At 62.2% G+C, this 55593-nt stretch carries 52 protein-coding genes and 1 pseudogene (1 of these 53 only partly in view); 22 read left to right on the forward strand and 31 right to left on the reverse strand.

The features are described 5' to 3' along the window. Window positions 1-61: 61 nt before the first annotated feature. The 10 genes from lysS to ACF8FG_RS14220 all read right to left on the reverse strand — a co-directional run bounded on the left by lysS (window position 62) and on the right by ACF8FG_RS14220 (window position 12171). Complete coding sequence (gene lysS / locus ACF8FG_RS14175) at window positions 62-1564, reverse strand: lysine--tRNA ligase (RefSeq protein WP_010952588.1); 1503 nt, start codon at window positions 1562-1564, stop codon at window positions 62-64. Between the two features lie 93 nt (window positions 1565-1657). Then, window positions 1658-2753, reverse strand: a protein-coding gene (gene prfB / locus ACF8FG_RS14180; RefSeq protein WP_061405587.1) for a peptide chain release factor 2 whose coding sequence is annotated in 2 segments (ribosomal slippage) — window positions 1658-2680 and window positions 2682-2753 — 1095 coding nt in all. Because the reading frame shifts where the segments join, the coding sequence is not laid out codon by codon here. A gap of 137 nt (window positions 2754-2890) precedes the next feature. Continuing rightward, window positions 2891-3895, reverse strand: coding sequence for a Wsp signal transduction system regulator diguanylate cyclase WspR (gene wspR, locus ACF8FG_RS14185; RefSeq protein WP_004575465.1), 1005 nt, complete (start codon window positions 3893-3895; stop codon window positions 2891-2893). A 51-nt stretch (window positions 3896-3946) separates the two neighbouring features. Further along, the gene (wspF, locus tag ACF8FG_RS14190) at window positions 3947-4960 is read right to left on the reverse strand and encodes a Wsp signal transduction system protein-glutamate methylesterase WspF (RefSeq protein WP_010952586.1); all 1014 of its coding nucleotides are present in this window, start codon (window positions 4958-4960) and stop codon (window positions 3947-3949) included. After that, window positions 4957-7254 (reverse strand): hybrid sensor histidine kinase/response regulator, encoded by a 2298-nt coding sequence (locus tag ACF8FG_RS14195; protein ID WP_019436538.1) that lies wholly within the window; start codon window positions 7252-7254, stop codon window positions 4957-4959. Before ACF8FG_RS14195 ends, wspF begins: the two co-directional genes overlap by 4 nt. Beyond that, complete coding sequence (locus ACF8FG_RS14200; protein WP_003252198.1) at window positions 7251-7916, reverse strand: chemotaxis protein CheW; 666 nt, start codon at window positions 7914-7916, stop codon at window positions 7251-7253. Before ACF8FG_RS14200 ends, ACF8FG_RS14195 begins: the two co-directional genes overlap by 4 nt. Then, window positions 7913-9187, reverse strand: coding sequence for a protein-glutamate O-methyltransferase CheR (locus ACF8FG_RS14205; protein ID WP_014592174.1), 1275 nt, complete (start codon window positions 9185-9187; stop codon window positions 7913-7915). The genes ACF8FG_RS14200 and ACF8FG_RS14205 overlap by 4 nt, the downstream gene beginning before the upstream one ends. After that, window positions 9184-9690 carry a chemotaxis protein CheW gene (locus tag ACF8FG_RS14210; RefSeq protein ID WP_014592175.1) on the reverse strand — a complete coding sequence of 169 codons (507 nt, stop codon included), beginning with the start codon at window positions 9688-9690 and terminating at the stop codon, window positions 9184-9186. The genes ACF8FG_RS14205 and ACF8FG_RS14210 overlap by 4 nt, the downstream gene beginning before the upstream one ends. A gap of 5 nt (window positions 9691-9695) precedes the next feature. Beyond that, window positions 9696-11318: a methyl-accepting chemotaxis protein gene (locus tag ACF8FG_RS14215; protein ID WP_014592176.1), complete on the reverse strand. Its 1623-nt coding sequence runs from the start codon at window positions 11316-11318 to the stop codon at window positions 9696-9698. Between the two features lie 169 nt (window positions 11319-11487). Then, the gene (locus ACF8FG_RS14220; protein ID WP_014592177.1) at window positions 11488-12171 is read right to left on the reverse strand and encodes a tellurite resistance TerB family protein; all 684 of its coding nucleotides are present in this window, start codon (window positions 12169-12171) and stop codon (window positions 11488-11490) included. Window positions 12172-12387: 216 nt separating this feature from the next. Between ACF8FG_RS14220 and ydcS the strand changes: the two genes are divergently transcribed. The 7 genes from ydcS to ACF8FG_RS14255 all read left to right on the forward strand — a co-directional run bounded on the left by ydcS (window position 12388) and on the right by ACF8FG_RS14255 (window position 18582). Beyond that, on the forward strand, window positions 12388-13539 hold the full coding sequence (ydcS, locus tag ACF8FG_RS14225; RefSeq protein WP_014592178.1) for a putative ABC transporter substrate-binding protein YdcS: 1152 nt from the start codon (window positions 12388-12390) through the stop codon (window positions 13537-13539). A 148-nt stretch (window positions 13540-13687) separates the two neighbouring features. Further along, window positions 13688-14719, forward strand: a complete 1032-nt coding sequence (locus ACF8FG_RS14230) for an ABC transporter ATP-binding protein (protein ID WP_014592179.1) — start codon at window positions 13688-13690, stop codon at window positions 14717-14719. Window position 14720: 1 nt separating this feature from the next. Beyond that, window positions 14721-15632, forward strand: a complete 912-nt coding sequence (locus ACF8FG_RS14235; RefSeq protein WP_019436540.1) for an ABC transporter permease — start codon at window positions 14721-14723, stop codon at window positions 15630-15632. Further along, window positions 15622-16428, forward strand: coding sequence for an ABC transporter permease (locus ACF8FG_RS14240; RefSeq protein ID WP_119713341.1), 807 nt, complete (start codon window positions 15622-15624; stop codon window positions 16426-16428). Before ACF8FG_RS14235 ends, ACF8FG_RS14240 begins: the two co-directional genes overlap by 11 nt. A gap of 17 nt (window positions 16429-16445) precedes the next feature. Further along, window positions 16446-17870: a gamma-aminobutyraldehyde dehydrogenase gene (locus tag ACF8FG_RS14245; RefSeq protein WP_318079871.1), complete on the forward strand. Its 1425-nt coding sequence runs from the start codon at window positions 16446-16448 to the stop codon at window positions 17868-17870. A gap of 128 nt (window positions 17871-17998) precedes the next feature. Next, window positions 17999-18253 carry a type II toxin-antitoxin system HicA family toxin gene (locus ACF8FG_RS14250; RefSeq protein WP_076403670.1) on the forward strand — a complete coding sequence of 85 codons (255 nt, stop codon included), beginning with the start codon at window positions 17999-18001 and terminating at the stop codon, window positions 18251-18253. After that, the gene (locus tag ACF8FG_RS14255) at window positions 18250-18582 is read left to right on the forward strand and encodes a type II toxin-antitoxin system HicB family antitoxin (RefSeq protein ID WP_003252175.1); all 333 of its coding nucleotides are present in this window, start codon (window positions 18250-18252) and stop codon (window positions 18580-18582) included. The genes ACF8FG_RS14250 and ACF8FG_RS14255 overlap by 4 nt, the downstream gene beginning before the upstream one ends. A 68-nt stretch (window positions 18583-18650) precedes the next feature. Here ACF8FG_RS14255 and ACF8FG_RS14260 read toward each other — a convergent pair whose 3' ends face one another. Beyond that, complete coding sequence (locus ACF8FG_RS14260) at window positions 18651-19757, reverse strand: NADH:flavin oxidoreductase/NADH oxidase (protein WP_019436542.1); 1107 nt, start codon at window positions 19755-19757, stop codon at window positions 18651-18653. Between the two features lie 787 nt (window positions 19758-20544). Between ACF8FG_RS14260 and ACF8FG_RS14265 the strand changes: the two genes are divergently transcribed. The 5 genes and pseudogenes from ACF8FG_RS14265 (at window position 20545) to ACF8FG_RS14285 (ending at window position 23665) form a co-directional block, all read left to right on the forward strand. Beyond that, window positions 20545-20823: a hypothetical protein gene (locus ACF8FG_RS14265; RefSeq protein WP_209963856.1), complete on the forward strand. Its 279-nt coding sequence runs from the start codon at window positions 20545-20547 to the stop codon at window positions 20821-20823. A 173-nt stretch (window positions 20824-20996) separates the two neighbouring features. Further along, a pseudogene (locus ACF8FG_RS14270) lies at window positions 20997-21275 on the forward strand (DUF3077 domain-containing protein). Between the two features lie 296 nt (window positions 21276-21571). Next, window positions 21572-22165: a 2OG-Fe(II) oxygenase gene (locus tag ACF8FG_RS14275; RefSeq protein WP_172402836.1), complete on the forward strand. Its 594-nt coding sequence runs from the start codon at window positions 21572-21574 to the stop codon at window positions 22163-22165. Beyond that, complete coding sequence (locus tag ACF8FG_RS14280) at window positions 22162-23085, forward strand: hypothetical protein (protein ID WP_318080681.1); 924 nt, start codon at window positions 22162-22164, stop codon at window positions 23083-23085. Before ACF8FG_RS14275 ends, ACF8FG_RS14280 begins: the two co-directional genes overlap by 4 nt. A gap of 37 nt (window positions 23086-23122) precedes the next feature. After that, the gene (locus ACF8FG_RS14285) at window positions 23123-23665 is read left to right on the forward strand and encodes a hypothetical protein (RefSeq protein WP_134697867.1); all 543 of its coding nucleotides are present in this window, start codon (window positions 23123-23125) and stop codon (window positions 23663-23665) included. A 92-nt stretch (window positions 23666-23757) separates the two neighbouring features. Here the strand turns inward: ACF8FG_RS14285 and recJ are convergent, their stop codons facing one another. Both recJ and ACF8FG_RS14295 read right to left on the reverse strand, forming a co-directional pair. Further along, entirely contained in the window at window positions 23758-25467 is a 1710-nt protein-coding gene (gene recJ / locus ACF8FG_RS14290; RefSeq protein ID WP_318080680.1) for a single-stranded-DNA-specific exonuclease RecJ, read from the reverse strand. 8 nt (window positions 25468-25475) lie between these two features. After that, entirely contained in the window at window positions 25476-26018 is a 543-nt protein-coding gene (locus ACF8FG_RS14295; RefSeq protein ID WP_003252169.1) for a YaeQ family protein, read from the reverse strand. A gap of 130 nt (window positions 26019-26148) precedes the next feature. On the opposite strand from ACF8FG_RS14295, the gene ACF8FG_RS14300 reads away from it, so the two are divergent. After that, a complete protein-coding gene (locus ACF8FG_RS14300) occupies window positions 26149-27348 on the forward strand; it encodes a CaiB/BaiF CoA-transferase family protein (RefSeq protein WP_014592187.1) in 1200 nt (399 codons plus the stop codon). A gap of 20 nt (window positions 27349-27368) precedes the next feature. Next, window positions 27369-28244 carry a TIGR02285 family protein gene (locus ACF8FG_RS14305; protein WP_014592188.1) on the forward strand — a complete coding sequence of 292 codons (876 nt, stop codon included), beginning with the start codon at window positions 27369-27371 and terminating at the stop codon, window positions 28242-28244. Between the two features lie 186 nt (window positions 28245-28430). Here the strand turns inward: ACF8FG_RS14305 and ACF8FG_RS14310 are convergent, their stop codons facing one another. From ACF8FG_RS14310 to xerD, 6 genes are all read right to left on the reverse strand, one after another. Further along, the gene (locus ACF8FG_RS14310; RefSeq protein ID WP_014592189.1) at window positions 28431-28712 is read right to left on the reverse strand and encodes a DUF3509 domain-containing protein; all 282 of its coding nucleotides are present in this window, start codon (window positions 28710-28712) and stop codon (window positions 28431-28433) included. 79 nt (window positions 28713-28791) lie between these two features. Further along, the gene (locus ACF8FG_RS14315) at window positions 28792-29211 is read right to left on the reverse strand and encodes a response regulator (protein WP_104962461.1); all 420 of its coding nucleotides are present in this window, start codon (window positions 29209-29211) and stop codon (window positions 28792-28794) included. Between the two features lie 130 nt (window positions 29212-29341). Beyond that, window positions 29342-30751, reverse strand: coding sequence for a threonine synthase (gene thrC, locus ACF8FG_RS14320; protein ID WP_318080679.1), 1410 nt, complete (start codon window positions 30749-30751; stop codon window positions 29342-29344). Window positions 30752-30810: 59 nt separating this feature from the next. Continuing rightward, on the reverse strand, window positions 30811-32115 hold the full coding sequence (locus tag ACF8FG_RS14325) for a homoserine dehydrogenase (protein ID WP_003252157.1): 1305 nt from the start codon (window positions 32113-32115) through the stop codon (window positions 30811-30813). Between the two features lie 83 nt (window positions 32116-32198). Further along, window positions 32199-32942, reverse strand: coding sequence for a thioredoxin fold domain-containing protein (locus ACF8FG_RS14330; RefSeq protein WP_003252155.1), 744 nt, complete (start codon window positions 32940-32942; stop codon window positions 32199-32201). A gap of 153 nt (window positions 32943-33095) precedes the next feature. After that, entirely contained in the window at window positions 33096-33992 is an 897-nt protein-coding gene (gene xerD, locus ACF8FG_RS14335) for a site-specific tyrosine recombinase XerD (RefSeq protein WP_003252154.1), read from the reverse strand. 68 nt (window positions 33993-34060) lie between these two features. On the opposite strand from xerD, the gene ACF8FG_RS14340 reads away from it, so the two are divergent. After that, window positions 34061-35866, forward strand: coding sequence for a sodium:proton antiporter (locus tag ACF8FG_RS14340; RefSeq protein ID WP_014592193.1), 1806 nt, complete (start codon window positions 34061-34063; stop codon window positions 35864-35866). 3 nt (window positions 35867-35869) lie between these two features. Here the strand turns inward: ACF8FG_RS14340 and ACF8FG_RS14345 are convergent, their stop codons facing one another. The 6 genes from ACF8FG_RS14345 to ffh form a co-directional block, all read right to left on the reverse strand. After that, a complete protein-coding gene (locus ACF8FG_RS14345) occupies window positions 35870-36277 on the reverse strand; it encodes an acyl-CoA thioesterase (RefSeq protein ID WP_014592194.1) in 408 nt (135 codons plus the stop codon). Window positions 36278-36371: 94 nt separating this feature from the next. Continuing rightward, the gene (gene rplS / locus ACF8FG_RS14350; RefSeq protein ID WP_003252148.1) at window positions 36372-36722 is read right to left on the reverse strand and encodes a 50S ribosomal protein L19; all 351 of its coding nucleotides are present in this window, start codon (window positions 36720-36722) and stop codon (window positions 36372-36374) included. Between the two features lie 42 nt (window positions 36723-36764). Beyond that, the gene (gene trmD, locus ACF8FG_RS14355; RefSeq protein WP_003252146.1) at window positions 36765-37517 is read right to left on the reverse strand and encodes a tRNA (guanosine(37)-N1)-methyltransferase TrmD; all 753 of its coding nucleotides are present in this window, start codon (window positions 37515-37517) and stop codon (window positions 36765-36767) included. A 3-nt stretch (window positions 37518-37520) separates the two neighbouring features. After that, complete coding sequence (gene rimM / locus ACF8FG_RS14360) at window positions 37521-38057, reverse strand: ribosome maturation factor RimM (RefSeq protein WP_003252144.1); 537 nt, start codon at window positions 38055-38057, stop codon at window positions 37521-37523. 5 nt (window positions 38058-38062) lie between these two features. Then, window positions 38063-38314, reverse strand: coding sequence for a 30S ribosomal protein S16 (gene rpsP / locus ACF8FG_RS14365; protein ID WP_003252142.1), 252 nt, complete (start codon window positions 38312-38314; stop codon window positions 38063-38065). A gap of 259 nt (window positions 38315-38573) precedes the next feature. Next, window positions 38574-39950, reverse strand: a complete 1377-nt coding sequence (ffh, locus tag ACF8FG_RS14370; protein WP_003252139.1) for a signal recognition particle protein — start codon at window positions 39948-39950, stop codon at window positions 38574-38576. A 312-nt stretch (window positions 39951-40262) separates the two neighbouring features. On the opposite strand from ffh, the gene ACF8FG_RS14375 reads away from it, so the two are divergent. From ACF8FG_RS14375 to ACF8FG_RS14385, 3 genes are all read left to right on the forward strand, one after another. Further along, a complete protein-coding gene (locus ACF8FG_RS14375) occupies window positions 40263-41072 on the forward strand; it encodes an inner membrane protein YpjD (protein WP_014592195.1) in 810 nt (269 codons plus the stop codon). A gap of 9 nt (window positions 41073-41081) precedes the next feature. After that, window positions 41082-42287 carry a transporter associated domain-containing protein gene (locus ACF8FG_RS14380; RefSeq protein ID WP_019436549.1) on the forward strand — a complete coding sequence of 402 codons (1206 nt, stop codon included), beginning with the start codon at window positions 41082-41084 and terminating at the stop codon, window positions 42285-42287. A 272-nt stretch (window positions 42288-42559) separates the two neighbouring features. After that, entirely contained in the window at window positions 42560-43858 is a 1299-nt protein-coding gene (locus tag ACF8FG_RS14385; protein ID WP_014592197.1) for an MFS transporter, read from the forward strand. Window positions 43859-43987: 129 nt separating this feature from the next. Here the strand turns inward: ACF8FG_RS14385 and purT are convergent, their stop codons facing one another. From purT to ACF8FG_RS14410, 5 genes are all read right to left on the reverse strand, one after another. Next, on the reverse strand, window positions 43988-45169 hold the full coding sequence (gene purT, locus ACF8FG_RS14390; RefSeq protein WP_010952557.1) for a formate-dependent phosphoribosylglycinamide formyltransferase: 1182 nt from the start codon (window positions 45167-45169) through the stop codon (window positions 43988-43990). Window positions 45170-45245: 76 nt separating this feature from the next. Then, a complete protein-coding gene (locus tag ACF8FG_RS14395; RefSeq protein WP_014592198.1) occupies window positions 45246-45713 on the reverse strand; it encodes a VUT family protein in 468 nt (155 codons plus the stop codon). Window positions 45714-45910: 197 nt separating this feature from the next. Continuing rightward, window positions 45911-46114 carry a DUF1289 domain-containing protein gene (locus ACF8FG_RS14400; protein ID WP_012053591.1) on the reverse strand — a complete coding sequence of 68 codons (204 nt, stop codon included), beginning with the start codon at window positions 46112-46114 and terminating at the stop codon, window positions 45911-45913. Continuing rightward, window positions 46104-46628, reverse strand: coding sequence for a gamma carbonic anhydrase family protein (locus ACF8FG_RS14405; protein WP_014592200.1), 525 nt, complete (start codon window positions 46626-46628; stop codon window positions 46104-46106). The genes ACF8FG_RS14400 and ACF8FG_RS14405 overlap by 11 nt, the downstream gene beginning before the upstream one ends. Before the next feature lie 44 nt (window positions 46629-46672). Further along, window positions 46673-47272, reverse strand: coding sequence for a CoA pyrophosphatase (locus ACF8FG_RS14410; RefSeq protein WP_003252125.1), 600 nt, complete (start codon window positions 47270-47272; stop codon window positions 46673-46675). Between the two features lie 123 nt (window positions 47273-47395). Here ACF8FG_RS14410 and ACF8FG_RS14415 point away from each other — a divergent pair, with 123 nt between their 5' ends. The 4 genes from ACF8FG_RS14415 to ACF8FG_RS14430 all read left to right on the forward strand — a co-directional run bounded on the left by ACF8FG_RS14415 (window position 47396) and on the right by ACF8FG_RS14430 (window position 54921). Next, on the forward strand, window positions 47396-47947 hold the full coding sequence (locus ACF8FG_RS14415) for an NUDIX hydrolase (protein WP_014592201.1): 552 nt from the start codon (window positions 47396-47398) through the stop codon (window positions 47945-47947). A 22-nt stretch (window positions 47948-47969) separates the two neighbouring features. Then, window positions 47970-48524 carry a murein L,D-transpeptidase family protein gene (locus ACF8FG_RS14420; RefSeq protein ID WP_010952551.1) on the forward strand — a complete coding sequence of 185 codons (555 nt, stop codon included), beginning with the start codon at window positions 47970-47972 and terminating at the stop codon, window positions 48522-48524. A 160-nt stretch (window positions 48525-48684) separates the two neighbouring features. Beyond that, complete coding sequence (locus ACF8FG_RS14425) at window positions 48685-50367, forward strand: ShlB/FhaC/HecB family hemolysin secretion/activation protein (protein ID WP_019436550.1); 1683 nt, start codon at window positions 48685-48687, stop codon at window positions 50365-50367. Between the two features lie 27 nt (window positions 50368-50394). Next, on the forward strand, window positions 50395-54921 hold the full coding sequence (locus ACF8FG_RS14430) for a hemagglutinin repeat-containing protein (protein ID WP_392518913.1): 4527 nt from the start codon (window positions 50395-50397) through the stop codon (window positions 54919-54921). Between the two features lie 163 nt (window positions 54922-55084). Here ACF8FG_RS14430 and ACF8FG_RS14435 read toward each other — a convergent pair whose 3' ends face one another. After that, window positions 55085-55593, reverse strand: partial view of a Pr6Pr family membrane protein gene (locus ACF8FG_RS14435; protein ID WP_014592204.1) — the 3' portion only. Its footprint extends 127 nt past the window's final position; 509 of the gene's 636 nt are visible here — the last part of the coding sequence; its start codon lies off the right edge, out of view; the stop codon is at window positions 55085-55087.

Consider the following 55593-nt stretch of genomic DNA (forward strand, 5'->3'; position numbering starts at 1 on the left):
CTGACAACATAAAGCTTCAGGCAAGAAAAAGCCGCCTCGAAAGGCGGCTCGTTCAGCTCACTCAGGCCTGCGGACGCATGTGCGGGAACAGGATGACGTCGCGGATCGACGGCGAGTTGGTCAGCAACATCACCAGGCGGTCAATGCCGATGCCTTCACCGGCGGTCGGCGGCATGCCGTACTCCAGCGCACGAACAAAGTCAGCGTCATAGTGCATGGCTTCATCGTCACCCGCGTCCTTCTCGGCCACCTGGGCCAGGAAGCGCTCGGCCTGATCTTCGGCATCGTTGAGCTCGGAGTAGGCGTTGGCGATTTCGCGGCCACCGATGAACAGCTCGAAACGGTCGGTAACGGCCGGGTTGTCGTCGTTGCGACGGGCCAGCGGCGACACTTCGAACGGGTACTCGGTAATGAAGTGCGGCTGTTCCAGCTTGTGCTCGACCAGCTCTTCGAAAATCATCACCTGCAGCTTGCCCAGGCCTTCATGGCCCAGCACCTTGGCGCCGGCCTTCCTGGCAATCTCGCGGGCGCGGTCGACGTCCTGCAGGTCGGCGGCGGTCAGCTCCGGGTTGTACTTGAGGATCGAGTCGAACACCGACAGGCGTACGAACGGCTCGCCGAAGTGGAAGACCTTGTCGCCGTACGGTACGTCGGTAGAGCCCAGTACCAGTTGCGCCAGCTCGCGGAACAGTTCCTCGGTGAGGTCCATGTTGTCGCGGTAGTCGGCGTAGGCCTGGTAGAACTCGAGCATGGTGAATTCAGGGTTGTGACGAGTCGAAACGCCTTCGTTACGGAAGTTGCGGTTGATCTCGAACACTTTCTCAAAACCACCGACCACCAGACGCTTGAGGTACAGCTCCGGCGCGATACGCAGGAACATGGCCATGTCCAGGGCATTGTGGTGGGTTTCGAACGGCTTGGCAGCGGCGCCGCCCGGGATGGTCTGCAGCATCGGCGTCTCGACTTCGAGGAAGTCACGCTCGATGAGGAACTTGCGGATGTGCGAGATCACCTGCGAACGCACACGGAAGGTGTGGCGGGTTTCTTCGTTGACCATCAGGTCGACGTAGCGCTGACGGTAGCGCTGCTCGGTGTCGGTCAGGCCGTGGTGCTTGTCGGGCAGCGGGCGCAGCGACTTGGTCAGCAGGCGCACGTTGGTCATTTCGACGTACAGGTCGCCCTTGCCGGAACGGGCCAGGGTGCCTTCGGCGCTGATGATGTCGCCCAGGTCCCAGGTCTTGACCGCGGCCAGGGTTTCTTCCGGCAGGGTCTTGCGGTTGACGTAGACCTGAATACGGCCAGTCATGTCCTGGATGACCATGAACGAACCACGGTTGAGCATGATGCGGCCGGCGACCTTGACCGGGATCGCGGCTGCTTCCAGCTCTTCCTTGGTCTTGTCCGCATACTGCTTCTGCAGGTCGTTGCAGTAGCTGTCGCGACGGAAGTCGTTGGGGAAGGCATTGCCCTTGGCGCGCTCGGCGGCAAGTTTTTCCTTGCGCAGGGCGATCAGGGCGTTTTCTTCCTGTTGCAGGTCTTGCGATTCGGTCTTGAGGTCGCTCATGTCGTCATTCTTTCCATCAGGTATTCGTTGCCCGTTCCGGGCAGGGCACGCGCTACCGGCGGCTGGCCAGGTAGCGCGGCATGGGGGTGCGAATTACAGGCCCTGCTTGAGGCTCGCTTCCAGGTACTGGTCGAGGTCGCCGTCCAGGACTTTCTGGCAGTCGCTACGCTCGACGCCGGTACGCAAGTCCTTGATACGCGAGTCATCCAGTACGTAGGAGCGGATCTGGTGGCCCCAGCCGATGTCCGACTTGCTGTCTTCCAGCGCCTGCGAAGCAGCGTTGCGCTTCTGCATTTCCAGCTCGTACAACTTGGCCCGCAGCATTTTCATGGCGGTGTCCTTGTTGGCGTGCTGAGAACGTTCGTTCTGGCAAGCCACCACGGTGTTGGTCGGTACGTGAGTGATACGTACTGCCGAGTCGGTGGTGTTCACGTGCTGGCCACCGGCACCGGAGGAACGGTAGGTGTCGATGCGCAGGTCGGACGGGTTGATCTCGATTTCGACCTTGTCGTCGATCTCGGGCGATACGAACACCGCCGAGAACGACGTGTGGCGACGGGCACCGGAGTCGAACGGGCTCTTGCGCACCAGGCGGTGCACACCGATTTCGGTGCGCAGCCAGCCGAAGGCATATTCGCCCTTGATGTGCACGGTTGCACCTTTGATACCGGCCACTTCACCTTCGGAAAGCTCGATGATGGTGGCGTCGAAACCACGCTTGTCAGCCCAGCGCAGGTACATGCGCAGCAGGATGTTGGCCCAGTCCTGCGCTTCGGTACCACCGGAACCGGCCTGGATGTCCAGGTAGGCGTTGTTCATGTCCATCTCGCCGCTGAACATGCGACGGAACTCAAGCTGGGCCAGGTTTTCTTCCAGGCTTTCCAGCTCGGTCACGACGTCGCCGACGGCGCCTTCGTCATTTTCTTCGACAGCCATGTCGAGCAGGTCCTGGCAGTCACCCAGGCCGTTGGACAGCTTGTCCAGGGTCTCGACGACCTGGGCCAGCATGGCACGCTCGCGGCCCAGTGCCTGGGCGTACTCAGGCTTGTTCCAGACGTTGGGGTCTTCCAGCTCGCGGTTGACTTCGATCAGGCGGTCATGCTTGTGATCGTAGTCAAAGATACCCCCGAATTGACTGGGAACGCTCGGTGAGGTCCTTGATGGTGTTCAGGATCGGTTGGATTTCCATGGGCGGGCTACTCGTGCGAATTCGGTGAAAAGCCCGCGAGTATAACCGAGTCCGCAGCATGGCGGCAGACCCGCCGGGCGGTCGTATGTAGATAGGGCAACCTGCGCTCCCACACAGGCCGCGCCGTCTCCAAGAGCTCAGGCGATGCCGACTTGGTTACGCCCACCGTTCTTGGCCAGGTAAAGACCTTTATCGGCCGCCGAAATCAGCTGCCGGCAATGGCTGCCGATAGCCGGAGTCTGGGTGGCCAGGCCGATGCTCACGGTCAAGAACGTATCAGCGGTCGGCGCAGTATGGGGGATGCCAAGGCCCAGCACGGTCTGGCGCAGTTTTTCGGCCACCAACCGCGCCCCGCCTGGCGAGGTGTTGGGCAGCACCAGGGCGAACTCTTCGCCGCCATAGCGCGCCGGCAGGTCGGTCGGCCGCGAGCACGAGCTACGGATGGCTTCGGCGACCTGGCGCAAGGCCTCGTCACCGGCCAGATGGCCAAAGCTGTCGTTGTAGACTTTGAAGTAATCCACGTCGATCATGAGCAACGACAACTGCTGCTGCTCACGCATCGCCCGGCGCCATTCCAGCTCCAGGTATTCGTCGAAGTGGCGACGGTTGGACAGCCCGGTGAGGCCATCGGAGTTCATCAGCCGCTGCAGCATCAGGTTGGAATCAAGCAACTGCTGCTGGCTGACGCGCAGGGCACGGTAGGCCTCGTCGCGCTGCAGCAAGGTCAGGTAGGAGCGCGAGTGGTAACGGATGCGTGCCACCAGTTCGATGGTGTCAGGCAGCTTGACCAGGTAATCGTTGGCCCCGGCGGCAAATGCCGCACTCTTTACCAACGGGTCTTCCTTGGTCGACAGGACGATGATCGGGATGTCCTGAGTCACCGGGTTGTTGCGGTACTCACGCACCAGGGTCAAGCCGTCCAGGCCAGGCATGATCAGGTCCTGAAGAATGACCGTAGGCTTGATGCGCATGGCCTGGGCCACCGCCTGGTGCGGGTCGGCACAGAAGTGGAAGTCGATGTTGTCTTCATCGGCCAAGCCACGCCGCACCGCTTCGCCGATCATGGCCTGGTCATCAACCAGCAGCACCATCGCCGAGTTCTCGTTGGTGGTCGCGAAACCTTCGATCGGTAAATCATTCATCATTGTTCACCCGATCACTACCGGCCTGGCGGCGTGATTCAATACATTTCGTCATTTTGCGAAAAATTCAGTCAAGCGCCCGGCAATGCGTTCCAGCGGGCGAATTTCCACGGCGGCATCAATAGCCGCAGCGGCCTTGGGCATGCCGTACACCGCGCTGCTGGCCTGATCCTGGGCAATGGTCAGAAAGCCCTGCTGACGCATCAGCTTCAGGCCCTGGGCACCGTCGCGGCCCATGCCGGTGAGCAGCACGCCCACTGCATCACCATTCCAGTAACGTGCCACGCTCTCGAAGAACACATCGATCGAGGGCCGGTAAATTTCATTCACAGGTTCGGCAGTGTAGGCCAGTTGGCCATTCTGTAGCAGGCGAATGTGGTGGTTGGTACCGGCCAGGAGTACCTGCCCTGGCTGCGGCGGTTCGCCTTCACGGGCCAGGCGCACCGGCAGGCCTGCTGCGCTGCTGAGCCATTCGGCCATGCCTGCGGCAAACACCTGGTCCACGTGCTGGACCAGCACGATGGCCGCCGGAAACGCTGCCGGCAAACCCTTGAGCAGCACTTCGAGTGCTGCCGGGCCACCCGCCGAAGACCCGATTGCCACCAACCCGCGGCGCTGGGAAGCCTCGCGCAGCGGTGCAGCCACCGACCTTGCGGCAGGTGCACGCTGCTGGCCGACCAGCCAGCCGATATTGAGGATCTTGCGCAGCAAGGGCGCCGCCGCTTCGCGGGCATCGCCAGCGCCCAACGCCGGGGTGTCGACCACATCGAGGGCGCCATGGCCCATGGCCTCGAATACACGGTGTACGTTCTGCTTACGGTCGACCGTGACGATAACAATGGCGCACGGGGTTTCGGCCATGATCCGCCGGGTTGCCTCGACACCGTCCATCACCGGCATGATCAGGTCCATGAGGATCAGGTCCGGTAACTGCTCGGTGCAGCGCTGCACCGCCTCGGCACCGTTACTGGCCACCCACACGACCTGGTGTGCGGGCTCCAGGGCGACCGCCCGGCGCAACGCTTCGACGGCCAGGGGCATGTCATTGACGATGGCGATCTTCATCCCTGAGCACCTCCGATCAGTTCCACAACAGCATCCAGCAACGCATCGTCGTGGAAACTGGCCTTTGCCAAATAGTAGTCGGCGCCGGCGTCCAGGCCACGCCGTCGGTCTTCCTCACGGTCTTTATAGGACACCACCATCACCGGCAATGACTGCAGACGCTGGTCGCGACGCACCAGGGTAACCAGCTCGATACCGTCCATGCGCGGCATGTCGATGTCGGTGATCAACAGGTCGAAGTCCTCGCTGCGCAGGGCGTTCCAGCCGTCCATGCCATCCACCGCCACTGCCACGTCGTAGCCACGGTTGCCCAGCAGTTTGCGCTGCAGTTCGCGCACGGTCAGCGAGTCGTCGACCACCAGGATGCGTTTGCGGACAGCGCCACGGGCTCCGCTGCTGCCGCGTTCGATGCGCTCCAGGCTGCCGGTGCTGAGCAGTTTTTCCACCGAGCGTAGCAAGTCTTCGACATCGACAATCAGGACCACCGAGCCATCATCGAGCAAGGCGCCGGAGGAAATGTCCTGCACCTTACCCAGGCGTGGGTCGAGCGGCATCACGACCAGCACCCGCTCCCCCACCAGCCGCTCCACGGCCACGCCATACAGCTGCTCGCGCTCACGAATCACCACTACCCGCAAGCTGGCTTCGTCGCTTTGCCCCGCCGGGCGATTGAGCAACTGGCTGGCCGCCACCAGGCCAATATGCCGGCCTTCGTGCCAGAAGTGCTGGCGCCCTTCAATCTGCACGATCTGTTCGGCGGTCACTTCCAGCGTGCGCTCGATATGCGCCAGCGGGAAGGCGTAAGCCTCCCCGCCCACCTCGACCACCAGGCTGCGAACGACCGACAGGGTCAGCGGCACCTGAAGATGGAAGCGACAGCCTTGCCCTGCCACCTGGGTCAACTCGATCGAGCCGCGCAGCTCGCGGATCAAGTGCTGCACCGCATCCAGCCCCACACCGCGCCCAGACACTTCGGTAACCTTGTCACGCAGGCTGAAACCGGGCAGGAACAGGAACGTCAGCAGCTCCGCCTCACTCATCCGCGCCACCGTGTCAGCGGGCGACAGGGCGCGCTCGACGATGCTGCTGCGCAGGCGCTCCAGATCGATACCAGCGCCATCGTCGATCAACTCCAGGCTGAGCATGCCCGCCTGGTGCGAAGCCCGCAGGCGGATCACACCCTCGTCCGGCTTGCCCGCCAGCAGGCGCCACTCGGGCAATTCGATGCCATGGTCGACGGCATTGCGCAACAGGTGGGTCAGCGGTGCTTCGAGCTTTTCCAGCACATCGCGGTCGACCTGGGTCTTCTCCCCTTCCACCACCAGCCGCACCGGCTTGCCCAGCGAACGGCCCAGGTCGCGGACCATGCGGCTTTGCCCGGTCAGCACGTCGGCAAACGGCCGCATCCGGCAGGCCAGGGCGGTGTCATACAACAACTGCGCACGCTGGCTGGCCTGCCAGCCGAACTCATCCAGGTCGGCCGCCTGCTGCTGCAGAATCTGCTGGGTCTCTGCCAGCAGGCGCTGGGTCTGTGCCAAGGCTTCGAGCACTTCGTTGCCCTGCCCCGTGTCTTCCAGCTGCATGCGCAAGCCGTCAAGCGCCTGCATACCTTGGCCGTGCATGCGCTTGAGGCGCTGCAGGGTAGCCAGATAGGGCTTGAGCCGCTGGGTTTCCACCAACGACTTACTGGACAGGTCAAGCAGGCTATTGAGGCGGTCGGCAGTGACACGCAGTACCCGCTCGGCACCTTCGCCAGCGCGCTTGCCAGCCTTGCGCCGCAGGGCGGGTTCGGGCTCTGGTTCCTGCGTTTCGGCTGGCATTACCACGGGTGCAGGCGGCAGGGTTGCCAGCGGCGGCTCCGGCGGCACGGATGCAGCCAGCGGCACCACAGGCATGGCAGAGGCGCCCGGGTCGAGCAGGCTGGCCATTTGCGCAAGAAACACCGGCAAGGTCGCCTGCGCACCTGCATCGCCGGGTGTGGCAATACGCATCAACAGGTCGGTACCTTGCAACAGCGCGTCAATATGCTCGGCGGTCAGCCGCAGTCGACCTTCCTGGGCCGCCACCAGGCAGTCTTCCATCACGTGGGCGACACTGACGCCAGCATCCACCCCGACAATGCGCGCAGCCCCCTTGAGCGAGTGGGCAGCGCGCATGCAGGCCTCGAGCTGGTCGGCCTGGGTGGGGTTGCGCTCCAGTGCCATCAGGCCGGCATTGAGTACTTGGGTCTGCGCCTCGGCCTCCAGGCTGAACAGTTCGAGCAACGATGCGTCGCGCATTTGCTCTGGGGTCATGACAGGCTCCGCTGCACGGCAGACAGTAAGTGTTGATCGTCCAGAACCCGCACGCTGCGGCCGCGCCACTGCAAGACTGCGGCGGTGAAGCGTGTGGCGTCCCGGCCACTGCCCAGCAACTGCGGGTCGAGCCGGTGAATACCGTCGATTTCCTCGACAGCCATCACCACCGGCCCGCCTTCGGCGGCCAGAATCAGCATACGTGGCATCGCCCGTGCGCTGCGTTGCTCGGTGGAGCCGGCCTGCACTCCGAGCAAGTCAGCCAGGGACAGGCACGGCACCAACGCACCGCGTACATTGGCAACCCCATGCAGCAGCCGCGAGCGCTGGTGCGGCAATGAATGCACCGCCTGCAACGGGGCGATTTCGGCCAGGCAGGCGGTAGCCAGCGCCAGCCACTCTTCGCCCAGACGGAACAGCAGCATCGAGCGACCGGTGTTTTCCGCGTCCGGCTGCACAGCTGCAGCCTGGTGCTCTTGCACCAGCGCATAGCGGTCGAGCAAACGCGTGGCCGCAGCGGCATACACCTCGCAATTGCGGCAATGAACATGCCGCTCCAGCAGCGGGCACTGCTTGTCGCCGCGCACGCCAATGCGGTTCCAGCAGTCGTCGATGTGCGCGTCATCTTCGGCGAGCAACTGCATCGCGGATTCACTGTTCATCGTTCAGACCCCCGGCCAGCCCGCGCCGCGCGCTCCTGAAGGCGCCGAGCGCCGGCCAGATCACCCTGGGCCGCCAGCAAGGCGGCCAGGTGCACCAGTGCCTCGGGGTGCTGTGGTTCCAGGTACAGGGCCTTGCGATAGTGGCTCAGCGCCTGCTGCGCATCGCCTTCGGTATCACTGAGCAAACCCAGCCAGTAGTACACCTGTGCCGACGGCGGGTACTGGCTCAGGTAGCGCTGGCATTCGCTACGGGCCTGCTCGCTGGCACCGGCATTGGCCAGCCGGGCAATGCCGGCCAGCAACTCGCTGGCTCCCTCGTGGCGGTGCTCGCGGACTGGCGCTGGCCTGGCCGCCACCGGCAGCACACGCAGCGAACGAGGCAACGGCACACTGGGCTGCGGATAAACCGGTGCGGGCAACGTCGTGAACGCCCGCTTGCCAGGTTGGGCGGGTGCCGCCGCCAAGGGGGCGCTGTCGCCTTCATGACGCACGTAGGCAAACGACTGGGCGATCCCCAATGGACGCATGCCCATGCGTGCCAGCAAGCTGCCTTCGGCCGGGCCGATGAACAGCACACCCTGCGGATGCAGCAAGCGCTTGAGCACTTCGAATACACGCTGTTGTGTCGGTACGTCGAAATAGATCAAGAGGTTGCGACAGAACACGAAGTCATACAGGCCGTCGCGGCTGGCCAGCGCCGGGTCAAGCACATTGCCCACCCGCAGGCTGACTTGCTGGCGTACCCGCTCATGCAGGCGGTGGCCTTCGTCCAGAGCATCGAAGTAGCGCTCGCGAAAGCCCAGTTCGCTACCCCGGAACGCATTGCGCCCATACACCGCCTGCACGGCCTTGGCTACTGAACTTGGGCTGATGTCCATTCCATCGACAAGGAATGCCCCAGGCGCCATGCCGGCGTCAAACAAGGCCATGGCCAGCGAATAGGGCTCCTCGCCGGTAGAACACGGCAGGCTGAGCAATCGCAGCGGGCGCGCGCCAGCCAGTTGAGCCAGCCGTTTATGGGCCAGGCTGGCCAGCGCAGTGAAGGATTCGGGGTAACGGAAAAACCAGGTTTCCGGGACGATCACCGCTTCGATCAGCGCCTGTTGCTCATCTGCCGACTGCTGCAGGCGCAGCCAGTAATCGTCCAGGTCCATCGCGCCCGCAGCCACGCAACGTTGGCGCAGCGCGCGTTCGACCATGGGCGCGCCCACCGACTCCACGTCCAGGCCAATACGCTCGCGCAAGAAGCGGAAGAAACGCTGTTCGTTCATGTTGGCATCCCTGTCGGGTCTTGCGTGTACAGCAATTCGTGCACGGTGTCAGGCAGCAGGTCATTGACTTCGATGCGCTGCAGCAGGCCTTGGGCATCCTGGCGCACCGGGCCCAGATAAGGCGCATCGCCTGTGTCCACCCCATAGGGCTGAAACTCGTCCGGTTGGCAACGCAGGGTTTCGGTGGCCTGCTCCAGGATCAGGCCAAGCTGCAGGCCTCCTCGATAGTGCACCAGCACCAGGCGGGTGCTGGTGCGTTGCACCGCCGGCTGGCCAAAGCTCAAGGCGGCAAGGTCGATGACCGGTACCAGCTGGCCACGATGGGCGAGGATACCCGCGACCCAGGCAGGTGCCTGGGCGATCGGCTTGAGCGGCTGACGCGGCAGCACTTCGATCACCTCGTGCACGCTCAGGGCAAAACGCTGCGCTCTGATGCGAAACTGCAGGTACAACGCCCCCTTGGCGTTCTCCGCCCACGCCGCGCGCGGTTGCAAGTCGTTCATCGCGGTCAGACTTTGAAGCGCGAAACGCCGCCACGCAGGCCCGCAGCCACCTGGCTCAGCTCATCGATGGCATAACTGGCCTGGCGCAGCGACTCGACAGTCTGGGTGCTGGCATCGCTGAGCTGGGCCAGCGCCTGGTTGATCTGCTCGGCACCGGTGGCCTGGGCCTGCATGCCTTCGTTGACCATCAACACGCGCGGCGCCAAGGCCTGCACCTGGTGAATGATCTGGCTGAGTTGCTCGCCCACCTGTTGCACCTCGAACATGCCGCGGCGCACTTCTTCGGAGAACTTGTCCATCCCCATGACACCGGCCGACACTGCCGACTGGATCTCGCGCACCATTTGCTCGATGTCGTAGGTGGCCACGGCGGTCTGGTCGGCCAAGCGGCGCACTTCGGTCGCGACCACGGCAAAGCCGCGGCCATATTCACCGGCCTTTTCCGCTTCGATGGCGGCGTTGAGCGACAGCAGATTGGTCTGGTCGGCAACCTTGACGATGGTTACCACCATCTGGGTGATGTTGCTGGCTTTCTCGTTGAGGATACCGAGCTTGGCATTGACCAGGTCGGCAGCGCCCATCACCTGGTGCATGGTCTCTTCCATGCGTGCCAGGCCCTGCTGCCCGGAGCCAGCCAGACTGGATGCCTGATCAGCAGCCGTGGTCACTTCGGTCATGGTGCGCACCAGGTCCCGCGAAGTCGCGGCGATTTCCCGCGAGGTGGCGCCGATTTCGGTGGTGGTGGCGGCCGTCTCGGTGGCGGTGGCCTGCTGTTGCTTGGAGGTGGCGGCAATTTCGGTGACCGAAGTGGTCACCTGCACCGACGAACGTTGGGCCTGGGCCACCAGGTTGGCCAGTGCCTCGGCCATTTCGTTGAAGCCGCTTTCGATGGCACCGAATTCGTCCTTGCGATCCAGGCTCAGGCGCATGCTCAGGTCACCGGAACGCAGCTTGTCGAGGGCATGCACGATACGCTGCATGGGCGCGGTGATAGCGCGCAGCAGCAACAGGCCGCAGATGCCGGCAGCGACGATTGCCAGCAGCAGCGAGACCACCATGCTGCCCTTGGCCGTGTTGACTGCATTGACGATATCGTTGGTGGCGGCATCGGCAGAGGCCCGATTATTCTCGATCACTTCATTCAGGTGCTCGCGCCCATCCTTCCAGGCCGGAGTAAGCACCTCGGTGATCAGCCGCTGGGCCTCGTCGTAGTTGCGCTGACCGTAGGCATCCAGCACCTGTTTGACGATCTTGAGGTAGCTTTCTTCCAGTTGCACGAAGCTGTCAAATCGGGCCTGGTCGTCTTTGTCCTGGATGGTGGCCTGGTAGCTGGCCATGTATTGCTTCAGCCGATTATCGAAGCTTCTGAACAGTTCCAGGTCGGCCGAAGTGATTTCACGATGGTTGGACAGGCCCACCAGTTGCTGGCTGGTGACGTAGCTGTCAACCCAGGCGCTGCGGATCATCGAACTGTAATAGACGCCGGGAATGCTGTCGGTCCCCACCGCCTCTTCGGCGGTTTCGATAGTCACCAACCGCGAGTAGGCGGCCACGATCATCAGCAGCATGATGGCGATGATCACGGCGAAACTTGCCAGGATCCGTTGGCGCAAGGTCCAGTTCTTCACATTCAGCCCTCAGGAATTCACAACGAGCGGGAAAAATCGCCGAAGTATAGCCCAGAGGTCTTACGGTTTATCGGACGAAATGCGCGGATTGGGTAAAAGCTGGCAAGGCTTGCCGTGACATTTTCCGCGCTCGGTTCGACAAGCGCAGAAAATGTCCTGATAAGCGCTGCTACTGCGCAACCGCCTCTCTCACCTGGGCCTCCAGCTCCTGGCGCAATCCCGGGTCCAGCCTCAGCTGGCGTGCCAGCTCGTCCAGGTAGGCACGCTCCATGAAGTTTTCCTGATCGACCATCATCACGCTGGCCAGGTACATCTCGGCAGCCATCTCCGGCGTTTGCGCAGCGCGGGCCACTTCGGCCGGGTCCAGCGGCTTGTTCAGCTCGGCATGCAGCCAGTGCTGCAATTCGCGGTCGCTGTCCAGGCGCGTGAATTCGCCCTCGATCAACGCCCGCTCGCGCTCGTCGATATGCCCATCGGACTTGGCCGCCGCCACCAGGGCACGCAGTACCGCCTGGCTGTGCTGCTCGGCCTGCGCCGGCGGCAGGCGGTCGATGGTTTGAGGCTCGGCTGCGGCCCCGCGCTGGTTTGCCTGCCAGTTGCCGTAAGCTTTATAAGCCAGCACCCCCAACGCGGCGAGGCCGCCGTAAGTCAGGGCTTTGCCACCGTACTTGCGGGCCTTCTTGCTACCCAGCAACAGGCCCAGAGCGCCCCCACCCAGCAGGCCGCCCCCTGCCCCGGACAATAACCCGCCCAACCCGCCCGAAGGGCTGCCAGGCTTGGCGGCGCCCCCCTGCTTTTCGAGCAGTTGCTGGCCGGATTTGAGGAGTTGATCGAGCAAGCCGCGGGTGTTCATTCGCGTGTCTCCACGTAAGAAGATTCAAACGCCAGAGTAAGGCTTGGCGGAGCACACGCCATGCAGGGATTTGCTTCAGGATGTTGCGTTAGCGGGCAAAAAGCCAACTAGACTCGATATCGCCAATACCTCGCACTCACGCACTACGCTTATAACGATTGTTTCACTGCTTGCCTCATGACTGCCCGAACAAGATCGCCAAGAAGAGGGAACACCATGTCAGTGCACAAGACCGCATTGCTCGGCGCCACCACTTGCGCCTTGCTGGCCAGCGCCAGCCTGCAGGCCGCCGAAACGCCCAAGGCCCTGGGGGACGGCGAGGGGCGCCTGGACATCGTCGCCTGGCCCGGTTACATCGAACGCGGTGAAAGCGACAAGGCCTACGACTGGGTGACCGGTTTCGAAAAGGAAACTGGCTGCAAGGTCAGCGTGAAAACGGCCGCCACCTCGGACGAGATGGTCAGCCTGATGACCAAGGGCGGCTATGACCTGGTCACCGCCTCGGGCGATGCATCGCTGCGGCTGATTGCAGGCAAGCGCGTACAGCCGATCAACACTGCCCTGATCCCCAACTGGAAGAGCATCGACCCGCGCCTGCAGAACGGTGGCTGGTATGTGGTCGACGAGCAGGTGTACGGCACGCCGTACCAGTGGGGGCCAAACGTGCTGCTGTACAACACCGACACCTTCAAGCAGGCCCCCACCAGCTGGAGCGTGGTGTTCGAGCCGCAGAACCTGCCCGACGGCAAGCCAAACAAGGGCCGCGTGCAAGCCTACGACGGGCCGATCTACATCGCCGATGCAGCGCTGTACCTGAAGTCGGCCAGGCCCGAACTGGGCATCAAGGACCCGTACGAACTGAACGAGGCACAATACAAGGCTGTGCTGGAACTGCTGCGCCAGCAGCAACCGCTGATCCACCGCTATTGGCATGACGCCACGGTGCAGATGAGCGATGTGAAAAACGAAGGCGTGGTTGCCTCCAGCTCCTGGGGCTACATGGTCAATGGCCTCAAGGCCGAGAACCAGCCAGTGGCCTCGACCATTCCCAAGGAGGGCGCGACGGGCTGGGCCGACACCACCATGCTGCACGCCGAGGCCAAGCACCCCAATTGCGCCTACAAGTGGATGGACTGGTCGTTGCAACCTAAGGTGCAAGGCGATGTGGCGGCCTGGTTCGGCTCGTTGCCGGCTGTGCCGGCGGCGTGCACCGGCAGCGAGCTGCTGGGGGCCGAGGGCTGCAAGACCAACGGCTTCGACAACTTCGACAAGATTGCCTTCTGGAAAACACCGCAGGCCCAAGGGGGCAAGTTCGTGCCTTACAGCCGCTGGACCCAGGACTACATTGCGATCATGGGTGGTCGCTGAGGTTGCCTGAATGCCTGTAGCGGCCTTTTCCCGGGCAAGCCCGTTCCCCCAGGTTCTTCACCGCCTGCAGGGGTGGTGCGTCCTGTAGGAGCGGGTTCACCCGCGAAGAGGCCGGCACAGGAGAACCCTTGTTGTCCGGAGTCCACGCATGCCCCTAGCCGTCCAGTTCACCCAGGTTTCCCGCACCTTCGGCGAGGTCAAGGCCGTCGACCAGGTCAGCATCGACATCATCGATGGCGAGTTCTTTTCCATGCTCGGCCCTTCCGGCTCGGGCAAGACCACCTGCCTGCGCCTGATCGCAGGCTTCGAGCAACCCTCCAGCGGTTCGATCCGCATCCAAGGGGTCGAGGCCGCTGGCCTGCCGCCCTATCAACGTGACGTCAACACCGTGTTCCAGGACTATGCGCTGTTCCCGCACATGAACGTGCTGGAGAACATCGCCTATGGCCTGAAGGTAAAAGGCGTGGGCAAGGCCGAACGCCACAGCCGCGCCGAAGAAGCCCTGGCCATGGTGGCCCTGGCCGGCTATGGCGCGCGCAAGCCGGCACAGCTGTCTGGCGGCCAGCGTCAGCGCGTGGCCCTGGCCCGGGCGTTGGTCAACCGGCCGCGGGTGCTGCTACTGGATGAGCCACTGGGCGCGCTGGACCTGAAATTGCGCGAACAGATGCAAGGCGAGCTGAAAAAGCTGCAACGCCAACTGGGCATCACCTTCATCTTCGTCACCCACGACCAAACCGAAGCGCTGTCGATGTCCGACCGGGTCGCGGTGTTCAACCGCGGCCGTATCGAACAGGTCGACACCCCGCGCAACCTGTACATGAAGCCCAGCACAACCTTCGTCGCTGAATTCGTCGGCACGTCCAACGTGGTGCGTGGCGAGCTGGCCATGCAGCTCAACGGCAGCCCTGCGCCCTTCTCCATCCGTCCCGAACACATTCGCCTGGGCGACCCGGTAGTGACCAGCCATGAGGTACAGGTCAGCGGCGTGCTGCGTGATGTCCAGTACCAAGGCAGCGCCACACGCTACGAACTGCAGCTGGAAAACGGTCAATTGCTGGCAGTAAGCCAGGCCAATGACCGCTGGCAAAAGCAGGTGCAGGCCTGGCAGCCCGGGCAACGCCTGCAGGCGCACTGGCCCCGCGAGGCCATGACGGTGCTGCAGGAAACCGAGGGCCGCTGACATGAGCACACTGCGCACCCTATCCAACCTGCTGTACCGGCGCCCCAACCTGTACCTGGCACTGCTGTTGATCCCGCCGCTGACCTGGTTCGGCGCGATTTACCTGGGCTCGCTGCTGAACTTGCTGTGGCAGGGCTTCTATACCTTCGACGACTTCACCATGGCGGTGACCCCGGACCTGACCCTGGGCAACTTCGCCGCACTGTTCAACCCGTCGAACTTGGACATCATCCTGCGCACCCTGGGCATGGCGGTGGCGGTGTCGCTGGCCAGCGCGGTACTGGCTTTCCCCATCGCCTATTACATGGCGCGTTACACCAGCGGCAAGACCAAGGCGTTTTTCTACATCGCGGTGATGATGCCGATGTGGGCCAGCTACATCGTCAAGACCTATGCCTGGACCCTGCTGCTGGCGAAGGGCGGCGTAGCCCAGTGGTTCGTCCAGCAGTTGCACCTGGATGGCCTGCTGCAGGCGGTGCTGGCCGTGCCGGGCGTGGGCGGCAGCACGCTGTCGACTTCGCACCTGGGGCGCTTCCTGGTGTTCGTGTATATCTGGCTGCCGTTCATGATCCTGCCGATCCAGGCCTCGCTAGAACGCTTGCCACCGTCGCTGCTGCAGGCGTCGGCGGACCTGGGCGCCCGGCCAGGGCAAACCTTCGTGCAGGTGATCCTGCCGCTGTCGATCCCCGGTATCGCCGCCGGCTCGATCTTCACCTTCTCGCTCACCTTGGGCGACTTCATCGTGCCGCAGTTGGTCGGTCCGCCCGGCTACTTTATCGGCAGCATGGTCTATGCCCAGCAAGGGGCGATCGGCAACATGCCGATGGCCGCCGCGTTCACCTTGGTGCCCATCGTGCTGATCGCGGTATACCTGGCCATCGTCAAGCGCCTGGGGGCTTTCGATGCACTCTGAAAAAGCGTCTGCAGGGCTGCGCCTGGCGGCCTGGGGCGGGTTGCTGTTCCTGCACTTCCCGATCCTGATCATCTTCCTGTACGCCTTCAACACCGAAGACGCGGCGTTCAGCTTTCCACCCAAGGGCTTTACCCTGAAGTGGATCGACGTGGCCTTTTCCCGGCCCGATGTGCTCGAGGCAATCAAGCTGTCGCTGCAGGTGGCTTGCCTGGCCACCTTGATCGCACTGGTGCTCGGTACGCTGGCCTCGGCGGCGCTCTATCGGCGCAGCTTCTTCGGCAAGGAGAGCATTTCGCTGGTGCTGATCCTGCCCATCGCCCTGCCAGGCATCATCACCGGCATCGCCCTGCTCTCGGCGTTCAAGACGCTGGGGATAGAGCCCGGGGTGTTCACCATCGTAGTCGGCCACGCCACGTTCTGCGTGGTGATCGTCTACAACAACGTGATCGCCCGCCTGCGGCGTACCTCGCAAAGCCTGATCGAAGCCTCGATGGACCTTGGCGCCGACGGTTGGCAGACCTTCCGCTACATCGTCCTGCCCAACCTCGGCTCGGCGCTACTGGCGGGCGGCATGCTGGCCTTTGCCTTGTCGTTCGATGAAATCATCGTCACCACGTTCACCGCCGGCCACGAGCGCACCCTGCCGATCTGGCTGCTCAACCAGCTCAGCCGCCCGCGCGACGTACCCGTGACCAACGTTGTCGCCATGCTGGTGATGCTGGTGACCATGCTGCCGATTCTTGGCGCCTATTACCTGACCCGTGGCGGCGACAGCGTCGCGGGCAGTGGCAAATGACCCTGGAGGAGCCCCCGATGCAAACGCATATGCTGATCAATGGCCAGCTGGTCGCTGGCCAAGGCCCGGCCTGGACCGTGCTCAACCCGGCGCTGGGCACTGCCCTGGCGCAGATCAACGAAGCCACCGAGGCACAGGTAGACAGCGCCGTGCGCGCTGCCGACCAAGCCTTCGACAGCTGGTCGCAAACCAGCCCTAAAGAACGTTCGCAGGCCTTGCTGGCGCTGGCCGATGCCATCGAAGCCCACGGCGATGAACTGGCCCGGCTGGAATCACAGAACTGCGGCAAGCCCCTGAGCGCTGCACTCAACGACGAGATCCCGGCGATTGCCGACGTGTTCCGTTTCTTTGCCGGTGCGGCGCGCTGCCTGGGCGGCTCGGCGGCAGGCGAGTACCTGCCGGGCCACACCTCGATGATCCGCCGCGACCCGTTGGGCGTGGTGGCTTCCATCGCGCCGTGGAACTACCCGCTGATGATGCTGGCCTGGAAGATCGCACCGGCCCTGGCTGCCGGCAACACCGTGGTGATAAAGCCGTCCGAGCTGACGCCGCTGACGGCCCTGCGCCTGGGCGAACTGGCCCAGGACCTGCTACCACCCGGGGTGCTGAACATTCTCTTCGGCCGCGGTCAGACGGTCGGCAACCCGTTGATAACCCACCCCAAGGTGCGCATGGTGTCGCTGACCGGCTCGATCCCCACCGGCGCGCACATCATCAGCGCCACCGCCGACAGCGTGAAACGCATGCACATGGAATTGGGCGGCAAAGCGCCGGTGCTGGTGTTCGATGACGCAGACATCGATGCCGCCATCGACGGCATCCGCACCTTCGGCTTCTACAACGCTGGCCAGGACTGCACCGCAGCCTGCCGCCTGTATGTGCAGGACGGGATCTACGAGCGCTTCGTCGAACGCCTGGGTAAAGCCGTAGCCAGCCTCAAGCCGGGCCTGCAGGAATCCGAAGAAACCGAGCTGGGGCCACTGATCAGCGCCCAGCACCGCGACAAGGTCGCCGGGTTGGTGCAGCGGGCCATCGCCCAGCCGCACATTCGTCTGGTAACCGGTGGCAAGCCAATAGCGGGCGATGGCTTTTTCTTCGAGCCTACCGTGCTGGCCGACGCCCTGCAGGACGACGAGATCGTGCGCAACGAAGTTTTTGGCCCGGTGGTTTCGGTCACCCGCTTCACCGATGAAGCGCAGGCACTGGAATGGGCCAACGACTCCAACTACGGCCTGGCCTCATCGGTATGGACCCGCGACACCGGCCGCGCCCACCGCCTGGCGGCGCGCTTGCAGTACGGCTGCACCTGGGTGAACACCCACTTCATGCTGGTCAGCGAAATGCCCCATGGCGGGCAGAAGCATTCGGGGTATGGCAAGGACATGTCGATGTATGGGCTGGAGGACTACACCTGTGTGCGGCATGTGATGATCAAGCACTAAGTGCTCGCGTTGACCGAGGGGCTTGAATGCCCCTCGGCCAACGTCTCAGAATTTTCCTTCAACCGTGATCTACTCCCTCCTACTGCACGTTCATTGAGCTCTCTTGACTGGTATCATAATCTGATACCATGAATAATCATCAGCAAGCCACACTTGAAGCATTACTTAAAAGGCCGGTTCCCAGAACACTGGAGTGGGCGCGGGTGGAGTCTCTGCTGGTATCGCTGGGTGCCAGGGTCATAGAAGGAAGAGGATCACGGGTTCGCTTTGAACTCAATGGAGCAGTGGCAACCTTCCACCGCCCTCATCCGGACAGGCACGCCAAGCCCTATCAACTAAGAGACGCCCGCCAGTTCATTGAGCAGGCAGGAGTATTACCATGAATGTAATGACTTACCGCGGATACGCCGCTCGTATCGAATACAGCGACGAAGACCAGTTGTTGATCGGCCATGTCGCCGGTATTCGCGACGTGATAGGTTTTCATGGCGAATCGATCAGTGAGTTGCGCCAGGCATTTGAAGAAGCCGTTGACGATTATCTTGAGACTTGCGAACGCCTTGGGCGGGAACCGCAGAAAACGTATTCCGGCAAGCTCAGCCTACGCCTTGAGCCTACCCTTCACGCCAGTGTGGCGGCCAAGGCGGAGCTGGCCGAAAAAAGCATCAACCAATGGGTAAGCGATATTCTCAGCAAGGCTGCCTATAGCTGAACCCTGGGCCGCTTTGCGGCCCTTTCGCGAAACACGGCCACTCCTGCAAGGGCCGCGCAAGGCATGGGTCAGTCGCGCAAATCCGACTCGTGAATCGGGTTGGCGCGGCTGGTCGCACGCTGGTATTGCGCAGGCCAGGTGGCCTTGTTGCCGCCCAGGTCGTCGTCGGCATGCAGTGGCCAGTACGGGTCGCGCAACAGTTCGCGGGCGAGGAAGATGATATCGGCCTGGCCGGTGCGCAGGATGTGCTCGGCCTGGGCCGGTTCGGTGATCATGCCCACGGTGCCGGTGGCGATCTCCGATTCCTTGCGCACGCGCTCGGCAAAGCGGGTCTGGTAGCCGGGGCCGGTGGGGATCTCGGCGTTGACCGAGGTGCCACCAGAAGAAACATCGATCAGATCCACGCCCAAACTCCGCAGGCGGCGTGCCAGTTCGACGGTTTCATCCGGGTTCCAGCCGTCCTCTACCCAATCGGTAGCCGATACCCGCACGAACAGCGGCAATTCGGCAGGCCAGGCCTTGCGCACGGCGTCGACCACCTCCAAGGTCAGGCGGATACGGTTTTCGAAGCTACCGCCATATTCGTCACGGCGCTGGTTGCTCAGCGGTGACAGGAACTGGTGCAGCAGGTAGCCATGGGCAGCATGGATTTCCACCACCTTGAATCCAGCCTTCAAGGCGCGTTCGGTCGAGGCGACGAAAGCGGCGATTACATCCTGGATCTCGTCCTGGCTCAGCTCGCGTGGAGGCGTGTGCTGCGGATCGAAGGCGATCTTCGACGGCCCCACCGGCTGCCAGCCGCCCTCCTCCAGTTTGACACTGCCTTGTTTGCCAAGCCACGGGCGGTAGGTACTGGCTTTGCGCCCGGCGTGGGCCAGCTGGATGCCAGGCACGGCCCCCTGGGCACTGATGAAGCGGGTGATGCGTTGCAACGGCGCGATCTGCGCGTCGTCCCACAGGCCCAGGTCTTCGGCAGTGATACGGCCATCGGCGGTCACCGCCACGGCTTCAGTGATTACCAGGCCGGCGCCACCGACGGCGCGGCTGCCTAAATGGACGAGATGCCAGTCGTTGGCCAAGCCATCGACGGCTGAATACTGGCACATTGGTGACACGGCGATGCGGTTGGGCAAGGTCAGCTGACGCAGGGTGTAAGGCTCGAGCAGCAGGCTCATGAGGGCACCTCCCAAGGACTCCAATGGTGATCCGGCCTGGACACTCAAGTGCACATCCCTGGCCCGGTGCCGGTCATTAATGAGACTAGACCAGATTGGTGGGGGGGGAAGGTTCTGTGGGATGGCGAGGGGTTCGCCGAAAGGTTTGCAGCGCCTGTGAGATCGAGCGCCGCCCGCGCGGCGCATCGCGGATAAATCCGCTCCTACATCTGTTTCGGGCCAATCACTCCTGTGCCGCCAACAGGGACCGCCTTGATGCATGGCTGAAGACCGATGAAAAGCAGTGGTGCCCACCTCGATATCGAAGGGAACAAACAAGGCGAACAGCGGTGGCCTCACAGGAGTGACTGGCCCGAAACAAACTGTAGGAGCGGATTTATCCGCGATGCGCCGCGCGGGCGGCGCTCCTGCAAGAATCAAGGCAGGCACTTAATGTGCCTTAGTACGGCCCCGGGATTTCTGAATGGTCCGACGCATGTATCAGACGTTTCCTACACATATGAGCTGGCGATGCCTAGCTGAGGAAAATATCCTACAGACCCTGTCGACTCGCGTCTGATTGTTCCTGGAAACACCGCCCTTTAGGCTTTTCGTGTCGCTGAAAGCATCAGCGATGCGGGTGTGGAAACCCGGTCAATCTTCAAGTGCCTGTCGTAATGGCAGCTGTACACGGGAGGCCGTATGGCCTACCGGGGTTCCTTGAAGACCGGTTTTCCACCCCGTGTACAGTTGCCGCCCTTCGTGTGGAAACGGCGGTGGCAACTCCTTAAATCTTCAAGGAATTGCTATGAAAAAGATCGTCCCCGACCCACCCCATCATTTCGACCTTCCCTCCGACAAGACCCTCACCAACGCCGTCAGCGATGGCATCGTGCCCATCGATCATGTGGTGAAGATCACCCATTACCTGATGCTCGCCTATAACCATTGCCACCGAACCCTCGATGCCATCGAAGATGACCGCACCCGGGAATCGCTGGTGAATGGGCTGCGTGCCATGCAGATTGCCTGGGGTCAGGCGGATGCGCTGTCACTCGCCTTGGAGCGGAGTACCAGCCTTCATTGAGGTTAGATTTGCTGGCCTCTTCGCGGCGGTTCGACGCCTCGATGAACCCGCTCCCACAGGGTCATCACAGGCTCCAAGGCTTGCGCCTGACCTGTGGGAGCGGGTTCATCGAGGCGTCGAACCGCCGCGAAGAGGCCAGAACAGGCAATCAGGAAAATTCAGGAGAGGAATCGATGACCACAGACGACACCCAATTCACTGTCGGCAAAACCACCTTCTTCCAAGGCTAACACCAGACCCATCCCCTGTTCCGCATCGAGCCAGGCATTCCCTGCCGGGATGCCCGCGAGCAGGCATAGGAGTTGATGGGCTATGTAAGAGAGCTGACCATCATCGGTCTGATGGATGAAAAACCGATGATGATCTGGGCATCCCATTACCTGAGTGCCATGGCCAAGGCACTGATGGATGATGCCGAGCTGGGCATGACGCATAAACCGTTGGGTGACTGAAACCTCCTTCATTCCGCGGTCTGACTGTAATCAGCAAAAGTCGACCGCCCTTTAAGCGCTAGGGTAGTACCACCCACGACAACCCTTTCCACCCGGCCTACCGGGCATCTTAGAAAAATCCTACAGCCTATTACTTAAGGTTCTACGTTCTCTTGGGAAATTCTTCTCAAGCAACATCTCCCTCCTCCTATCGCTGTTCTGCCTCTCAAATACTATTGTCCATCACGTCACGGCGACCAATGAAGCCAATCACGCAGTTCGCACAAACCCGACCTCCACGCTCGCGAGTTGAGTCAATGACGGATATCCCCTTTACAGAAAAACCGAAAGTATTAGATAAGTTCATTACTGAACACGAGCAAAATTTACTCACAAATTCATTTTCGGGTGCAATATGGAGATATGGCTGGCCCATTAATACAATTCCCCTCGCACGTCCTTGCTGGCACATCTTCATAGCCGGTAGCAAACGTACCTCACTGGAGTGCTGCGAGCATGAACTGGCCAGCGACAGCCATTGGGGCTTTCTACTTGATATTTGGAGGCGCACGCAGCTTGCTCACATGCGTGACTGTTTGCTGCTGGGTGTTTACGCAAACGGCCAGACTTTCGGCCAAGACAGTCCTATTCATAGAGATAACAAATCAATTGAACCAGGAAAAACCGCAGTCCTCTTCTGCAATGCCCAGTGGGAAACCACATGGGGCGGCGAACTGATTCTATTCGATCAGCAGAAGAATGACACCATCGCTGCCATACAACCAAAGCCGGGACGCATAGCGATTTTCGACGGACACATACCGCACAGAGCCAGAGCGCCCACCGTTGACTGCGACAAATTGCGAATCACTATCGCTTTCAAGACCATGAATAAGGATATTAAACAATGAGCACACGCGCCGAACTGATAGTAGCAGTAATAGATAAAACGGCAAAACCCATCAATCAAACTGGGGGAGCAGCAGCAATCCACGACCAATTCAACACAGATAGAACCGGATTTTCACTAGTCATCCAAACAGCACAGACAACTACGGCGATAGCCTCAGTAGTCTCCGTCACTCACCTCCCGATAGGTGCTGTACCCTTCATTAACATTGTTACCAATACCCTTTCTGGCACCGTGACCTTCCTGAAAGTCGCGGCAGACCTCAAAGAGGGCGCGGAAATTAAGAGCGGAGATGTCATAAGTTTGGCAAGCAACGTCGCAGGCATCGTGGCCTCGTTCGCCATTCTGGCCGGAGCACCTTTAATTGCTGGAGGGGCCACAGTCGTGGGCGTAACCGCCACACTCTATAGCATCTTCAATTCTGACCTGGCTAAAGCAGCTTACGACAAGATGGCTCCACTCTTTACCAGCCTGCTGAGTCAAGGTGACCTTACTGGTTTTACCGCGCCACGGATTGCGCCTGACTTCACACTCGCTTCACCTGACCAGATACTTTCCACCCACCAGGGAATGATCACAACCGTTAACTGGAACCCTGACTCTTCAGAAATATCCCTAGGCACCGAACCACTAAGTTTTCCAGATAGCAGCCAGGCTCACACCGCCCCAACAGGGAGCGAGACTTTCAATTCAACGCAACCGCCTCCCCTTAGCGGAAACTCCAGCAGCAACTCAGTAGCGGTGACATCTACCCCTGACATACCTGCCCCTGACGCAACACTGACTATAAGCATAGAAAGTATAGATGGTATAAAGTCACCCGACCAAGCACCATCAATTACCGTACCTATTGACGACAACCAGGACAATCAAGATAACTACATATGCTGTAGCAGCGCGCAGCAGGATCAGTACTTCTAGCCAACCTGTAAAACCCTCCACGCCGTAACGAGCCGATATGAATATCTGGCAGCAATCGCTAAAACTCATACGTGAACTCCCGCCTCACAAACAAGCCAAAGCGCTATTAATAGGCGGACTTATAAATCTCACCCTAGGCACCAGCTTCACATTCATGTGGCGCGAACACAAAAACACCAATGAAGAGTTATGGTCGCGAGTTCCAGCCTTTCTCACCTCCAAGCCTGAAACCTGGGATAGCGACAAATCTCTTTATACGTTCAGCATCAAGTTTAAAACTTCAAATGGAAAACACCACAACGCTCATCTTTATGCAGACAAAATATACTATGATGCAGCGGGCCTGGACCTAAATACGCCACTCTTTGTTGACATAGCAACCTCTAAAAGCGCTGCAACGGCTCAGCGCTTAATCGCTCCTAATGGAATGTTTCTTTATGATTCTGCAATGGCGGCACATGTCACCAATGTAAGAAACCGGGAGACCACACTAGCAGTTATCATTTTCTCATTTAGCGGCATCAGCATCTTGATTGCGGCAGCGGCGATCTACTACCGCCCCAGAAAGGAGTGCAACTGAACCTGAGCAGCACCTGGGAGATCGAGCGCCGCGCGGGCGGCGCTCGATTTGTGCCCCAGCGCAAGATCCAAGGCAGGCACCTGACGCTAAACTCAGCGCGGCTCCATATGCGCAATCATCAACTGCACACTCTCATTACCGCGAAACTCGTTCACATCCAGCTTGTACGCCAACTCCACCCAGCGCACCGTCGGGTTTGGCCACACTTCGCGGTCAATGCCGAAGGCAATGCCATCCAGCCGCACCGAGCCACATTCGCTCTTGAGCACCACTTTCAGGTGCCGTTCGCCAACCACACGCTGCTCCACCAACTGGAACACGCCATGGAACAGCGGCTCCGGGAAGTGCTGGCCCCAAGGCCCGGCGTGGCGCAGGGCCTTGGCCAGGTCGAGATGGAACTCCTCTACCGCCAGGCTGCCGTCGGACAACAGCCGGCCGGTCAGGTCTTCTTCGCGCAGTTGACGCCGCACTTCTTCGTCGAAGGCCTCGGCGAATGCCGGGAAGTTGCCTTCTGGCAACGACAAACCGGCAGCCATGGCGTGGCCGCCGAACTTGCTGATCAGGTGCGGGTGGCGCGCGGCCACGGCATCCAGCGCATCGCGAATATGGAACCCCGGCACCGAGCGCGCCGAACCTTTGAGCATGCCGTCGCCAGCATCAGCGAACGCAATGGTCGGCCGGTGGTAACGTTCCTTCAGACGCGAAGCCAGAATACCGATCACCCCTTGGTGCCAATCGGCATCGAACAGGCACAAGCCGTAGGGCATGGACTCGACCGGCAGGTCCTTGAGCTGGGCCAGGGCCTCGCGCTGCATGCCCTGCTCGATGGACTTGCGGTCCTGGTTCAGGTCGTCCAGTTGCTGTGCCATGTCCTGGGCCAATGCCGCGTCTTCGCACAGCAGGCATTCGATGCCCAGGCTCATGTCGTCCAGGCGGCCCGCGGCGTTCAAGCGCGGGCCGAGGATGAAACCGAGGTCGGTCGAGGTAATACGCCGATGGTCGCGGCGGGCCACTTCGAGAATGGCCTTCAGCCCCGGCCGGGCTCGGCCGGCGCGAATGCGCTCAAGGCCTTGGTGCACCAGGATGCGGTTGTTGGCATCCAGCGGCACCACGTCAGCGACACTGCCCAGGGCCACCAGATCAAGCAGTTCGCCAATGTTCGGCTGTGGCTGCGTCTCGTAGCGCCCAAGGCTGCGCAAGCGAGCGCGCAGGGCCATCAGCACATAGAAGATCACCCCTACCCCGGCCAGTGACTTGCTCGGGAACGCACAACCCGGCTGGTTGGGGTTGATGATGGCATCGGCGTCGGGCAACTGCTCGCCCGGCAAGTGGTGGTCGGTGACCAGCACCTTGAGCCCGGCGGCCTTGGCGGCCGCCACCCCGTCGACACTGGAAATGCCGTTGTCCACGGTAATCAGCAACTGCGGCTGGCGCTGCAGCGCCACCTCGACGATTTCCGGGGTCAGGCCGTAGCCGTACTCGAAGCGGTTTGGCACCAGGTAATCGACATGGGCCGCGCCCAGCAGGCGCAGGCCCAGCACCCCGACGGTGCTGGCAGTGGCACCGTCGGCATCGAAGTCGCCGACGATGAGGATGCGCTGACGCTGGTCGATGGCTTCGACCAGCAGGTCCACACCGGCCTCTATGCCCTTGAGCTGCTGGTACGGCAGCAGGCGTGCCAGGCTTTTGTCCAGCTCGGCCTCGCTCTGCACGCCGCGCGCGGCGTAAAGGCGGGTCAGCAAGGGTGGCAGGTTACCCAGAAATGGCAGGGTCGGCGGCAGCGGGCGAGGTTCGATACGCATGGGTTGCTTCAACCACGCTCACCGAGCAGCCACTGCAGTTGGACTTCATGCTGGCCACGGTCGTCAGTCACGAATACCGTACCTTCACTGATCATCACGTCCCACTTGATGCTACGCGGCATGTCGGTTGCCAGGGTTTCCAGCACCTCTTGCGGCACAGCGGCAATGCTCAGGTTTTTCAGGTTCTTGACCGCGCTCACCACTTTACCCTCCCACACTCGCAGGCTGCCGTAAGCCAGCAAGCTGGTGCGTTCGGTACGACGCGAGCACCAGGTCAGGCGATCGGCATCGGGCTGGCCAACTTCAATCCAGTGCAGCACGCGATCGTCCAGGCTCTTTTCCCACAGCGCCGGCTCATCGACGTCCGACAGGCCGCGGCCAAACGACAAGTTCTCGTTGTACCAGAGCGCGTACGCCAACAAACGAACAGCCATGCGCTCTTCGGTTTCCGAAGGGTGCCGAGCGATAGTCTGTTTGACGCTTTCGTAGACGTTGCGATCAAGGTCGGTGAGATTCAATTCGAACTTGTAGGTGGTGGACGGCTGGGCCATGGTCGACGGGCTTCGTGCAAAAGAAAGTGGCACAGTCTAACCCATCCGCACCTTCCATGCCCCGCAGCAGTACCCGGCGAAACCGACGTGTGATAAAACCACGGCTCTGCCCAACTGCCACGGACACCCCATGTCGACGCCCAGCAAACCCCTCGCCGGCCTTAAAGTTGTCGAACTCGGTACCCTGATCGCCGGGCCGTTCGCCTCGCGTATCTGTGCCGAATTCGGCGCCGAAGTGGTCAAGGTCGAATCGCCCGATGGCGGCGACCCGTTGCGCAAGTGGCGCAAGCTGTACGAGGGCACCTCGCTGTGGTGGTTCGTGCAGGCCCGCAACAAGCAGTCGCTCACCCTCAACCTCAAGCACCCCGAGGGCCGCGATATCCTCAAGCGCCTGCTGGCCGAGGCCGACATCCTGATCGAAAACTTTCGCCCGGGCGTGCTGGAAAAACTTGGTTTGGGGTGGGATGTGCTGCATGCGCTGAACCCGCGCCTGGTGATGGTGCGCCTGTCGGGCTTTGGCCAGACCGGGCCGATGAAAGACCAGCCAGGCTTCGGTGCCGTAGGCGAGTCAATGGGCGGCCTGCGCTACATCACCGGTTTCGATGACCGCCCGCCGGTGCGCACCGGGATTTCCATCGGGGACTCGATTGCCGCCCTGTGGGGGGTGATCGGCGCGCTGATGGCGCTGCGCCACCGGGAAGTCAATGGCGGCCAGGGCCAGGTGGTGGACGTGGCCCTGTACGAGGCGATCTTTGCCATGATGGAGAGCATGGTCCCGGAATTCGATGTGTTCGGTTTCATCCGCGAACGCACCGGCAACATCATGCCGGGCATCACGCCTTCCTCCATCCACACAAGCGCCGACGGCAAGCATGTGCAGATCGGCGCCAACGGTGATGCGATCTTCAAGCGCTTCATGCAGGCCATCGGTCGCGATGACCTCGCCGACGACCCGACCCTGGCCAGCAACGACGGCCGCGACCTGCGTCGTGACGAGCTGTATGGGGTAATCGACCGCTGGGCCAACAGCCTCCCACTGGAGCGGCTGATGCAGGTGCTGACCACTGCCGAAGTGCCGGCCAGCCGTATCTATTCGGCCGAAGACATGTTCAACGACCCCCAGTACCTGGCACGCGAGATGTTCCTGCAGGCCAAGCTGCCGGATGGCAAGCCATTCCACATGCCCGGCATCGTGCCCAAGCTGTCGGAGACTCCCGGCTCAAGCGAATGGGTCGGCCCGGCCTTGGGCGAGCATACCGAGGCGCTGCTCGGCAGCCTGGGCTACGACGCAGCGGCCATCGCCAGCCTGCGCGCAGCGGGCACGGTCTGATCCTGGCGCTGACCGGTTCCATGTGCGCGCCGCGTTGCCTACGCCACCTGGTCCTGCTCTGTGGGCTGTTGCCTGCGTTGCTGTTGCAGCCAGCAAGTGCCAAGGAGCACCTCTTCTGGCTGGTACGCGACCTGCCACCGTTCACCATTTTTGATGGCCCGGAAGAAGGCCATGGGGTCATCGACCAGTTGATACCGCTGCTGATCAAGCAGATGCCCGAGTACGAACACAGCATCGTGCGGGTCAACCGCGCCCGCGGCCTGCAGATGCTGCAAGACCGTGACACCTTCACCTGCGACCCAACCCTGCTGTGGACCCCTGAACGGGCCAAATATGTGCATTTTTCCATTCCAGCGCTGGGCGTGCTCAGCGGCGGCCTGGTGTTGCGCAATGAAAACCAGGCGCTGGTGGCACCTTACCTCGACGGCCAACAGGTGGACCTGCTGGGCCTGCTGAGCAAGGCCCCGCTGAAACTGGGGATTGTCGCCGAGCGCAGCTACGGCACGCAGATTGACAGCATCCTGCGCCAGTTGCCCGACAGCGCGCTCAGCCGCCACTACGGCAACGAGGCCACCGCCAACCTGTTGCAGATGCAGCAACTGGGGCGCCTGCGCCTGGTGCTCGGCTACTGGCCTGAGGTGCGCTACCTGATCCAACAACAAGGCGGGTCATTGGCTGACTACCAGTTTCATACTGTGCAGGGCGTGAATCGCTACCAGTTTCTGCATGTGGGGTGCTCAAACAGCGAACTGGGGCGTGCGGTAGTTGCCCACATCGACCAGTTGCTGCCTACCCTGCGCCGGGATGTGTTGCCAGGGTTGTATGCCCGCTGGCTGGACCTGGCATTGCGGGAGGACTATCTGGAGGACAGCCGGCGTTTCTTTAAGGACAAATAAGCCCAAGCGGTATGCACGGTCGTTGCAAAAGCGGACGGGGTTACGTGCCTGCCCGGAAAAAGAAACCCCGGACGCTGGGGAAGACGCCCGGGGCCAAGCGAAAGCCCTTGAGGACTTCCCGTGACAGCCTTGCCAGCGCCGGAGCAAAGCACTGGCTGACTGCCCTTACACTGTCTGATAAGCCGCTCAGGCAAAGGTTCCCTGCGGTTGCTGGCGATTCTGCAATGCTGCAATGACACACGGCTGCAACCGCCCCTCAGCTATCTGCAGGTCTCGGTGCAAGCCGTCCACGAGGTCGATCAGCAGGCGTTGCTCCTGCAATTGGCGCTCGCTGACCGTGCGCCGCAAGGTAATACCTGAGAAAGGGTCGTGAACGGTCAGTTGGCGATTACCACTGGGATCGGCGGTGCCGAGGTGGGTCTGATAGGGCGTCAGGGCTTCGTTGAGCAGGCTGCAGATTCTTTCCATCCGGATCACTCGCTGCGTGGTGGGACCTAAAGTAACTGACCAGCAGGCGCCGCAGAAAGTTCGTCAAACCGCGCCCGCTTCAGTGAGCATGCGGGGCTGGCATGACAGTTTGAATACGCCTCCCTGGGCGCACCTGCAGTGTTTGCAAGGCATGCTGCAGGCGTGGCATCGACAGCGGCCAGGGTAACTCGTCGAGCACCCACATGCCGCGCTTTCTGGCCTCTTGGGCAAGGTTTTGACGCGCTGGGGCAGGCTGACCGACGAACAGCAATGCGCGCGCTCGCTGCGATTGGGCGAACAGGGCAAGGCCGGCCCGGGCTGGCATGGCGTGGTCGAGGATCAGCAGGTCGGGGCGACGCTCAGCACAGAGGCAGGCGTCGAGGTCAGCGATGCTCTCGCTGATGCGCACGTTGAAGACGCCTTGGCCGTTAAGCGCCTGGTGCAAGAGGATCTGGTGGGACGGGCGAGCCTGGTGGATCAACACATAGGGCTGGTGCATGAGCCGCTCCTGTTGGGAGGACCGGCTAATTTATGCGGGGTGCTCGGCAGGCCGAATAGGATGTTTCTGATAGACCTGAGGGAAAAGGCTGAGACGTTGGGGCTGCTCTGCAGCCCCAAACGCCATGCAATTACAGCGGCTTGCCGCGGTTGCCGTGCTGGCTGACAAAGCCCTGTACAGCCTTCAGGTCGTTGGCCAGGACCGTGCAACGCTCTTCACGGCTGAACAGGTCGCTGAGGTGCGCGGGTAGTTCCAGCGCCTTGCCCACACCGGCCTTCTCCACCGCGTCCGGGAACTTGACCGGGTGCGCAGTACCCAGCACCACCATTGGCGTGTCCAGGCTGCGGCGGCACTCGCGGGCAGCCTTGACGCCGATTGCGGTATGCGGGTCGAGCACTTCACCGGTGGCGGCGAACACTTGCGCGATGGTCTCGCAGGTTTGCTCGTCGCTGACAGCCAGCGAGTCGAACAGTTTGCGGGCTTCGGTCCAGCGGTCTTGCTCGACGCTGAAGCCGCCACCTTGCTTGAAGTTGGCCATCAGCTCGGCAATCGCCCCACCGTTGCGGCCATGCAGGTCGAACAGCAGGCGCTCGAAGTTGGACGAGACCATGATGTCCATCGACGGCGACAGGGTCGCGTGCAGGGTTTCCTTGACGTACTGGTTGCCGCTCATGAAGCGGTGCAGGATGTCGTTGCGGTTGGTGGCGACGATCAATTGGCTGACCGGCAGGCCCATGTTGCGCGCCAGGTAGCCGGCGAAGATGTCGCCAAAGTTGCCGGTCGGTACCGAGAACGCCACCGAGCGCGCCGGGCCACCCAGCTGCAGGGCTGCATGGAAGTAGTAGACGATCTGGGCCATGATCCGCGCCCAGTTGATCGAGTTGACAGCGACCAGGCGGGTGCCCTTGAGGAACGACTGGTCGGCGAAACTGGCCTTGACCATTTCCTGGCAGTCGTCGAAGTTGCCTTCGATGGCGATGTTGTGGATGTTGTCGCCAAAGATGGTAGTCATCTGACGGCGCTGCACTTCCGATACACGCTGGTGCGGGTGCAGGATGAAGATGTCGACGTTGTCGCAACGGCGGCAGCCTTCGATCGCGGCGGAACCGGTATCACCGCTGGTGGCACCGATGATGACCACGCGCTCGTTGCGCTTGGCCAGCACATGGTCAAGCAGGCGACCGAGCAACTGCAGGGCAAAGTCCTTGAACGCCAGGGTCGGGCCGTGGAACAGCTCCAGCACCCACTCGTTGCTGTTCAGCTGACGCAACGGGGCGACCGCAGCGTGGGCGAACTCGCCGTAGGTCTCTTCGAGGATCTTGTTGAAGTCGGCGTCGGCGATGCTGCCTTCGACGAACGGACGCATCACGCGGAAGGCCAGCTCGTGGTAGGGCAAGCCGGCCCACGAGGCGATTTCTTCCTGGGTGAAGCGTGGCAGGTTTTCCGGCACGTAGAGGCCGCCGTCGCTGGCCAGGCCAGCCAGCAGCACGTCTTCGAAATTCAGGGCCGGTGCCTGGCCGCGGGTACTGATATAGCGCATGGGTGCAAACCTTCGATGCTGGGGCCGGGGCCGCGCGGGCGGCCCATCGGCAATATTTGTTAGTTGAGCTGCTCGACGCGAATGCGCACAACCTTGCCGACCACGTCCTGCAGGGCTTCCAGGGCGACGATGGCGTCATTGATACGCTGCTCGACCACGCCATGGGTCACCAGGATCATTGGCACCAGGCCATCCTGTTCCTCGGCTTCCTTCTGCATGATCGACTCGATGTTGATACCGCGCTCCGAGAGGATGCTGGCGACCTGGGCCAGTACGCCCGGGTGATCCTTGGCCTGGATGCGCAGGTAGTAGGCGCTTTCGCAGGCTTCGATCGGCAGGATCGGGTGGGCCGACAGCGAGTCTGGCTGGAAGGCCAGGTGCGGCACACGGTTTTCCGGGTCGGAGGTCATGGCACGGACCACGTCGACCAGGTCGCCGACCACTGACGAAGCGGTAGGCTCCATACCCGCGCCGGCACCGTAGTACAGGGTGGAGCCGGCAGCATCACCGTTGACCATGACAGCGTTCATCACGCCGTTGACGTTGGCGATCAGACGGTCGGCCGGGATCAGCGTCGGGTGCACGCGCAGCTCGATACCTTCGGCGGTGCGACGCGCCACGCCCAAGTGCTTGATGCGGTAACCCAAAGCCTCGGCGTAGTTCACGTCTGCCGTTGTCAGCTGGGTGATACCTTCGGTGTAGGCCTTGTCGAACTGCAGCGGGATACCGAACGCGATGGACGCCAGGATCGTCAGCTTGTGCGCAGCGTCGATGCCTTCTACGTCAAAGGTCGGGTCGGCTTCGGCATAGCCCAGCGCCTGAGCTTCGGCCAGCACGTCTGGGAAGGCACGGCCCTTCTCACGCATTTCGGTGAGGATGAAGTTGCCAGTGCCGTTGATGATGCCAGCCAGCCAGTTGATGCGGTTGGCCGACAGGCCTTCGCGGATGGCCTTGATCACCGGGATGCCACCGGCTACGGCCGCCTCGAACGCGACAATCACGCCCTTCTCGCGGGCCTTGGCGAAGATTTCGTTGCCGTGCACGGCAATCAGCGCCTTGTTGGCGGTGACCACGTGCTTGCCGTTTTCGATGGCCTTCAGCACCAGGTCGCGGGCGATGGTATAGCCACCGATCAGCTCGATGACAATGTCGATCTCCGGGTTGCTTGCAACTTCGAACACGTCAGCGGTAATGGGGGTACCGGTAATCTGGCAGTTCGGGTTCTGCGAGCGCATGGCGATCTGTGCCACTTCAATACCGCGCCCGGCACGGCGGGCAATCTCCTCGGCGTTGCGCTGAAGTACATTGAAGGTTCCGCCACCGACGGTCCCCAACCCACAGATGCCTACTTTGACCGGTTTCACTGTGAACTCCCCATTGAACGGCCGACACGTTTGCCGACCGTGAAACTTGCCGTCACCCCATGACGACGGCGTACTGAACTGGATTACTTGGCAAGTGCCAGCTTGGCGACCTGCGGTGCCGGCTGGTAGCCCGGAATGACCTGGCCGCTTTCAAGAACAATGGCCGGCGTGCCGTTGACACCGATCGACTGACCCAGCTGGAACTGCTTGCTGACCGGGTTGGTGCACTTGGCGGCCTTGATTTCTTCACCTTCGACCATTTTGTCCATCGCCCCACGGCGGTCGCTGGAGCACCACACCGCCTGCAACTGCTGGTCTCCCGCCGAACCGAGGCCCTGGCGCGGGAAGGCGACATAGCGCACTTCGATACCGCGACGGTTCAACTCAGGCACTTCGGCGTGCAGTTTGTGGCAGTACGGGCAGGTAGTGTCGGTGAACACGGTGATGTGCGACTTGGTCTCGCCTTTGGCAGGATAAACCACCATCTCGGCGGCTGGAATGCCGTTGATGAGCTTGGCGATGCCTTGGCGTTCGGTTTTTTCGGTGAGGTTGACCGGCTTGCCGTCCTGGATCTGGAACAGGTAGCCCTGCATCACGAACTGGCCGTCAGCGCTGGCGTACAGCACGCGGCCGCCCTGCAACTTGACTTCATACAGGCCGTTAAGCGGGCTGCTGGCCACGCTTTCCACGGGCACTTCCAACTCGAGGTTCTGCAACGATTTACGGATGGCCTGCTCGGCACCGGCGTTGCTATCGGTTGCCGCAGCAACGGCAAAGGTACTGGCCAGCGCCAACGCGGCGGCGGCGAAAAACTGGGTCACGCGCATGGGAACTCCTGAAGGCGGACAGGGGCCGGAGGGCGCCACCTGCGGAAAATACGCGGTGACCGTGCGGCCCTTGGTGCAAACCGCCCAAGCCTACCACATCACACTGCCAGTGAAGGGGGTCGCAAGGACCGGTCGGCGGAACATGAAAAACATTCATCCACGCGGGTGGTGCTGGGCGTGCAACTGCTGCAGGCGGGCCTTGGCGACGTGGGTATAGATCTGCGTGGTCGACAGGTCACTGTGGCCCAGCAGCATCTGCACCACCCGCAAGTCGGCACCGTGGTTTAGCAGGTGGGTGGCGAAGGCATGCCGCAGGGTGTGCGGCGACAGCGGCTTGTCGATGCCGGCAACCCGTGCGTGGTGTTTGATACGGTGCCAGAAGGTCTGGCGCGTCATCTGCTCGCCGCGCTGACTGGGGAACAGCACGTCGCTGGGACGGCCATTGAGCAGTTCGGCGCGGCCATCGCGCTGGTAGCGCTCCAACCACACCACCGCCTCTTCCCCCATGGGCACCAGACGCTCCTTGCTGCCCTTGCCCATCACCCGCAGCACACCCTGGCGCAGGTTGACCTGGTCGAGGGTCAGGCTGACCAGTTCGGTAACCCGAAGGCCGCACGCGTAGAGCACTTCGAGCATGGCACGATCGCGCTGGCCAATGGCTTCGCCCAGGTCCGGAGCCTGCAACAGGGCTTCGACGTCGGCTTCGGACAGCGACTTGGGTAGCGGCTTGCCCAATTGCGGCATGTCGACCTGCAGGGTCGGGTCGATGGCCACCAGCTTTTCCCGCAGCAGGTAACGGAAGAAGCCGCGCAGGCCGGAGAGAAACCGCGCCGTGGAACGTGGCTTGTAGCCCTGATCCAGGCGCCAGGCCAAGTGATCGAGGATCAAGTCGCGGCCGGCGTCCGGCAGCGATACCGAATGCTCCTGCAACCAGCCATTGAACAGCGCCAGGTCGCTGCGGTAGGACACGCGGGTGTTGTCGGACAGCCCTTTTTCCAGCCATAGGGCGTCAAGGAACTGGTCGATCAGGGGGTGGTCGAGGGCGGGCATGAAATCTCGGTGGCAAACGACGAAATGGCGCTTAGTCTTTCATAACAACGTCGGCATAGGGAGCCCGCATGAGCGAACAGCAGATCCTTCTGAGTGTGGGCGGCATCGGCGCAGCGGCGCTCGCCTGCCAGTGGCTGGCCTGGCGCCTGAAGTTGCCGGCGATTCTGTTTCTGTTGTTGGCCGGGATCCTTGCCGGCCCAGCGCTGGGATGGCTCGACCCGGAGGCGCTGTTCGGCCCGTTGCTGATGCCGCTGGTGTCGCTGTCGGTGGCGCTGATTCTGTTCGAAGGCAGCCTGACCCTGCACCTGTCGCAGTGGCGCGAGATCGGCAGTGTGGTGCATCGCCTGGTCACGGTGGGCGCACTGGTCACCTGGCTGGTGATTGCACTGGCAACCCACTGGCTGCTCGGGTTCGACTGGCCGCTGGCGATTCTTTTCGGCACCCTGACGCTGGTGACCGGCCCCACGGTGATCGTGCCCATGCTGCGCGTGGTGCGCCCAAAGGCAACGATCGCGAACATCCTGCGCTGGGAAGGGATCATGATCGACCCGATCGGCGCGCTGCTCGCCGTTGTGGTCTACAGCTTCATCATCGCCAGCGCCGAGGGTAACGGCCTGAGCCAGAGCCTTATCACTTTTGCCGGTGTGATCTTCTGCGGTACCGCCCTGGGCGCGGCAGGGGGCTGGGTACTGGGGCAAATCATGCGCGAACAGTGGCTACCAGAGTATCTGCACAATCTCGCGTCTCTGGCGGCGGTACTGGGCATTTTCATCGCCGCCAACCAGATCGTGCACGAGTCCGGGCTGCTGGCGGTGACCGTGATGGGTATGTGGCTGGCCAACATGCGCGGGGTTGATGTGCGGCAAATCCTGCACTTCAAGGAAAACCTCAGTGTGCTGCTGATATCCGGCCTGTTCATCCTGCTGGCTGCACGCCTTGATCTGCATGCCCTACTGGGCCTTGGCCCTGCTGTGCTGGCATTGTTGCTGGTGATCCAGCTGCTGGCACGTCCGCTCAACGTTTGGCTGGCCACACTGGGCTCGACACTCAACTGGCGGGAGCGCGCGCTGCTGGCCTGGATTGCGCCACGCGGCATCGTTGCTGCGGCCGTTTCAGCCATTTTTGCCATCCGCCTGCACCAGGCCGGTCACCAGGATGCCTTGCTGCTGGTACCGTTGACCTTCGCGGTTATCATCGGCACGGTGGTACTGCAAAGCGCCACGGCCAGGCCGCTGGCACGCTTGCTCAAGGTCGCCGAACCGGCACCCAGCGGGTTTCTCATCGTCGGTGCCAACGAACCGGCCCGGGCCATTGCCAAAGCCCTTCAACAATTGGGCTGCCGGGTTTTGCTGACGGACTCCAGCTGGGAAAACATCCGCGCCGCACGCATGGACGGGCTCACGACCTACTTCGGCAACCCGGCCTCGCAGCATGCCGACGCCCATCTTGACCTGGTCGGCCTCGGGCACTTGCTGGGCCTCTCTCCCGCCGGCGAAATCAATGCGCTGGCCTGCGCCAGGTTCCGTCATGATTTCGGCCACAGTCGGCTGTTCGTGCTAGTCAGTGGCCTTGAGAAACAACGTAGCGACAAGCACCGGGCGGCCGAAGAGCACCGCGGGCATCTATTGGGGGCCAAACCGATGACCTATCTGCAACTGGCCAACCGCATGCATCAGGGCGCCGAGCTGTATAGCACCAACCTGACCGAAGGCTTTGGCTGGGATGCCTACCAGGCGCTGCATGGCGAGCGGGCACACTTGCTGTTCGCCCGCGACGGCCAGGGCTGGGTCCATGTAGCCAGCCCTGATAACCCGTTGCAGCCGCAGCCGGGCTGGACCCTGGTGGCATTGATCGAGCCAGCACCGGAGCCGTGATACTCAGGCGCCTGGCAGCACGGGCACCGGGCGCTTGTCCTCGTCGATGGCGACGAAGCTGAACACCCCATGGATCGCCCGGTCACGGCCATCCAGATACATGTTCTCGACAAACACATCCACCTGCACCTGCAAGCTGGTGTTGCCAACCTTGATCACCGTCCCCACCAGCTCGACGATCGAGCCCGCCGGAATCGGGTGCTTGAAATCGATGCGGTCGGTAGACACGGTCACCAACGGCAGGCGGCAGAAACGCGTGGCAGCGATGAACGACACTTCGTCCATCCAGGCCAGGGCGGTGCCGCCGAACAGGGTGTTGTGGTGGTTGGTGGTATTGGGGAACACCGCCTTGGTCACGCGGGTCACCGACAGTTCGGTGCGGCGTTGGATTTCCTGGTCTCGGGTCGTCATGGCAATCACATTTTCGGGGTTTCAAAACGCAAAAAAGCAGCCCGAAGGCTGCTTTTTTCTCGCTAGGCGGCCTCGGCCACCGGGCAAACTGCACTCAGGACAGTTTTTCCTTGATGCGAGCGGCTTTGCCGGACAGGTCGCGCAGGTAGTACAGCTTGGCTTTACGCACGTCACCACGACGTTTCACGGCCAGGCTGTCGATTTGCGGGCTGTAGGTCTGGAAGGTACGCTCTACGCCAACGCCGCTGGAGATCTTGCGCACGGTGAAGGCGCTGTTCAGACCGCGGTTACGCTTGGCGATAACGACGCCTTCGAACGCCTGCAGACGGGAACGCTCACCTTCCTTCACTTTAACCTGAACGACAACGGTGTCGCCTGGTGCGAAGGTCGGGATTTCCTTGCTCATCTGCTCGGCTTCGAGCTGCTGGATGATCTTGTTGGTCATGCTGTGCTCCTAAGATGGATACGCGATCCACCATCGATACGTTTAACTATCGTCCCGCTCGCGGAGATATTCCTCGAGCAGCTTCTTCTCTTCTCCAGAAAGCGAGCGACTTTCCAGAAGATCGGCGCGTCGTTCGAAGGTCCTACCAAGGGACTGCTTCATCCTCCAACGCCGGATATGTGCATGGTTGCCACTTAGCAACACGTCGGGAACACGCTGATCCGCATACACCTCTGGCCGGGTGTAGTGCGGGCAATCGAGCAGACCGTCGGTGAAGGAATCTTCTTCCGCCGAGTCCACATGCCCTAAAGCTCCGGGCAGCAGTCGCGTAACCGCATCGATCAGTACCATGGCCGGCAGCTCGCCACCGGAAAGCACATAGTCGCCAATCGACCACTCCTCATCGACATGAGCCTCGATAAAGCGCTCGTCGATGCCTTCATAACGACCGGCGATCAGGATCAACGATTCCTGTTCGGCCAGGCCTTTGACCGCCTGCTGAGTCAGCTTGCGGCCTTGTGGCGAAAGGTAGATCACCTTCGCCGCTGCTCCGGTAGCCTGCCTGGCGCTAACCAGGGCGTCTTCCAGAGGCTTGATTTTCATCACCATGCCCGGACCACCGCCAAACGGTCGATCATCTACCGTGTGGTGACGATCTGTGGTGTAGTCCCGCGGGTTCCAGCAAGTCACCTGAAGCAACCCTTGTTTCACCGCGCGGCTGGTAATGCCGTACTCCGTGATGGCCGAGAACATCTCGGGGAACAACGTGATGACGTCTACGCGAAGGTTACCCATCGTTTAGAAGTCCGCGTCCCATTCGACCCGCATCACGCCTGCTTCGAGGTCGATTGCCAGCACACATTGCTCCGTATAGGGCAACAGACGCTCGCGATCATCCAGGCTGCCTGCGCAGGGCTTGACCACCATTACATCGTTCGCACCGGTCTCCAACAGGTGATCGACCTTGCCGAACAGTTGTTCGTCCTGGTTGATGACCTTCAGACCTACCAACTGGTACCAGTAGTACTCGTCGGCAGCCAGGTTGGGCAAAAGGCTCCGCGGGATGCAGATTTCGTAACCGCTCAGAAGACGGGCTTCATCGCGATCGTCGAGACCTTTCAGCTTCACGACCAGGCCCTTTTGGGAGCCACGACCGCTGACCAGCTCGACCTGCTTTACCTTGCCTTCGTGCCGAAGCGTCCAGCGTGGATAATCCAACAGGTTTTCAATCGGATCGGTAAAGGAATACACCTTCACCTCGCCGCGAACGCCGTGAACCGAAAAAATCTTGCCAACGACGATGAGGTCGTCAGCCTTTTCTGGCGTCGCGTTCATACTATTCAGGCAGCGGCCTTGGCAGCTTCCTTCAGCAGCTGAGCAACACGCTCAGACGGCTGTGCACCCTGGCTCAGCCAGTAGGTGACGCGCTCTTGGTTGACCGACAGCTTAACTTCGGCGCCAGCGGCGATTGGGTTGAAGAAACCTACGCGCTCAACGAAACGGCCGTCACGGGCGTTACGCGAGTTGGTCACGGTCAGGTGGTAGAATGGGCGCTTTTTCGAGCCGCCACGGGCCAGACGAATGGTTACCATGTGAACATCGTTCCTATAGTCGGTGCTGCAGTTGATACAGCAGCTGGTACTGCAAATCTGAATGCCAAATAGGCACACGGGTGCCCAAAAGGCCGCATATTCTCGGGGAATACACGGACATTTGCAAATGACTTTTTCGGCAAGGCCTCGCCCTGCCGTCCAGATTTGCCGGTTGCGCCGCGAAATTCGCGGCTGTTGCCCCGCGACAGCGGGGGTTCTGGGCGCCTGCCCGACAAAAGGCAGGCACCCGGATCAGGGGTTACAGCTTTGGCATGCCGCCACCTGGCAGCATCCCACCGAGGCCGCGCATCATCTTGGCCATGCCGCCTTTGGCAGAGAACTTCTTCATCATCTTCTGCATCTGCTTGTGCTGCTTGATCAGCCGGCCGATGTCCTGCACCTGGGTACCGGAACCCAACGCAATACGGCGCTTGCGCGAACCGCTGATCAGATCAGGGTCACGGCGCTCGGCCGGGGTCATGGAATTGATGATCGCTTCCATCTGCTTGAACTGCTTTTCGGCCGCGCCCTGGGCGTTGCCCATTTGTGACAGGTTGACCCCGCCGATGCTTGGCAGCTTGTCCATCAGGCCGCCGAGACCGCCCATGTTCTTCATTTGCTGCAGCTGGTCACGGAAGTCTTCGAGGTCGAAGCCCTTGCCCTTCTTCAGCTTCTTGGCCAGCTTGTCGGCCTTGGCCTTGTCGATGGTCTGCTCGGCCTGCTCGATCAGGCTGAGCACGTCGCCCATGCCGAGGATGCGCGAAGCGACGCGGTCGGGGTGGAACGGCTCGAGGGCCTCGGTCTTCTCACCCATACCGATGAACTTGATCGGTTTGCCGGTGATTGCACGTACCGACAGCGCAGCACCGCCACGGGCGTCACCGTCAACCTTGGTAAGCACCACACCGGTCAGCGGCAGCGCCTCGCCAAAGGCCTTGGCGGTGTTGGCAGCGTCCTGGCCGGTCATGGCGTCGACCACGAACAGCGTCTCGATCGGTTTGACAGCAGCGTGCAGCGCCTTGATCTCGTCCATCATGTCGGCGTCGATGTGCAGACGGCCGGCGGTGTCGACGATGACGACGTCGATGAACTTCAGCTTGGCTTCACGGATGGCGGCTTCGGCGATGGCCACCGGCTTCTGGCTGATATCGGACGGGAAGAAGGTGACGCCGATATCGTTGGCCAGTGTTTCCAACTGCTTGATCGCCGCCGGACGATAGACGTCGGCAGACACCACCATCACGCTCTTTTTCTTGCGCTCTTTAAGAAAGCGCGCCAGCTTGCCGGCGGTGGTGGTCTTACCGGCGCCCTGCAGGCCCGCCATCAGTACGACAGCAGGCGGGGCGGCGTTCAGTGCGAGGTCTTCGTTGGCCGCGCCCATCAGGCTTTCCAGCTCGGCCTGGACGATCTTCACGAAGGCCTGGCCCGGGGTCAGGCTGCGCGACACCTCGGTACCGACCGCACGATCCTTGACGCTGTTGACGAAATCCTTGACTACCGGCAGGGCAACGTCGGCCTCGAGCAGCGCCATGCGCACTTCGCGCAGCGTGTCCTTGATGTTGTCTTCGGTCAGCTTGGCCTTGCCGGTGACATGGCGCAGCGTCTGTGACAGGCGGTCGGTCAGGTTTTCGAACATGGTGATCCTTTCAGGCCCAGTAAAGCCGAGGTTTGTCAGGTGCCAGGGGGGAAATACACACCCGCCGGGCACAGCAAGGCGGCGATTATAGCGAAGTGCAGCGGCGACGCACACCTTGGTAGATATTCGGTGGCTGTGCTGGCCTCTTCGCGGGCGCGCCCGTTCCCACAGGATCCTCATTGCTTGCAGGCCTGCGCCATACCTGTGGGAGCGGGCGTGCCCGCGAATGCCCTGACACAACCCTTCAGTCTTCCTAGAGCGGCAGAATCTATGCCAAACTCCGTCTCTTTAAAGGCTCGCCAACCAGGACTTATGTTCTCCTCACCCAGCCTCATCCCCAACCTGATCGCAGCCGGCCTATATATAGCGGCGGCCATCTACCAGGGCTCATACCTGTCCCAGGGCCGCAAGGCCGAAAAGCGCCTGCTTGGCCTGCTGGGTGCCATCGCGGTCCTGGCCCAGGCCGGTGCACTGTTCTTCCAGCTGATCACCCCGCTGGGCCTGAGCCTGGACTTCTTCAGCGCCGCCAGCCTGATCGCCGTGGCCGTCATCTCCCTGACCCTGCTGGCCTGCCTGCGCATACCCGTGGAAAACCTGCTGGTGCTGCTGTTCCCGCTGGGTGCGGTGACCGCGCTGCTGGCCCAGTTCGCCCCCCCCGGCACGGTACCGCTGATCAACGAAGAACCCGGCATCCTTGCGCACATCCTGTTGTCGATCCTGGCCTACGGGCTGTTCACCATCGCGGTGTTCCAGTCGCTGCTGTTGTTGCTGCAGGACCGCCAGCTGAAGAACAAGCACCCGTCCGGGCTGATCCGCAACTTCCCGCCACTGCAAACCATGGAAAGCCTGCTGTTCGGCTTCCTCTGGGCCGGCTGGTGCCTGCTGTCGCTGTCGCTGATCTCCGGCTGGCTGTTCCTCGACAACCTGTTCGCCCAGCACCTGGCGCACAAGACCTTGCTGGCCTGTGTCGCCTGGGTGGTGTTCAGCGTGCTGCTGTGGGGCCGCACCCGCCTGGGTTGGCGGGGCCACATGGCCATCCGCTGGACGCTGAGCGGTTTCTGCCTGCTGATGCTGGCCTATTTCGGCAGCAAGCTGGTTCGCGAATTCATCTTGCATATCTGACGGCCGCCCATGGACACCCTGCCGTACGCACCGCTATTCGGCACTCTGGCACTGGCCCTTTTGTGGTCAGCACTGTTCACTGCAGTGGAAGCTGCCCGCCTTCAACTCAATGGCACACTGCGCGCCGGCGAAGACGGCCATCCCGTGCTGCCAGCCCAGGCCTTGGTGCTGTGCGCCAGCCTGGGTAAGCTGCTGGTGCTGGGGCTGGCCTGCCTGATGGGCCAGCGCCAGAGCGGCGAGCACGGCTTCTGGCTGGCAGGCCTGGCCGCGACCCTCACCTTGCTGGTGTTTGCCGAGTACCTGCCGCGGCGCCTGGCCCGGCGTAACCCGCAGGCGTTCGTGAGCCTTGGTGCCAACCTGCTGAAAGTGCCTCTCGCACTGCTGCAGCCACTGGCCTGTCTGCTGGACGGCGCCGCCAAGCTGATTCTGCGCCCGTTCCGGGCACAGCCCACAGCTGTGGCCCTGCACACGCAGGAGGCCGACGACTTCGATGAAGATGAACAGCACGAAGCGCCTCGTCAGGGTCTGCTCGACGGCCTGCAGTCGCTGGACAAGATCACCGTCAACGACATCCTGGTGCCGCGCAACGAAGTGGATGGCATCAACCTCGACGAGCCGATCGAACGCATCATCGAGCAGCTGATCGTCAGCCGCCACACCCGCCTGCCGGTCTACCACAACGACATCAACCAGGTCGAAGCGATCCTCAACACCAAACTGATCAGCCACCTGCTGCCCAAGGCCGAGCTGACCCTGGAAGCGCTGCACAGCGCCTGCTACGAACCCTATTTCGTACCGGAAAGCACGCCCCTGCAAATGCAGCTGTTGAACTTCCACAAGCAGCAACGCCGCTTGGGCGTGGTGGTGGACGAGTACGGCGAAGTACTTGGCATCGTCACCCTGGAAGACATCCTCGAAGAGATCGTCGGCGAGTTCGAGGACGAGCAAAGCCTGGATAACCCGCATGTGCACCCGCAGCCCGATGGCACCTTCGTCATCGACGGCACCGCTTCGTTACGCGAAATCAACCGCACCCTGAGCTGGCACCTGCCCTGCGACGGCGGGCCGAAAACCCTCAACGGGCTGGTTACCGAAGCGCTGGAAAGCATCCCGGAAAGCGCTGTTTGCCTGAAGATAGGCCGCTATCGCCTGGAAATCCTTGAAACAGAGGACAATTGTGCCAGCAAGATACTGGTGTGGACCGTGACCCGATAGCTATACTCGGGTCACGCTTACCCAGCCCCGCCGTCACGCCTGCTACCCGCACCCGGCGCTCCACGGCCAGTCCGCTCCACTGATACGCCCTGCGGTCCTGCGTCAACACCCCCGAACAGTACCCGCCCCGCCCCTACCCCCTTGGGCTATCGTCAGTCGGGCGCACACAACAAAACGCTCCGGCGCCCGCTTAACCGTACCCGCCCTTTTGCAGGGCATGCCGTTGCGGGCCAAGCCCATGGAGCCGGACCAGACTGTCAGGGACCTCCTCAATGACAAGCAGCACTTATGCCCAAGCGCCTGCCGCGCCAGTCAACTCGCCTGCGCGGGTAGCCACTGCCAGCTTCATCGGCACCGCCATCGAGTTCTACGATTTCTACGTCTACGCCACCGCCGCTGCCCTGGTGATCGGACCGGTGTTCTTCCCGTCCGGGTCGGGCACCGCGCAAATGCTGGCCGCCTTCCTCACCTTCGGTATCGCCTTTCTCGCCCGGCCACTGGGCTCGGCGTTATTCGGCCATTTTGGCGACCGCATCGGTCGCAAATCCACACTGGTCGCCTCGCTGCTGCTGATGGGCGTATCCACCACCGCCATTGGCGTGCTGCCAGGCTATGACAGCATTGGCGTGTGGGCGCCGATCATTCTCTGCCTGCTGCGTTTTGGCCAAGGCCTGGGCCTGGGCGGCGAATGGGGTGGCGCGGCCCTGCTGGCTACCGAAAACGCCCCGGAAGGTAAGCGGGCCTGGTTCGGCATGTTCCCGCAACTGGGCCCGTCAATCGGCTTCCTGGCGGCCAACGGCCTGTTCCTGACCCTGGCCCTGGTGCTCAGCGACGAGCAGTTCCGCGAGTGGGGCTGGCGCATTCCATTCCTGCTCAGCGCCGCACTGGTACTGGTGGGCCTGTACGTGCGCCTGAAACTCGAAGAGAGCCCGGTGTTCGCCAAGGCCGTTGCTCGCCACGAGCGGGTGAAAATGCCAGTGGTCGACCTGTTCTCGAAATACTGGCTGCCAACCCTGCTGGGCGCTGCGGCCATGGTGGTGTGCTATGCACTGTTCTACATTTCCACGGTGTTCTCGCTGAGCTACGGCGTGACCACACTGGGCTACAGCCGCGAAACGTTCCTTGGCCTGCTGTGCTTCGCGGTGGTGTTCATGGCACTGGCCACACCGTTGTCGGCCTGGCTCAGTGACCGTTACGGGCGCAAGCCGGTACTGATCGTCGGCGGCCTGCTGGCGATAGCTTCGGGCTTTACCATGGAGCCACTACTGACCTCGGGATCGACTGCGGGCGTGGCGCTGTTCCTGGCCATCGAGCTGTTCCTGATGGGGGTGACCTTCGCGCCGATGGGTGCACTGCTGCCAGAGCTGTTCCCGACCCACGTACGTTATACCGGTGCCTCGGCGGCGTATAACCTGGGCGGTATCGTCGGCGCCTCGGCGGCACCCTTCTTTGCCCAGAAGCTGGTGAGCATGGGGGGTTTGAGCTGGGTGGGGGGTTATGTGTCGGTGGCGGCGGTGATCAGCCTGATAGCCGTGCTGTGCCTTAAAGAGACGCGGGATACCGCGCTGTAAGCCACTGGGGCCGCTTTGCGGCCCTATCGCGACACAAGGCCCACAGGGATAGCGTAAGCCTGGAAGCTGCGCTATCCCTGTGGGAGCGGCCTTGTGTCGCGATAGGGCTGCAGCCCCAGTATTCTCGGATCAGAACTCGACCTTGACCGCCTGCGAAGCACGGGTCGCCTTGGCACGCGCCAGTTCGACCGACTCGTCACGCGCCAGGCACACGCCCATACGGCGGGTACCGTTGATTTCCGGCTTGCCGAACAGGCGAATGGCGGTATCCGGCTCACTCAGCGCTGCCCCCAGGTTGGCGAAGCTGGTCTGTTGGGACTGGCCTTCAGGCAAGATCACTGCCGAGGCCGACGGGCCGAACTGACGCACCACCGGAATCGGCAGACCGAGAATGGCGCGGGCATGCAGGGCGAATTGCGACAGGTCCTGGGAAATCAGGGTAACCAGACCGGTGTCATGCGGGCGCGGCGATACTTCGCTGAACCACACCTGGTCGCCCTTCACGAACAATTCCACACCAAACAGGCCGCGACCGCCGAGGGCATCGGTGACCGCCTTGGCCACGCGCTGCGATTCGGCCAGCGCCTTCGGGCTCATGGCCTGTGGCTGCCAGGACTCCTGGTAATCGCCCTTCTCCTGACGGTGGCCGACGGGTTCAAGGAAGGTGGTACCGCCCACGTGGCGCACGGTCAGCAGGGTGATTTCATATTCGAAGTCAATGAAACCCTCGACGATCACCCGGCCCTTGCCAGCGCGGCCGCCCTCCTGGGCATAGTCCCACGACTTCTGCAGGTCAGCATCGCTGCGCAGCAGGCTCTGGCCCTTGCCCGACGAGCTCATCACCGGCTTGACCACGCACGGGTAACCCAGGTCGGCTACAGCCTTGGCGTAGTCTTCATAGGTGTCGGCGAAGTGGTACGGCGAGGTTGGCAGGTCCAGCTCTTCGGCAGCCAGGCGGCGGATGCCTTCGCGGTTCATGGTCAACTGGGTGGCGCGGGCCGTCGGCACCACGGTAAAACCTTCGTTTTCCAGCTCGACCAGGGTGGCGGTGGCGATGGCTTCGATTTCCGGCACGATGTAGTGCGGCTTCTCGGCTTCGATCACCGCGCGCAGGGCAACGCCATCGAGCATGTTGACCACATGGCTGCGATGCGCCACCTGCATTGCCGGAGCATTGGCGTAACGGTCGACGGCGATTACTTCGACGCCCAGGCGCTGCAGCTCGATTACCACTTCCTTGCCCAGCTCGCCACAGCCGCAGAGCAGTACACGGGTCGCTGTGGGCGACAATGGGGTTCCGATACGGGTCATTTCAGGTCCTCGAAGGCATCCGGGGCCGCGCCAGGCTAGGCGCCACCCGCTGAAAAAGGACCGCTATTCTACACCATCAACCGGCCACGGCGGCCCGCCGGGCGCGAAATGCCATGGCCAGCCACACCGCGGTTACACCGGCGAACTTCGAGGCCATCGCTGTGCCGATCACTGCCGGGGTCAGCGCGCCGATCATGCCAAAGAAAATGAAGGTATCCACCGGGATGCTCAGCGCCGAACTGAGCCACAGGCGGTCGCGCAGCGGCCGACGGGTGATACTGAACACCAGCCAGTCGATCAGCTCGGAAATGAAGAACGCAGTGGCGCTGGCCAGGGCGATGGCCGGCTCCGATGTGACATAGGACAGCACCAGTGCCACCAGCATGGCGAACAGGGCGCCATGACCGAAACGGGTCTGCACCATGTCGCGCAGGATGAACACCAGGCCACCCCAGGCGGACCAGATGATGTCCAGGTGCGGGGCACTGGAGAAGGCGTAGTTGATCAGCACTACGCTGCTGATGTAGGCAATCAGATAGAACATGGCGGGCTGTCTGTGGGCAAGCCGTACAGATTACCGCTGGGCCGTTCGCGGGTAAACCCGCGCCCACAGATGTTGTGCAGCCCTCAAGACTGACGCTGCAACCTGTGGGAGCGGGCGTGCCCGCGAAGCTGCCACTGCGGTGCATGGCACCGGCTTCGCCAGTGTTCACGGGTAAACCCGCTCTTACAGGGTTCGCGTCAGGCCTGCAAGATGAGGCCGGCTTCTACCGCCCGTTCATGACAACGCTTGAGCACCGCCCGACGCTCATCATTGTCCATCCGCCCCCAGCGGCCAATCTCGGCCACGGTACGCTGGCAGCCGGTGCAGATATCCTGCTCATCCAGCGCGCAAATGCTCACGCACGGCGATGCCACCGGCCGCTCTGCTACATCACTCATCATCAACCACCAACGCTTGCGCATAACGCTGGGCATTGTGCACGTAATGTGCGGCACTCGCTTCAAGCATGCGCTTCTGCTGCTCGGTCAGTTCGCGTACCACCTTGCCCGGCGAGCCCATCACCAGCGAACCGTCTGGAATTTCCTTGCCCTCGGCGATCAGTGCATTGGCGCCGATGATGCAGTGCTTGCCGATGCGTGCGCCATTGAGGATCACTGCGTTGATACCGACCAGGCTGAAGTCGCCCACCGTGCAGCCATGCAACATGGCATTGTGGCCAACGGTCACGCCCTTGCCCAACGTCAGTGGCGAGCCCATGTCAGTGTGCATCACCGTGCCATCCTGCACGTTGCTGCCTTCGCCAATGTCGATCAGCTCGTTATCACCGCGCAACACCGCGCCAAACCACACACTAGCATTGGCTTGCAGGCGCACGCTGCCAATGAGCGTGGCATTGGGTGCGGCCCAACTGGTGGGGTGGCTCTCGACCCGCAGGTCGCCCAGGCGATATTTCATGCTTGTTCCTCAGGCTGCGACGCAGACGGCGGGGTAGGCCCCGCTCAATTTTCGATGTAACGCTCCGGGGGCTGATGCAGGCTGATACCGGCATCGAACAGCAGGTTGACCAGCTCGACGATCATGATCGCCGACAAACCCCAGATCTTGTATTCACCATAGCGGTAACTGGGCACATACCAGCTACGCCCCTGGTAATCGATACGGTGGGTATGGTCGCGCGGGTCCTGCCGGAAGAATTCCAGCGGCACGGTGAATACTGCCGCTATCTCGGCATCATTGGCGCGATATTCGACGAAGTCGGGAATAAGCCCGACGAATGGCGTCACTTTCAGGCCATGTAGCGAAATCAGCGGGCTGAGCGGACCAATCACCTCCACCAGGCCAGGGGGCAGGCCGATTTCTTCTTCAGCCTCGCGCAGGGCAGTAAAGACCAGGTCCGGGTCTTCCGGGTCGCGGCGGCCACCGGGAAAGGCTACTTCACCACCGTGGGTAGACAGGCCTTTGGCGCGCAGGGTCAAGACCAGTTCGGGCGCTTCGCTGCGGGTAATGGGCAAGAGGACCGCCGCTTCGGGGAACCGCCTGTCGGTTTCCAATGACGCGGGTTGGTGGTTGCTCATTCGGCGAAGTAGCTCGTCCAGCATTGCGCACGCTCGTATCCAGGTCCTGTGTTGCATCATGCACCAAAGCCGCGAAGCACCCAAGCCCCAGCGCTTGCGACGGCACGGTGGCCGCGCCAAGATAGCCTTGAACATAAGGAACCACACATGAAATTCTGCAGCGCGTGCGGCCAACCGGTCACCCAGCGGATCCCCGAGGGCGATAGCCGCCTGCGGTACGTCTGCGGCTCTTGCCAGACCATCCACTACCAGAACCCCAATATCGTGGCCGGCGTGTTGCCGACCTGGGGCAGCCAGGTGTTGCTGTGTCGCCGCGCCATCGAACCGCGCCGGGGTTTCTGGACCCTGCCCGCCGGTTTCATGGAAAACGGCGAAACCCTCGACCAGGCCGCGCGTCGCGAAACCGTCGAGGAAGCCTGCGCCCGGGTCGGGCCGACGTCCCTGTACCAGCTGTTCGATCTGCCGCACATCAGCCAGGTGCATGTGTTCTTCCGCGCCGAGTTGGCGGACCTGGACTTTGCCGTCGGTGTCGAAAGCCTGGAGGTGCGGCTGTTCGAAGAACATGAGATACCGTGGGACGAGCTGGCTTTCCGCACCGTCACTCGCACACTAGAATGCTACTATCGCGACCGCATCGGCCAGCACTACCCCATAGGCCATGAATACCTGCCGCCGATGAACGTTTCGCAAAACACCTAAACGCCTTCAGGGATACTGTTACATGCGCTGGTTGCTTGCCCTCTTCTGCCTTTGCGTTACCTCGGTGTCCCAGGCGGCCTTCACCGAAACCATCATCCGCAAGCCCGCGCCGGCAGCGCAAACGCCATCGCCTTCGCAGCAAGCCATGCAACCGTTGATCGACAAGGTGCTGGTGATAAAGTCGGAGCGCCGCCTGCAGTTGATCAGCCGCGGCGAGCCGCTGAAAACCTACCGCATCTCGCTGGGCAAGCAGCCCAAGGGCGCCAAGGAACGCGAAGGCGACAAGAAAACCCCTGAGGGCTTGTACTGGCTGGACTGGCGCAAGCAGAGCGACCGCTTCAACCTGGCCATGCACATCAATTACCCGAACATCAGCGATGCCGCCCGCGCGACCCGGGCAGGCGTGAATGCCGGCAGCATGATCATGATTCACGGCACACCGATCAATGATGAATACCCGGAGTGGTACTTCCATACCCTGGACTGGACGGATGGTTGCATTGCCATGCGCAACCGCGACATGCAGGAAGTGTGGGACCTGGTTCGGGATGGAACGCTGATCGAGATCCGCCCTTGAAATAGAGCCTTCCGGCAAAAGTTGTAGGAACCTTCTCACCAATTAGCGCGAATTTGCCTGACAGGTGCTTAGGCAGGGTACTGCATCCATACGAGTGGCTTAATTTCTAGCATCCACGCAGACGAGTACGAAAACCGTACATCATTTGCGGGGTGCTTCAATGCCGTGCCTGATTCACCGCATCGCCCATTGGCTGTCGGCCGGTTGCCTTTCTGGCTTGCTGTCCGCTCCCCAGGTACTGGCCGACGACCCTGCCAGCCAGCAGCTGCGCGATCAACAGCATGGGCTGCGGCAGCTGGAGCAACAGCAGCGGCTGGAACGCTGGCAGCGTATACCCGTCCCGGCTGAACCGACCAACAGCACTTCCCTCCGCCCGCACGACGATCACTGCTGGGCAGTCGATGGCGTGCGCGTGGCGGGCATGCACCGGCTTTCGAACTCGGCACTTGCGCCCACCATCCGTGCGCTCACGCCTGCCTGCATGGGTATCGCCGACATCAACCGGCTGCTCAAAGCCATCACCCAACGTTATGTACAAGCCGGCTACCCAACCAGCCGCCCCTACCTGCGGCAGCCCCCAGCAGAGGGCATGCCGTTGGACATCGTCATTGTCGAAGGCTTTGTCGAAACCATCGAACTGGCAGGCCCCGACCTGCCCCTGTCTCTCTCCAGTGCCTTCCCAGGCCTGCTTGGGCAGCCACTGTACCTGCCCGACCTTGAGCAAGGCCTGGACCAGCTCAACCGCCTTCGCGCCTATGAACTGGGCGCCACCTTGCTGCCCGGTGAACTGCAGGGCGGCACCCGCGTGGTCGTGCAGCCGGGCAAGGTTGCATCACGCTGGCACCTGGACAGCCGCTTCGACAACCGGGGCAGCGAGCTGACCGGCCGCCACCGCGTCAACCTCGGCATTGGCCTGGACAGCCCGCTTGGCCTCAATGATGAGCTGCGCCTGTCGTTGACCCGCACGGTGCTCGATACGCCCGGCCAAAGCCAAGGGATATCGTTGTACTACAGCATCCCCTACGGCGCCTGGACCTTTGCCCTCAGCGCCAGCCAGCTAAGCTATCAAGCCCCCCTCCCCTACAGCGACAAGGCTGCCGACGGCAGCAGCAGCTATCAGGGCCTGAGTGTCGAGCGGGTATTGTGGCGCAACCAGCAAGGCATGCTCAGCGCCAGCGCCCGTCTGGACCGCAAGCAGCTGATCAACCGCAGCGCTGGCGCGGTTATCGTCCAGCAGAGCCCGACGCTGGCCACGGTAGAGGCCGGCATCAACCTGCTGTGGCTCGAAAGTGGCCTGTGGAACGGTTACTTCGGCGTTGCCCAAGGCATTGACGCATGGGGTGCCGACAGCTCGCCCCTGGGTGCTCAACGCCTGCGCCCGGACTTTCGCAAGTACCGCGCCAACCTGCTGCACCTGCGTCAAGGCCCGGCACCCAGCCCTTGGCGCTGGCAGAGTGAGCTGGCCATGCAGTACAGCCGCGACCCGCTGCCTGCCGTCGAACAGCTGCTGGTCAGCGACGATTCGGCTGTCCGCGGCTTTCGTCTGCACACTTACTCCGGTGCCAGCAGCGCCGTCTGGCGCAATACATTCAGCCAGGCGCTGCCACGGATCTTGGCACCCCCCTTCGAGATACGCCCCTACATCGGCCTGGACCTGGGCTGGGTTCGCACCGCCGAAGGCAAACAGTCACAGCGCCTGGCCGGGGCCGCCGCAGGGTTGGAACTGAGCCTGCCCGGCAGCCGCCTGCGCCTGGACTACCAACGCGCCTTGTACACCAGCGACCTGCCCCGCCGGCGGCTGGAGCCCGGCTTCTGGGTGCTGGACTGGACCCTGAGCATCTGATTCACCCACAACAAAGAGAACGAGAAAATGCAAACACTCTCGCAGTTACCGCCTGTTCGCCCGGATACCTTGCGCTGGGCAATCTTCCTCGCCGTGCTCGGGCCCAGCGCCGCACTGGCTCAGACAGGACTGGAAGCAGCCAGCGGCCCCGGGGGGACCCCGGTCATCCACAACGGCCACGGGGTGCCGGTGATCGACATCGTGCCGCCCAACGCCACGGGGCTGTCACACAACCAGTTCATCGACTACAACGTTGCCACCCCGGGCCTGGTGCTGAACAACGCCACCGCAGCCGGGCAGTCGCAACTGGCCGGCGCCCTGGCGGCCAACCCGCAGTTTCAGGGCCAGGCCGCCTCGACCATTCTTAACGAAGTGGTCAGCCGCAACGCCTCGCTGATCGAGGGGCCGCAGGAAATCTTCGGGCGCCCGGCCGACTACATACTGGCCAACCCCAATGGCATCACCCTCAATGGCGGCAGTTTCATCAACACCACCCGCGCAGGCTTCGTGGTGGGCACCCCGCAATTCGAGGAGCAACAGCTCAGGTACCTCGATACGCTAACGGCCGGTGGCACCCTGCAGGTACTGGAGCATGGCCAGGGCAATGCCGGTGGCGCACTCGAACTGATCGCACCGCGCGTGGACAGCAAAGGCCTGCTCATGGCCAGCGAAACGCTCGACATCACCGTCGGTCGCAACCGTATCAACAGCCGCAACGGCGAGGTGGTCGAACACCTGCCCAGCCCCTCTTCGAGCATTGATGCCAGCCTGTTCGGCGCCATGCGCGCCGGGCGTATCCGTGTGGTAAGTACTGCCGAAGGCGCCGGTGTGCGTGTGGGGGCCTCGCAGATTCTGGGCACCGAGGGGGTCGACATCAGCTCGGCCGGGGGCCTGCATGTCAGCGGCAGTGGCGACCGCCCGACCGAGCTGCGCAGTGAGCGTGGCGTACTGAAACTCACTGCTGCCGATGACCTGATGCTTGAAACGGTTGACGGCCAGGCCCTGCGGATCGAAGCAAGGGCTGGCAAGAAGCTCACCCTGGACGCCAAGACAATCGAGCACATCAAGCACGACAGTGACAGCTGGAACAAGAAGTTCTGGTTCGTCACCCGTGAAACCTACAACCGCAAGACCACCACCACCCACCGGCAACAACAGGGCAGTCAATTACTGGGCACTGACAGCGTGCTGCTGCAGTCCGGCGACGACTTACGCATGACCGCAGCGAAGGTGGACGCCGGTAACGAGCTGATGGTCGACAGCGGTGCCGGCCTGGACATCCTCGCCGGCATCGACAGCAAACGCACCGAACAGAAGGTGCGTCATCGCAAGGATTTATGGCGCGGTGACAGCGATAGCGACCAACTCAAGGAAACCGCAAAGGGCAGTACCCTGAGCGCCGGGCACATGTCGATAAAGGCAAGCGACAACCTCAACGTAAAGGGCAGCAGCCTGCACAGCCGCGGCGATCTGGCTATCCAGGCAAAACAGGCCGACATCGGCACCACCACCTTGCAGGAACACGGTACCCAACGCGACTACCGAGGCGATCTGGTGTCCGGCACATTTTTTGGTGACCGCAAAGGTAACGACACCGAGGGCCAGGTCGTTGCAGGCAGCACCATAACCAGCGATGGCGAGCTCACTGTGAGCGCCGACCAGGTCGCCATCAAAGGCAGCACCGTGTTCGGTAAACAGGACGCGGTGCTCTACAGCGATAACGGTTCGCTGGCCATCGAGGCAGACCATGGCAGCACGACCTCCACCCAGCGCACCAGCGACAGTAAACTGTTCGGCCTGATCGGCAGCAAGCACGAAAGCACGGACCGCAAACAGCAGGTACTGGTCAGCGACGTCAGCTCGACCAGCAACCTGCGCCTGGCCAGCGCCGAAGAGATGCGCATCCAGGGCGCCAAGGTTGCCGCTGGCAAGCATCTGCAAGTCGAGGCCAAAGGCGACCTGCTGATTGGCAGTGCGCAATCGGTCGATGAGCGCGAAACCCGCGACCAACAACGGGGTTTCACGGCCAGTGCCAGACAGACCCAGGAAGCTGAGGATGGCAAGCCCGAGTCTCGCCAGTACGCGGCTGGCGTGGCGTATGAGGTCGTGACCACCACCAGCAAGCAGCGCACGACCAACCAGGTTGCCAGTGAGCTCAAGGGCGCCTCGGTGGACATGAGCAGCAGCGCGCACCTGCAGGTCAACGGCAGCAAGGTCCAGGCCACTGCCGGCGATCTCGATGTGCAGGCGCGGGAGGTGACACTGGGGGCGACCCGCAACGACCGTGACACAACCACCCGTACCACCGAAAGTGGTGGCGGGCTGACGGTAACCGGTGGCATCGACCGCCTGGGCAGTTTGTTCGAAGGCCATCACAACCGCGAGGTGCAAGCCGAACGCGACAGCAAGGTGCAGCGCAGCGAGTTGCAGGCCAGCGGCGATCTGAAATTGCGCAGTGATGCACTGCTCACTGAGGCCGCGCACGTCGAGGCCGGCAACACCCTGCAGGTGACCGCCAAACGCATCGACAACCGTGCAGCTCAGGATACCTATGAACATGAACAAAGCCGTGACGACTGGTCGGGTAGCCTGGGCGCCAGTATCGAATACCGCGACCTGACCCGCCCTATCGAACGCCTGGTGCTGGGTGAGGAAGCCCCGCGCTTCCAGCAAGCTTCGCCCGAAGACGCCATGGCACCGCCCAGCGTGGGGGCCGACATGACGGTCGAACACCTCAAGCGCCTGGAAAACCAGCGCCGTGGCATTGCTCAGGTCAGCGAGTTGTCTGCAGCAAAGGTCGAGGTCAAGGCTGACACACTGGCCGACCAGGGCACAGCCTGGCGGGCCAATGCCGGCTCGCTGAAAATCGAGGCGCAGCAGCACCAGGTGAGCGCCGCCGAAAATACCCAGGAAACCACCGTTCAACGCCTGGCCTATGGTGGCGACGCCCGCCTGGACACCAGCACCGGCGAGGACTTGAATGTACGCGCCGCCGGCAAAGGAGGGTCGCTGGATAAAAAGGATATCGCCAGCACCGCCGTGCCCGGCAGCCTCTACGGGCAACAGGGTATCCAGGTACAGCTGGGCAGCGATGGCCGCTACGAAGGGGCCCGCATCGATGGCGGTGAAGGCAGCGTGGTCATGCACAGTGCAGGGTCGTTGGCCCTACCCCAGGCGACCGACCAGGCCGAACAGCAGTCACGCCAGCTCGATGGCAATGCCTGGGCCAAAGTCGGCAACCGCCCGGGCAGCACCGGTGTCGATGGCCGGGGCTATCTGGACCATGGCCAGAAGCTGAGCACGCAGAGCAAGGCACAAGTGGCACAAATCGACGCCAAGGGCGAAGTTCAACTGACCAGCACAGGCGACCTGTTGCTCGAAGGCACCCGCATTGGCAACCGCGAGGCCAAGGCCGGCGACATACGGGTGCAAAGCGGCGGCCAGTTGCAGGTCAAGGCGGCCAGTAACACCCAGCAGGCCACAGGCGCCAACCTGGGTGGCGGCATGGAGCTGGCGGCCAAGGCTGGCCAGACCCAGGGGGGAGCCATAGGCGGCCACTTCAGTCACGGCAAGCAGGACGAACATGCGCGTCAGGCGGTCGATGCCCAGTTTGCCAGCAACGGCACACTGACCCTGACCAGCAGCGCCCGCGAGGACATCGCCCTGCACCTGCAAGGCCTGCAGGCCTCGGCCGAACAGATCACCCTCGACGCCTCCAATGGCGGCATGCTGGTTGAAGCCTCTTCCAGCCAGGAGCGACGCGACAACCTCGACATCTCGGCCGGCGCCGGTTTCAACATGGCCAAGGGCGCCTTGGACACCCGCGGCCTGCATGGTCGGCTCAAGGTTGAGCTCGACAAGCGCGACAACCTCACCTGGAATACCAGTGACCTGCGCGCCGAGCGCATCGACCTGCAAAGCCGCGGCGATACCCGCATCGAGAGTGCCACCCTGGATGCAGGGCATATTGGCGGCACAGTCGACGGTGACCTGCGCATCGCCAGCCTCAAGGACAACGTCAACACCCTGAGCGTGAAGGGCGATGTCAGGCTGAGCCAGGAGAAAAACCCGCAGGGCTATGTCAACGCGGCCAAATCGGTGGCTGGCCCGCTGGGAGGCAAGGTCGAGACAAAGGCCGGTTCGGCCCTGAGCAAGGCAGACCCAGGGTTCTCACCGACCGTCAGCCTCGACGTGTCGCATGCACAGCGCGACAACGTAGCGCGTCAGACCATGCTCAAAAGCAGCGACGGCATCGACCTGCAGGTCGGTGGCAACGCTCATCTGGTAGGGGCACGCTTGCAGTCGGCCAAAGGCGACGTGAGGCTCGACGCCAACTCAGTCACCCAGGAAACGCTAAGCGGCAATGACTATCGCCGAGACCTGTCGTTGGATGCGTCCAACTCACCGGTGGATCTGGGCACGGCAATCGCCGAGATAGCCAAAAGCAAAATGGCGGCGGATGGGGAAAATGCGCTGGACCTGGGCGTGTTGAGAACCAGTGGGCATAGTCGCAGCGAGCAATGGGTTTCGAGCATGCAAGGGAAGAAGCACTAAGACGTAATCGCGGCCCTGGCAATTTGGGGGCATCAGAAATCTTGTGCCCTGCTGCTGACACCCAGACACCGCGTGTCCCCCGCTTCCATAGCGAATACCACAGCCCCATGGGCTTGTGATTACTCTGTGGGAGCGGGCTTGCCCGCGAAGAGGCCGGTACAGGTCAAGCCAGCCTGTGCAGCCCCCGCCACCGATCCAGCCCAAGCAACACCAGCCCTATCCCCCAGAAACCCGCCAGCACCCCGAGGGCGTTGAGCATCACCTGCCCATACCCCAGGCTGGCCACATCAATGAACGGGTAGGCATAGACGCCAATCTCACTCCCCCGCCACAACGCATAACCAAAGTAGACCGCCGGGTACACCGCCCACACCAGCAAATGCCATAGCCGCAACCTGCCCTTGGGCACCTCGCACCACCAGTACACGGCATACAGCACCGGCATCACGTCGTGCAGCAACTCGTCCGCCAGCCATTGCCAACCCTGTGGTTGCCACAAATGACGCAGCAGCACGCTGTAGGCCAGCGCCACCAGCACGATACTGGCGGCCACTGCAGAGCTTACCGATGGCGACAGGAAAAAGCGTTTGCCACGGCCTTCCCGGCCGAATGCGGCATAGCTGAGCACCGTCGCCACCAGGGTATTGGTCAGCACGGTGAAGTAGCCGAACA

Origin of the sequence: Pseudomonas sp. YQ_6, assembly GCF_043103245.1 — a bacterium.
Taxonomy (GTDB): domain Bacteria; phylum Pseudomonadota; class Gammaproteobacteria; order Pseudomonadales; family Pseudomonadaceae; genus Aquipseudomonas; species Aquipseudomonas alloputida.

Excerpts from the sequence above, each read along its gene's own strand:
- lysS (WP_010952588.1), bottom strand. The coding sequence starts at position 1,564 with ATGAGCGACCTCAAGACCGAATCGCAAGACCTGCAACAGGAAGAAAAC.
- wspR (WP_004575465.1), bottom strand. The coding sequence starts at position 3,895 with ATGAATGATTTACCGATCGAAGGTTTCGCGACCACCAACGAGAACTCG.
- wspF (WP_010952586.1), bottom strand. The coding sequence starts at position 4,960 with ATGAAGATCGCCATCGTCAATGACATGCCCCTGGCCGTCGAAGCGTTG.
- ACF8FG_RS14195 (WP_019436538.1), bottom strand. The coding sequence starts at position 7,254 with ATGACCCCAGAGCAAATGCGCGACGCATCGTTGCTCGAACTGTTCAGC.
- ACF8FG_RS14200 (WP_003252198.1), bottom strand. The coding sequence starts at position 7,916 with ATGAACAGTGAATCCGCGATGCAGTTGCTCGCCGAAGATGACGCGCAC.
- ACF8FG_RS14205 (WP_014592174.1), bottom strand. The coding sequence starts at position 9,187 with ATGAACGAACAGCGTTTCTTCCGCTTCTTGCGCGAGCGTATTGGCCTG.
- ACF8FG_RS14210 (WP_014592175.1), bottom strand. The coding sequence starts at position 9,690 with ATGAACGACTTGCAACCGCGCGCGGCGTGGGCGGAGAACGCCAAGGGG.
- ACF8FG_RS14220 (WP_014592177.1), bottom strand. The coding sequence starts at position 12,171 with ATGAACACCCGCGGCTTGCTCGATCAACTCCTCAAATCCGGCCAGCAA.
- ydcS (WP_014592178.1), top strand. The coding sequence starts at position 12,388 with ATGTCAGTGCACAAGACCGCATTGCTCGGCGCCACCACTTGCGCCTTG.
- ACF8FG_RS14230 (WP_014592179.1), top strand. The coding sequence starts at position 13,688 with ATGCCCCTAGCCGTCCAGTTCACCCAGGTTTCCCGCACCTTCGGCGAG.
- ACF8FG_RS14235 (WP_019436540.1), top strand. The coding sequence starts at position 14,721 with ATGAGCACACTGCGCACCCTATCCAACCTGCTGTACCGGCGCCCCAAC.
- ACF8FG_RS14240 (WP_119713341.1), top strand. The coding sequence starts at position 15,622 with ATGCACTCTGAAAAAGCGTCTGCAGGGCTGCGCCTGGCGGCCTGGGGC.
- ACF8FG_RS14245 (WP_318079871.1), top strand. The coding sequence starts at position 16,446 with ATGCAAACGCATATGCTGATCAATGGCCAGCTGGTCGCTGGCCAAGGC.
- ACF8FG_RS14250 (WP_076403670.1), top strand. The coding sequence starts at position 17,999 with ATGAATAATCATCAGCAAGCCACACTTGAAGCATTACTTAAAAGGCCG.
- ACF8FG_RS14255 (WP_003252175.1), top strand. The coding sequence starts at position 18,250 with ATGAATGTAATGACTTACCGCGGATACGCCGCTCGTATCGAATACAGC.
- ACF8FG_RS14260 (WP_019436542.1), bottom strand. The coding sequence starts at position 19,757 with ATGAGCCTGCTGCTCGAGCCTTACACCCTGCGTCAGCTGACCTTGCCC.
- ACF8FG_RS14265 (WP_209963856.1), top strand. The coding sequence starts at position 20,545 with ATGAAAAAGATCGTCCCCGACCCACCCCATCATTTCGACCTTCCCTCC.
- ACF8FG_RS14275 (WP_172402836.1), top strand. The coding sequence starts at position 21,572 with ATGACGGATATCCCCTTTACAGAAAAACCGAAAGTATTAGATAAGTTC.
- ACF8FG_RS14280 (WP_318080681.1), top strand. The coding sequence starts at position 22,162 with ATGAGCACACGCGCCGAACTGATAGTAGCAGTAATAGATAAAACGGCA.
- ACF8FG_RS14285 (WP_134697867.1), top strand. The coding sequence starts at position 23,123 with ATGAATATCTGGCAGCAATCGCTAAAACTCATACGTGAACTCCCGCCT.
- recJ (WP_318080680.1), bottom strand. The coding sequence starts at position 25,467 with ATGCGTATCGAACCTCGCCCGCTGCCGCCGACCCTGCCATTTCTGGGT.
- ACF8FG_RS14295 (WP_003252169.1), bottom strand. The coding sequence starts at position 26,018 with ATGGCCCAGCCGTCCACCACCTACAAGTTCGAATTGAATCTCACCGAC.
- ACF8FG_RS14300 (WP_014592187.1), top strand. The coding sequence starts at position 26,149 with ATGTCGACGCCCAGCAAACCCCTCGCCGGCCTTAAAGTTGTCGAACTC.
- ACF8FG_RS14305 (WP_014592188.1), top strand. The coding sequence starts at position 27,369 with ATGTGCGCGCCGCGTTGCCTACGCCACCTGGTCCTGCTCTGTGGGCTG.
- ACF8FG_RS14310 (WP_014592189.1), bottom strand. The coding sequence starts at position 28,712 with ATGGAAAGAATCTGCAGCCTGCTCAACGAAGCCCTGACGCCCTATCAG.
- ACF8FG_RS14315 (WP_104962461.1), bottom strand. The coding sequence starts at position 29,211 with ATGCACCAGCCCTATGTGTTGATCCACCAGGCTCGCCCGTCCCACCAG.
- thrC (WP_318080679.1), bottom strand. The coding sequence starts at position 30,751 with ATGCGCTATATCAGTACCCGCGGCCAGGCACCGGCCCTGAATTTCGAA.
- ACF8FG_RS14330 (WP_003252155.1), bottom strand. The coding sequence starts at position 32,942 with ATGCGCGTGACCCAGTTTTTCGCCGCCGCCGCGTTGGCGCTGGCCAGT.
- xerD (WP_003252154.1), bottom strand. The coding sequence starts at position 33,992 with ATGCCCGCCCTCGACCACCCCCTGATCGACCAGTTCCTTGACGCCCTA.
- ACF8FG_RS14340 (WP_014592193.1), top strand. The coding sequence starts at position 34,061 with ATGAGCGAACAGCAGATCCTTCTGAGTGTGGGCGGCATCGGCGCAGCG.
- ACF8FG_RS14345 (WP_014592194.1), bottom strand. The coding sequence starts at position 36,277 with ATGACGACCCGAGACCAGGAAATCCAACGCCGCACCGAACTGTCGGTG.
- rplS (WP_003252148.1), bottom strand. The coding sequence starts at position 36,722 with ATGACCAACAAGATCATCCAGCAGCTCGAAGCCGAGCAGATGAGCAAG.
- trmD (WP_003252146.1), bottom strand. The coding sequence starts at position 37,517 with ATGGGTAACCTTCGCGTAGACGTCATCACGTTGTTCCCCGAGATGTTC.
- rimM (WP_003252144.1), bottom strand. The coding sequence starts at position 38,057 with ATGAACGCGACGCCAGAAAAGGCTGACGACCTCATCGTCGTTGGCAAG.
- rpsP (WP_003252142.1), bottom strand. The coding sequence starts at position 38,314 with ATGGTAACCATTCGTCTGGCCCGTGGCGGCTCGAAAAAGCGCCCATTC.
- ffh (WP_003252139.1), bottom strand. The coding sequence starts at position 39,950 with ATGTTCGAAAACCTGACCGACCGCCTGTCACAGACGCTGCGCCATGTC.
- ACF8FG_RS14375 (WP_014592195.1), top strand. The coding sequence starts at position 40,263 with ATGTTCTCCTCACCCAGCCTCATCCCCAACCTGATCGCAGCCGGCCTA.
- ACF8FG_RS14380 (WP_019436549.1), top strand. The coding sequence starts at position 41,082 with ATGGACACCCTGCCGTACGCACCGCTATTCGGCACTCTGGCACTGGCC.
- ACF8FG_RS14385 (WP_014592197.1), top strand. The coding sequence starts at position 42,560 with ATGACAAGCAGCACTTATGCCCAAGCGCCTGCCGCGCCAGTCAACTCG.
- purT (WP_010952557.1), bottom strand. The coding sequence starts at position 45,169 with ATGACCCGTATCGGAACCCCATTGTCGCCCACAGCGACCCGTGTACTG.
- ACF8FG_RS14395 (WP_014592198.1), bottom strand. The coding sequence starts at position 45,713 with ATGTTCTATCTGATTGCCTACATCAGCAGCGTAGTGCTGATCAACTAC.
- ACF8FG_RS14400 (WP_012053591.1), bottom strand. The coding sequence starts at position 46,114 with ATGATGAGTGATGTAGCAGAGCGGCCGGTGGCATCGCCGTGCGTGAGC.
- ACF8FG_RS14405 (WP_014592200.1), bottom strand. The coding sequence starts at position 46,628 with ATGAAATATCGCCTGGGCGACCTGCGGGTCGAGAGCCACCCCACCAGT.
- ACF8FG_RS14410 (WP_003252125.1), bottom strand. The coding sequence starts at position 47,272 with ATGCTGGACGAGCTACTTCGCCGAATGAGCAACCACCAACCCGCGTCA.
- ACF8FG_RS14415 (WP_014592201.1), top strand. The coding sequence starts at position 47,396 with ATGAAATTCTGCAGCGCGTGCGGCCAACCGGTCACCCAGCGGATCCCC.
- ACF8FG_RS14420 (WP_010952551.1), top strand. The coding sequence starts at position 47,970 with ATGCGCTGGTTGCTTGCCCTCTTCTGCCTTTGCGTTACCTCGGTGTCC.
- ACF8FG_RS14425 (WP_019436550.1), top strand. The coding sequence starts at position 48,685 with ATGCCGTGCCTGATTCACCGCATCGCCCATTGGCTGTCGGCCGGTTGC.
- ACF8FG_RS14430 (WP_392518913.1), top strand. The coding sequence starts at position 50,395 with ATGCAAACACTCTCGCAGTTACCGCCTGTTCGCCCGGATACCTTGCGC.